Here is a 42,685-nt window from a genome sequence, read left to right on the forward strand (position 1 = left end):
CTTCGCCTGTTTTCCCGAATAAAACGACTCCCATCCCGGGAAACCGCACTTCATACTGGGGCGTGCTCACCCCGGGATAATGGGAGGAAATGCGCTGGCGCGCATCCGGCAACATCGCCCATTTGTCATACAGGCGGCCCCGATCCCGCACTATGGTATGGGAGCCATGCAGCGCATCAACTATATTGGTGGCTTTCCTTATATCTTTGATAACCTCGTGCTGGGTCGGCCCGAATTTGGAAGAAACCGCGCGCAATGCAACCCGCAGCTGGTACGAGCGCAGTTTATAATTATCCGCCGGATAGGCGGTAGTCGGTGTCAGCATAAGTGAAGCGGGAGTGGATAAAAGCTGCTTTAAATGTTTCTGTTCTTTCGGGGTAAGCCAGGCCATTATGTCGCCGGTTTGAATGGCGGGACACGATGCCTCGCCAGCATAAACCATGCCCGATGCTGCCCACAGCAGAATTATTGCCCATATTTTCATCCTGATCATAAATTTCTCCAAGTGTAGTGTAAAGGCTTGCGGAGGTGTTGTCAAGGGCCTTTCGGGTTCAGGGCGGACTCCACGCTGCTCCCGTAAGTCATTCCGCGTACGGGCGCAATATGCCGGGCAGCGGGCTTGTCCGGCACGGCAGATAATGTGAAATGGTTTTGGCTGTGCCATTGGCCTGCCGGTTGTTATTACGCTTTACCGGCAAGCCGGGGGTTTCTTTTGATCCGGACTTCGTTTGCCTGCTTACGCAGGGTTACACACGAATCCCCCTGCCTGAGCTATGCCATATTATGTCGTGCCGGCCAGCGCGGGTTTTTTGAGCGGAATTCATACAAAGAAAAACGCGCCGGACAGCCCGGCGCGTTTTTTTCGTTTAAGCAGAAAGAGTACGGAGATTAAGCTCCGGTCTTGTCGTTTTCCTGAACGAATTTTTTGATGTCTTCAAGGGCTTCAAGAATCATTTTCGCTTTGGTCACGCCGAATGAAAAAGGATATTTGTCTTCTTCCGTGCGTTTGATAACCAGCAAAGGATTGCCCCGGTATTCGCTTTTTTCAATAATCATGTTAATCTCCTTGGAAACGCTCGCCACCTGTCCAGATTATAATAGTTATTTCGTTTTTAGTCCAGATTTTTAAAAAAATCTCCGGCCAGCCCGCAGGCGTCGCGGATCTGCTGCGGCCGCAGACAGCCGAAACTCATCCGCAGATGGTTCTCCCCGCCCTTGCCGAACGCCTCGCAGGGTATGGTGATCACGCCCTTTTCTTTCAGCAGCCGCAGCGCGGTTTCATGGGCGGTGAAAGGCGAATTTATTTTTACCGCGGCGAACATCGCGCCCTGCGGGTCGCGCCAATGCAGCCGGTCAATGCCGGCCAGCCCGGCTCTGAGGATTTCGCGCCGGCTTTTTATTGACTCCAGATATTTCTTCGACGGCCAGGCCTCGTTTTTTATAAGCAGTTCCGCCGCCGCCTGTCCGGCGTTGGGCGCGCAGACTACCGTCGTGTCCTGCGCTTTTATGGCCTGCGCGATCACTGCCCGCGGCGCGGCGATATAGCCGGTGCGCCAGCCCATCAGGCCGAGACTTTTTGAAAAACTGCCCAGCGTGACGGTGTGTTCCCGGCAAACCGAGGCGGGCCGGAAATGCGGAACGTCGTGACAATAGCGGTCATACACTTCATCGCTTATAAGCCAGATTCCCCGGGCGGCGCATTCCCGCGCTATCAGCTCTACCGATTCGCGCGCGAAAACCGAGCCGGTCGGGTTATTGGGGTTTACTAAAGTGACGGCTTTTACGCGCGGAGCAAGTGCGCGCAGAAAGGCGCCGGTGTCGAGCGCCCAGCTGTCGGTTTCCAGCAGCGGGACTTCCACCGCCCTGCGGTTTAGCAGGTCAAGCGTCATCCTGTGGTTGAAATAGCCGGGCGTGAACACTATAACCTCATCACCCGGGTCGGTTAAAGCGCAGACCGCCAGAAAATACGCGTGATTGGCGCCGGCGGTTATTATAATTTCTGTGTCCGGATTATAGCGCGCGCCGTCCGGCCCGAGTATTTTATCGCAAACGGCCTGACGCAGGCCTGAAAAACCTTCATCCGGCGTGTAGGAGTCAAGCCGTCCGGGTTCGGAGAAGACCTGCTTCATGAGCCCGGCGTCAGGCGCGAAGTCAGGCACCGCCTGACCGAGATTGTATACCGGACGGCCCTGCCTTCGCATTTCGGCAGCGACAGAGTTGAACTCGAAAATTACCGGATGGGCGACGGTTTCTATTGTCAGCATAAATCTGCCTATACTCTACAATTTTTTTAAGCCGGCGCGTAGCTCCCGCCGGATGAGTTTGCTATACTTTACGCATGAAGAAGACTGAGCGTTATCCGGCTGGCGCCGTGCGGCTGGAAGGCGAGGCCGACGCGGATGGCGGCTGGGACGGCATTGTCAGCCACTACCTTGAAACCGGCGTTTTGCGCAAACAGACTTGTTACCGCGCGGGCGTGAAGTGCGGTCGGGAACAGGTGTTCCGGGCGGACGGCACTCTGGAGCAGGAAATTTTCTATCGCGACGGGCTGCCCAGCGGAGCGGCGGTCTTTTATTATCCGGACGGAAAAAAACAGCGGGAGATATTTTTTGAGGCGGGCCGCATTCTGTCGTCCGCCGAATATAAGCCGGACGGGCTGCCCGACACTTCCGGCCAGCATTTCAAATCCGCGGACATTTAACCATGATCAATACCAGACATATCAGGAAGAATACCGCCGCACAGGGAAAAAGCGGACGAGAAAAACTGGCCCTTTTATTATTCGCGGTGGTGCCGCTTGCGATACTGGCGGGTTTCATCGCCAGATTCACGTTCAGCACCGCGAGCTATTTAAACCGCGCGCGCGGCGCGATGGAGGCGGGCGATCCTGTAAAAGGGTTCGAATTGTACATGACCGCCGTGAACCGCGGCGATATGTACGCCATTTCACGGGTTATCGCCGCGCGGCGGTTCTGGAGCGTGGAGCAGTACCAGCGGTTTCTGCGGCTTGTCGAGCGGAAAGCCGAGGCGGGCGACGCTGTTTTTCAGAATGTCATGGGCGAGCTCTGCGCAAACGGATACGGCGTGCGCCAGAATTACGGCGCGGCTCTTGAATGGCTGAAGAAATCAGCCGCGCAGGGCAATACCCGCTCGCAGTACAATATCGGAATTTTCTATCTCAACGGCTACGGAGTGTTTGCTGACCAGCGGGAGTCGCTTGTCTGGTTCGGCAAAGCCGCCGCGGGCGGCAGCAGGCAGGCCGCGGAAATGCTTGTTCAGGTGCAGGCGATGCAGGCCAGAGTGACGGCTGCTCAAGCCGGGGCCGCACCAGCTCCGGCAAAAAAACCGGAAGCGGCCGCGCGGAAAACCGTTAAAAACTAATCTTCGCTTTCAGCGCAGTTTACGGGCTGGGATTGCGCATAGCACAGAGTGTCGAGCAGTTTCCCGTTGCCGTTAAGCAGGCGGTACTTTCCATCCGCAACAGCGCAGCGGGGCAGATATCCCTGTTTGGTTTTACTGGCCGCGCACAGGACGGTTTTGCCCGATTTAAACAGGTATGTTTCCGCGCCGGAACCCGGTGCGATAATGCGCTGAATAGTCAGCTCCGGCGCGGGCATTTCAGTCGGGCCCGGCGGCAGAGCGACGCTTTCCGCGTCGAACGCGGCAGTGTCTGCCGTTACAGCCATGTTTTCGGCCCGGGTCGAGATTTCGGACGCCCGCAGAACGGGGCTGTTGCTTTTTTCGTCGTCCGGCGAAACGGCGGAATCTGCCGCGGATGAGCCTGCGGTTTCCGCTTCTTCGCTTAAAATGTCAACAGGCAGGCTTAACTGCCCGGCCTGCGGCGCAATCGTTTCGGCCTGCACGGCTTTTTCTTCGGCCGGCGTGGCGAGTGACTCGGCTTCAGCGGCTATGGCCTCCGCCTCAACGGGTGTCACGGGTTCCGCGAAGGCCGGCAAGCCCAGCAAAACCGACATGGCGCAAATTCCAATAATATTCCGCATGGTATCGCTCCTTTTCTATATGATAACTCGCAAAACGCCGTTGCTGTATAAAGGTACAGCTCCGCGCCTTTTTTCCAGGCGTCCGGCTCCAGGCCGGCTTTTTCGGAGCAAAGCGAGTGCATGAACAATTCCATGTTGTTTGCGAAGTGTTCCCACACCTGAGGCAGATAGGTTCCGCTGCGCCGGCCCCGCCGGACCAGAACGCCGTGTTTGCCGGGCACTATCTCGGCGGGCGACGTTATGCGCCTCAGCGGCGAGAGTATCGAGATTTCAATTTTTATCTCCGCCAGTTCCTCCGCGCCAAGCGGCGGAAAGCGCGGATCCTCAAAAGCGGCTGAACCCGCCAGCCCGCAAACCGCATTCTGCAGCGTGTCCGCCGGTTCGAGCGAGCCCATGCAGCCGCGCAGCTTCCCGTTTTTTGAAAGCGTTACAAACAATGCGGCGGGCATATTGAAAAGCGCGTTGCAGTTCAGTGCCGGGCGCAGCGGCCCGCCTGTTTTTAACCGGGCAAGAATGCTGTTGCGGGCAAGAGCGAGCAGCTCGGTTTTTTCGGTTCCGGTAAACTCGAACGGTTCGGGTTTTTGCGCCCGTTCAACGAAAGCGCCCGCGCCATAGCCGACCACCCGGTTTCTGTCCGCGCCTTCAGCGCGCGAGGAGTTGGCGCGGCTGAGCGTGGCAAAATCGTTTGCGCCCAGCGCGCAGGCCGCCGCCAGCCCCGCCATGACGGCGGCTGCGCCGCAACAGGCGGTGTCGAGCCCGGGCAGGTTTTCGTTTAACAGCAATTCTTCCGCCAGCGCGAAATACGACGGCGCGTTGGCGCGCGTTGCGGTTTCGAGGGTCAGGAGCATCGTCCGGTCGGCTATTTCGGCTGTTTCCGCCGCTGGATAGTGCGCGAAATCCGTTGACACTATTATCAGAACGGCCTTGCCTTCCGCTTCCCGCGCAATGGCGGCGCCTATCCTGGCGGCGGTTTCTGGTTCGGCGTGGTTAAGCGCGACAGGCAGTATTTCAACGCCCGGCAGAACCGTCTGCAAAAACGGCAGCTGCACTTCAATGGAATGTTCTCGCGCGTGAGCGGCGGGGCTGTGCGCAAACAGCGCGGGATGATTGCTTAAAAGCGCGTCGGCGAGCGCGGAATCAATCCCGCACTCTCCCAGCGGGGTTGCAAACGCCCCTTCTTTGACAATTGCGGCGTTTTCAATAGAAACAGTGTGTCCCGCACCTAGAATTACGGCGGTGTCAAACGTCAGTCCTTTCAGGCAGGCATATGCTTCCGCCGCGACCGCGCCGGAATAAATGTATCCGGCGTGCGGAGCAAGGATTCCTCGAATTGCGCCTTCGGGTTTCCGGTCTGAGCGGGCTTGCGCCAGCAATTCGGCGGCAAGGTTTTTAAGCTTGTCGGGTCCGGCAGGATAAAACCCGCCGGCCGCTACAGGTTTTCTGATATTAACCGGCATAGTCCTCCTTCATGCGTACCCGTTGGGTTCATGGCGCACCTTGCTGAAATGATAGCAATAAACTATGCGCCGGATAAAATGGCTTGAAGCGGAACTGCTAAAGAAATATAATATACAGGCAATTGTAGCCGCGATTTATGGTGGCTGTAGCTCAATGGTTAGAGCGCACGGCTGTGGCCCGTGAGGCTGCGGGTTCAATTCCCGTCAGCCACCCCATACTAAACGCCTAGAACTTTCTGTCGAAACTGACATAAGTTCTGGGCGTTTTAGTTTATGTGCAGCCAAGATGTTAAACGGTACTCTGTATTCACAATTGAATAGCAGGCATAAATTCAGAGGAATTTCCCGTTAAATAAGATTGTTGGCCTTTATGCCGTCAGGTCACGCATAAATCGCGAAGCGATTTGGCCTGACCACGGCTCCGCCCGTTTGCTGCGCATAAACGTGCGTCCGCCCTTGCGGGGTGCGTGGGAAGCAGTGCTTCCCTGACTACGCGCACCCCTCACCCGTAAATATGAAACTCCCCCGGCTGTGCCATTGGCCTGCCGGTTTTTATTACGCTTTACCGGCAAGCCGGGGGTTTCTTCTTTCCAAATAGCCAAGCTGTTTGCCCCGCGAGCGGGGTTGCACACTCCATCCCCCTGCCCGAGCTATGCCATGCCGGCAATCATTATGCCGTGCCGGCCAGCACCGGGTTTTGGTGAGCGGAATTTATAAAACCCCCGCCTTTAAAAGCGGGGGTTTGCATTCCGGATCATTTTTTCACTTCGCAGGCACGGAATAATGCGAGTGCATTATAAGCCATCTGCCGTTGCGTTTCTCGAATACAAAGGTGAACAGGCCATCGAGCTTGAATTTCTTTCCGCCGGTTACGCCGTTGTAAATACCGACGCCGCTTGTCCACGCCACGCTGCCGCAGGCGGAAACTTCATACGCCTTTGCTTTGAAAGATAACTTTTCGAATTGCCTGTGGGTAGCGATAAAAGTTTTTTTCAGCCGGGGCAGGCCCATTACAACTTCTCCTTCAGATCCGATGGAAATCACATCCTTGTCTTTTGCGTAAAAGGACAACGCTTTCTCGGTATTGCGCGATACGAACGCGGTCATCGCATCGCTGATTGTTTTGAGTATTTCTTTCTTTACTGTCAGTGTCGCTTTCATTTTATCTCCCTTTTATCTCTTTAAGCAGCAGCGTGTATTCAAGCGCGGCGCGCTTGGCGCGTTCGATATTATTGGCTGACGCACTGTGCCCTCCGTCAATATTCTCATAGTAATACACTTTGTTGCCGAGCGCGATGAGTTTTGCGGCTGATTTTCTGGCATGGCCGGGGTGCACGCGATCGTCTTTTGTCGAGGTAACGAAAAAGATGTCGGGATAAGCAACGCCTTTGCGGATGTTCTGGTACGGCGAATAGCGCGAAATTACGGCGCGCATGGCGGGTTCGTCGGGATCGCCGTATTCGGCTTTCCAGCTGTCGCCCGCAAGGAGCTTGGTGTAGCGCAGCATGTCGAGCAGGGGCACTTCGCAAAGCACCACCTTGAAAAGATCGGGCCGCTGGGTGAACATCGCGCCCATAAGCAGGCCCCCGTTGCTGCCGCCCTGCGCGCCCAGATGTCCGGGCGAGGTAACTTTTGTTTTTACGAGATCTTCGGCGATGGCTATGAAATCGTCAAACGCTTTCTGCCGGTTTTCCAAAAGCGCGGCTTTATGCCATTTCGGCCCGAATTCGCCGCCCCCGCGGATGTTGGCAAGCGCATACACGCCGCCCTGTTCCAGCCACAGGTTCCCCAGCACCGGGCTGTAGTGCGGCTCCATGGAAATTTCGAACCCGCCGTAGCCGTAAAGCAGAGTCGGATTGGCGCCGTCGTATTTCATGTTTTCCGGCCCGACCAGAAAATACGGAATTTTCGTGCCGTCTTTGCTGACCGCCTCTTTTTGCGTTACTTTTAACCCTTTCGCGCTGAATTTGGGCGGCAGCTGCTTGATGAGCTGCGGAGCGTTGGCGCCGTCGGTATAATACAGGCTGGGCGGAGTAAGAAAATTGGCGTAGTCGAACATGAACCCGTTTGCGAAATCGTCGGCTGCCGTGACGCCCGCCGTGCCGTTATCCGCCACCGGGACGGTTTCGCCCGCCCACTGGCCGTTTTCCCGGTGAAATTTCAAAACGCGGCTTTTGACGTTGTCGAGAATAGAAACGAGCACGGTGTCTTTTGTGGTTGTTATTCCCGACAGGGTCATTCGGTCTCCCGGCTCTAAAATTGTCTGAATTTTACCGGCGGGATCGCCGGTGTCAACCGCCTGCCTGTCGAAAGAGACGAGGCTCCCCTGCTTGAATGTTCTGCCGCCGATTAACCAGTCGCTGCGCAGCGACGCCAGTATCAGGTTTTTGAAAACGCCGTAAAATCTGGCGTCTGCTGGCAGCGGGATTTTTTTTAGTTCGCCGCCGGAAAACAGCCAGTTTTCCTCTTCGAAAAAGCTGGGCGCGTTACTGACGCCCGAGTAGGCGCCTTCCGGACGGATGCCGCAGAATCCGCTGACGGCCATCGTGTCCTTGTCCCGCTCGAACAGGACGGGCGCGGCTTTGGGATCCGTGCCGCGCCGCCATTTGCGCACGAGGCGGGCATAGCCTGATTTTGTAACGGAATCGGGCGTGGTCGCGTCGGCAAAAAGCACGGTGTCACGGTCAAGCCAGGAAAGACCGCTTTTGCTTTCTTCCAGCCGGAACCCGTTTTTCACGAACTCCTTTTTTTCCACGTCGAATTCCCGGATCACGCTCGCGTCTTTCCCGCCTCTTGAAAGGGAAAGCAGGCAGAACCGGTTTTCCGGCGGCAGGCAACTGGAACCTTTAAACACCCAGTTTTCCTTTTCTTTTTTTGACAGCTTGTCAAAATCCAGCAGGATTTCCCAGGCGGGTTTGTTTTTTTTATATTCCGGCAGGGTCGCTCTGCGCCATAAACCGCGCACGTTTTTTCCGTCCTGCCAGAAGTTATATACATAGCCGTTGCGCAGGGATCCGTAGGGTATGCGGTTTTTATCGTTGTAAAGCGCTTCCGCTTTTTTTAAAAACGGCGCGTAATGTCTGTCATTCTGGAGTTCGGCGAGGGTTGTTTTATTCTGGGCGCGCACCCAGTCCAGCGATTTTGAGCCTTCAATTTCTTCCAGCCACAGATACTGGTCGGGCGTATCCTCCGCCGACTGGGCAAACGCGCAGGGCGCGCCTATTGCCAGCGCTAACGCAACTGACACTGCTGTTATTGAAATTTGCATTTGCATTCTCCATTAAATCTACTTGGTCAGTTTACTCAAATTTAAGGGATTTGCAAAACGGTTTCCGGCAACAGGTTCCATTTTTCAGCATAAATAGTATAATCAGACTATGAAAAGAATACTCAACATGGCAGTATTATCGGTGTGCGCGGTTTTTTTGTCCGGCTGCACTTCAATAATGGTGTTTCAGGACGCGAAAACCGTGCCGCAGGGCAGTCTTGAAACCGGAGTCGGCATGGCTGCGGGCTCCTACAGTTCGCGCAGGACGCTGGCGAATTTTGATCTGACCGTTCCGTCCGTGGCGGGCAACGCCTGGCTGCGCTACGGTATTATTTCCTCGTGGGACGCGGGCGTCAATCTGGCGATACCCGGCAACTGCACCGTTGACACGAAGGTGATGTTCATGAACGAGGACAACGGCGCGCCGTTCACCATGTCTGGCGGAGCCGGATACGGGTTCAGCATGGGCAACGGCAACACCGAAAACGACAGTCAGGTTCAGAAAGTGACCGACTACATCATCCCGCTTTACTTTTCAAAAAACATGCTCGACTGGCTTACCGCCTATGTGTCGCCGCGGTATTTCTACCGGCGAACCTATAACGAGCAGCGCTACACCAGTCTGCCCGCCACTTCGGAAGTGCTGTTCGACAATATGATGGGTGTTGGCGCCGGTTTTGCGTTTAACTTCAACGAAAAGAGTCGGCTGATGCTTGAGTGGCAGTATACGGCCCCGTTCTCGGACCTGCAGTTAAGTTCCGTCCAGCTCGGCATCGGCCTTGCCACCCGCTGGGGCGGGAATAAGGAAAAGTAATTTCCCCCGATCAAAAAGCCCCGCCGAAATGGCGGGGCTTTTTTTTGGCAACAACCCGCAAAAGTTAGGTACTATATGCTTATACGCGCTGTTACGCATAAGGATTCAAGGGGGACTCATGACGCAGCCAAAAACACACCAGCCACCGCTTTCGCCGCAGGAACTTGAAACGATCAACGCCTACTGGCGGGCGGCCAACTATCTGTCGGTCGGGCAGATCTATCTGCTGGACAATCCGCTTTTAAGCGGACAGCTCAGCGCCGAGGATATCAAACCCCGTCTGCTGGGCCACTGGGGCACCACGCCCGGCCTTAATTTCATTTACGCGCATTTAAACCGCGTCATCAGGCGTGACGATCTTGACATGATCTATATTATCGGGCCTGGACACGGCGGCCCCGGCATTGTCGCCAACTCCTGGCTTGAAGGAACCTACAGCGAAGTTTATCCGGAAATCACGCTCGACAAGAGCGGCATGCAAAAACTGTTCAAACAGTTTTCGTTTCCCGGCGGAATACCCAGCCACGTCGCGCCGGAAACCCCCGGTTCCATCCATGAAGGCGGCGAGCTGGGTTATTCGGTGGCGCACGCCTATGGCGCGGCGTTTGACAACCCGGAGCTGATTGTCGCCTGCGTAGTGGGCGACGGCGAGGCCGAAACCGGCCCGCTTGCCGCCAGCTGGCATTCCAGCAAATTCCTTAACCCGGCAAAAGACGGCGCGGTGCTGCCGATTCTGCATCTTAACGGCTATAAAATCGCCAACCCGACCATACTTTCCCGTATTCCGAACAGGGAACTGGAATCGCTGTTCAAAGGCTACGGCTACCATCCGATCTTCGTGGAAGGCCGCGAGCCCGAAGCCATGCACCAGCTGATGGCGGCGGCGATGGACAAAGCGCTGGCCGAAATTAAAAAAATCCAGCGTGCGGCCCGGCGCAAAGGCGCGCCGGCAAAGAATGTGCCCGCGTGGCCTTTGATTATTCTGCGCAGTCCCAAAGGCTGGACCTGCCCGCCCGAAATAGACGGGCAGAAAACCGAGGATTACTGGCGTTCGCATCAGGTTCCGCTGGCCGAAGTGCGTAACCGGCCCGACCATATACGTATTCTTGAAAACTGGATGCGCAGCTATAAACCGGAAGAACTGTTTGACTCCAACGGCCGTCCCCGGCAGGAACTGCTTGATCTGGCTCCCAAAGGTGCCCGGCGCATGGGCGCCAATCCCCACGCCAACGGCGGGTTGCTGCTTAAGGATCTTGACATGCCGGATTTCCGCGCTTATGCGGTTAAATTTGACCGGCCCGGCACGGTGAGCGGGGAATCCACCCGCGTAATGGGCCAGTTCCTGCGCGATGTGATGAAGCAAAACCTTCAAGCGGCTAATTTCCGCGTTATGGGGCCGGATGAAACCGCCTCCAACCGGCTTGGCTCGCTTTTTGAGGTGACCAAACGCGACTGGCAGGCCGAACTCCGCGGTTACGACGATCATCTCGCCCGCGACGGACGCGTTATGGAAGTGCTCAGCGAACACCTCTGCCAGGGCTGGCTGGAGGGCTATCTGCTGACCGGGCGGCACGGCCTGTTTTCATGCTACGAGGCCTTTATCCACATTATTGACTCGATGTTTAACCAGCACGCCAAATGGCTGAAAACCACGAAGCGCATACCATGGCGCCGGCCGATCGCGTCGCTGAACTATCTGCTTACCTCGCATGTATGGCGGCAGGATCACAACGGGTTTTCGCATCAGGATCCGGGGTTCATTGATCATGTGGTCAATAAAAAATCCGACGTGATCCGCATTTACCTGCCTCCGGACGCCAATACCCTCCTCTCCGTTACCGACCACTGCCTTCGCAGCCGGCATTATGTGAATGTGATCGTGGCCGGAAAGCAGCCCGCGCTTCAATATCTTGACATGGAAGCCGCGGTCAAACACTGCGAACGGGGGTTAAGCGTCTGGGAATGGGCCAGCAACTGCAAAGGCCTCACGCCGGACGTCATACTCGCCTGCGCGGGCGATGTGCCTACGCTTGAAGTGCTTGCGGCGGCGGATATTATCCGCGTGCAGTTTCCCGATCTGCGGGTGCGGGTGGTAAATATCGTTGATCTGATGTCGCTCCAGCCGTTCTCCGAACATCCCCATGGGCTCGCGGATGAGGAATACGATTCGGTATTTTCGCCCGATACGCCCGTTATTTTTTCGTTTCACGGCTACCCGTGGCTGATCCACCGGCTGACTTACCGGCGCAAAAACCACGACCATATCCATGTGCGCGGGTATAAGGAGGAAGGCACCACCACCACGCCCTTTGACATGGCTGTCCTCAACGAGATTGACCGGTTTCACCTTGTGGCGGACGTGATTGCCCGGGTGCCCGGACTCGGCGAGAAAGCCGGCCCCGCGCGCCAGTATATCGCCGGCAAGCTGGCCGAACACGCCGCCTGCATACGCAAGACCGGCGACGACCTGCCGGAAATCAAAAACTGGATATGGCCTTACTGAAACAGGCACGGACGAAAACGGCGGCCCGGAAACATAACGTTTCCGGGCCGCCGGCAGTCAAAACCGTTCAATATTTGAATTTCAGTAGAATCATTACCGCTGTCAGCAGGCCGAACGTTAAAAAGAGCCTGTAGGCTGTCGTGCTGCCGCGCCGCAGGATTTTCAGGGCTGCCGGGTCGGCAAGATAAAGCAGTGAACCGTCAGGCTCGCCTGTCAGTGTAAACTGGGGCTGGCCAGACTGCTCGTCCTTGACAAAAATATCCACTTTCGTAACACACAGGCCCGCCAGGGTAATCTGATCGCCGGGCTTAAGCGAGTTGATTTTCATTTTAGCGTCCTTGTCGGCCGTGACAAGCGTTATCTCCTTAAACTGCGCGGCGTTGAAACCCGGCTGCTGCGGCCAGTTCAGCGAGCCCAGACTGTGTTTTGCCGTTTTGTAAGCTCCCGTGCGCAGATTGTCGGCGAATGCGAGCGAAACCGTCGCCGGCTGCACTGCCCGTATTTTGGACAAGCTGCTGAATGGCGAATTATTCTTCTTTACTTTCATGACCAGCCCGGACACCGTGTACCCGCTCAAAGGAGCGACTGTCATGTTGAATTTGTCGGTTCGCGCCATAAACAGCTGCGCCGCCCCCGCCCCCGCTTCCGACCAGTACGGCTCGAGCAAGGCGGCAGGTTCTATGACTTCGGTGTATTTATAGTTTTCCTCAAACACGAAAAACGCACCTATCGTCAGCACAAGCAGCCCTGTTATATATTTCGTCATTGCATGCCCCTGTTATGCGGGATTGCTGCGGTAAACCATGATTTCCCGGTTAATTCCTTTGAAATTGCGGAAACCTTCCGGCTGAAACAGCGCGGCGTTGACCTGGGCCGCGCGGTAAACGGGATCCGTGATCCAGACTTCGCCCGCCTCCGCCATATCGTCCAGCCGGGCGGTGAGGTTTACGGCCTCGCCGTAAATGTCGCCGTCCGCCGCGACAGAAACTTCTCCGGCATGTATCACCACTCGTATATGGATTGCCTCGCGCGGCGGTTTCTGCGCGTTATGTTTTTTCAGCGCTTTTTGCACTTGCATGCCGCAATTGATGGCGGACCAGCCGCTCTCAAACACCGCCAGAAACGAATCGCCTATGGTTTTGACAATGCGCCCTTTATGCTCGCGGATAAGCGAAGCCACGATATCGTTGTGCTTTTTTAGATAATCCATCATGAATTCCGCCGGTTCCGAGCAGGTTTTTTCGGAGTAGCCTTTCATGTTGGTCATCATGATATGGTAACTGCGGCTGTTAACCGCAAGATTCCCGCGCAGCGCGTTATAGCGTTTTTCGGCGTCGCGGTAGGCGACGCCTTCGGTGATGAACCGGCGGTAGATTTCTATCGCCAGATCGGCGTGCCCGGTTTTTTCGCAGTGCTGGGCCGCTTCGTAATGGATTTGCGGATTGCTTTTCAGATTCACCTTTTCCCTGAAGACCGGATAAAATTCGTGCGCCAGCGCGGGATCGAATTCCGTTTCCAGCATGAAATAAGCCAGGTAATCGGTTTCCTGCCAGCTGGAGCGAGGCAGTTTGTTCATGAGTTTTTTCGCTTCCGCGGTATCGCCCTCCCTTATAAGCCTTATGATCGCCCGCCCCAGCAAAGACTGCGGCAGCGCTTCCAGATATCTGGGCGGCAGTGCGCTGAGGGTATCGCAGACGTCGAGCACCGTTTCCCAGCTGCTCCTGTGCAGCCTGTTGGGCGGCACGCTCAGAATAAGCGCGCCGGCGGATTCTTTCAGCCCGTCTTCCGCAAGTTTGCGGCTGACGGCGTTTATGAACTGGAATTGCGCCGCGGAATCGCAATGTTCTTCCAGCCATCTGGCGATTTTGACGAAAGTCTGGCCCGGCAGCCGTGCAATGCTCGTCCAGCGCGGCGAGCCGTAAGCCATGCCGGGCCGCGCACAGCAGTCAAACACTCCTTTATTCAGAAAAACCGCTTCCGCGTACAGCTTGTAACTGCCGGCAATGTAAAGAAAACCGAGCAGTTCGCTTAATTGCGGCCCGTTCAGTTTGCGCGCCAGCGGCAGATTGAGAAACCCTTTTTTCGCGCAGGCTGACGCCAACGCTTCCAGTTCCGGTTCGCCTATTCTGGACGCAAACATCCGGTTCAGCCGCTTGAAAACCGCGTCAGGCGGCAGGTTGCGCAGCTCCGGGCGTGCCGCTTTGCGCGCAACCAGTATCAGCAGCAGCAGGCCGGCCAGACCGCCCGCCGTATAAAGCCGGTGGTGTTTGAGCCAGTCGAATTTTTCCGTAAGTCGCCAGGTGTCATGGTCAAACAGGGAGAACCCCGTTTTGTCGGGCCCGGCGGGACTGTCCGCGCGGTTGAATCTGCTTGCGTCCAGGCGGATCGGTTCCTCCCGGTCCGGGCCGGAACCCGCGCAGAGCGGCGTGCATAACGGAAATGCTGCAATAAAAAGCAGGCGCAGAATCGCGGGCGCGGACATTAATCTCCCCCATATGTTGACCTGTTTAGATTTTATAGCTTTCGCCGTTTCATCGTCAAGCGCGCCGGGAACTCAGGAAAACAGGCGTCTCCCTTCCTGTCAGAAGGGAGACGCCTGGCTCGGTATGCGGCGGCTAGTAAAACAGTTTTGCAAACACTTCCGGCTGGTTGATGGCAAGGGCGATTTTTTCTGCCGTCACCGGCATTGATTTTATGCGCGCGCCGGTGGCGTTGAACACCGCGTTGGCCACCATGGAAGCGGCGGGGATCATCGTATGTTCCCCCACTCCGCGCGCGCCGTACGGCCCGTCGGGCTGGGCCACTTCCACCAGAATCGGCACCACTTCAGCCGGTTCGTCCAGCGCGGTGGGTATTTTGTAGTCGGAGAAGCTGGGATTGAGCAGTTTGCCCTTGTCGCTAAAGCGCATATCCTCATAAAGAACCGTGGCGAGGCCCTGCAAAAGCCCGCCGGTTATCTGGCCCCTGCAAAGATCCGGGTTGATGGCTTTGCCCGCGTCAACGGCCAGCACCGCCTTGAGAATTTTCACCTTGCCCGTTTCCTTGTCCACCTCCACTATCACGCCGCCGGCGCCGGTTGTGTAATGGACATTGGGTTTGCCGCCCTGCCCGGTTTCCGGGTCGCCTATCGCGGAGGCGAATTCCGGCAGGAACACGCCCCGGCCCATGATCGGGCCGCCTTTGAAGGTGTGGTCCTTGGCCTGCATCCCGTCAATCACGAAGCTGCGCAGCGCAATGGCCATATCCGGCTTGGTATGGCATTTGACGCATTCGTTTTCAAGATACAGTTCGCTTGCGTCAATGCTGTGCACCCGCTGGACCAGTTCGAAAATCTGCCGGCGCGCGTCCAGCGCGGCGCGTTTCACAGCGTTGCCGCAGCTCCAGGTGACGTGGGATCCTACCGTCTGCCATTCGTAGGGATTGCGGTCTGTGTCCGGTGTTTCGACCCGGATTTTCGCAACCGGCACGCTAAGCACTTCGCTCGCGATCTGGGCCATCACGGTAAGCAGGCCCTGCCCTATTTCCATGCCGGAAACGAGCAGGTTAAGGCTGCCGTCCTCGTTGAATTTCAGGAACGCGGAGGACGAGGCGTTCGGCGGCATCGCCGGCGCTTTCCACAGCAGCACAATGCTTTTGCCGATCGCTTTATTGGGCGCGGAAGGTTTTTCCTCATGCCCCCAGCGGATCGCTTTTGCGGCTTTATCCATGCATTCGCGCAGTCCGTTGTCGTTCATTGGCGCGCCGTAAGGCAGAATATCGCCCGCGCTGATGGCGTTTTTGCGCCGGAACTCCAGGGGATCCATTTTCAGTTTCCGGGCCACCCTGTCAATATGGGACTCCAGCCCGAACCCGAATTCCGAATACCCGAATCCGCGGTAAGGCCCGCCCGGAGGCAGGTTTGTGTAGATGCAGTGCGAGTCAATCTTCAGATTGTCAATTTTGTACGGGCCGGAGGCCGACAGGCCCGCCGCATTCACCACGTTCGCGCCGTATTCCACATATGCGCCCGCGTCCCAGAACAGCAGATGCTCAAGGGCGGTAATCGTGCCGTCCTTCCTGACGCCCATTTTGATTTTAGCCACCACGCCCTGCCGCTGGTAGGTATTGTAAAACTCCTGCGCGCGGTTCCACATCAGTTTGACGGGGTGGCCTTTTACCGCCGTCGCCACGGCGGCGCACATTATTTCCATCGAAACGCCCGCCTTCCCGCCGAACCCTCCGCCCACATAGGGCGTGATGACCCGCACGTCCTTATGGGTCAGCCCGAGCGACGACAACGCCTCCGCGAACACGTTGCGCTGGGTAAAAGGCGACTGCGACGCGCTCCACAGCGTCAGCCGGCCGGCATTGTCGTAAAGCCCCGCGATAGCGTGCGGTTCGATCGCGCAGTGCGCGTAGCGCGGCACGCGGTAGGTGTCTTCCAAAATCACGTCCGCTTCGGCAAACCCCTTTTCCAGGTTGCCCTTGCGGGTTTTGCGGCAGTGCGCCACATTCGTTTTTTTCTTCGGAAAGAACCACGGCACGCAGGTGTAGTCGCCCAGCCCGGGGTGCAGCAGGCAGCACTGCTGGTCAATCGCCTTCACGGGATCAAGCACGGCGGGCAGCTCTTTGTACTTCACCTCCACGAGTCTGGCGGCGCGCAGCGCGGTTTTCTGATCCCACGCGATAACCGCGGCCACCTGCTCGCCCACGAATCTCACCCGGTCGGTTGCAAAAACATGCCGGTCTTTCATATACAGGCCGAACTTGTCCGGGAAATCCCTGCCCGTGACCACCTTCACCACGCCTTTTACTTGTGCCGCTTTTGCGGTGTTTACCGACAGGATTTCCGCGTGCGCGAAGGGGCTTTCCACCACGCAGGCGTAAAGCAGGCCCGGCCCGAATTCTATATCGTCCACATACTGGGCGGAACCCATCACTTTTTCCAGCCCGTCAATTCTGGGAACGGATTGACCGACAACTTTCAGATTTTCCATAAAGCCACGCCTCTGTTATCTGGATTTCCGGTTTTTGCCGGCGGTTTTTTTAGCGGCCACTTCGGCTATCACGTCAATAACGGGCGTATAGCCGGTGCACCGGCAGAGATTGCCCGCTATCGCCTCCTGTATTTCGTGGCGGTCGGGTTCGGGGTTCTTTTGCAGCAGTTCCGTGGCCGACAGTATTATGCCGGGCGCGCAGAATCCGCACTGGAACGCGTTGCGATCTGCGAACGCCCGCTGAAGCGGCGTGGGGCCGTTTTCGCTGAGCCCCTCGAGCGTGACTATTTCGCCGCCGTCCGCCTCGATCGCCAGCACAAGGCAGCTGCGCACGGTTTTGCCGTTAAAGAAAACGGTGCAGGTGCCGCAGTCGCCCTGATCGCAGCCGATTTTGGGGCTTTTGATGCCGAGCCTGGTGCGCAGCACGTCAATAAGCACGTCGTTCGGTTCCACAAAAAGCGACCGTTCGATGCCGTTAAGCCTGAAAGTTATCTCTGTTTTCATGGATAATGTCCTATACCAGTTTTTCGCCGTAGCGCGGACCTTTGCCTTCCAGCCGCGCGAACGCCGCGGCGGCGCAGCGTTTGAACATGATTCCGGTCATGTGCGCGCGGTATTCGACCGTGGCGCGGATGTCGGTTATCGCGCAGACTTCAAGCGCGACCAGCTTCACCGCTTCCGACAGGGTTTTATCGGTCGGACGCTTGCCTTTCAAAAAAATTTCCGTTTTGCGCAGCCGTTTGGGCGCCGGGCAGACGGCGCTTAACGCCACGCGGTAATTTTTGGCGGAATCCACCAGAACCGACACGCCCGCCTGCGCCAGATCTTCTCCGTTGTAGCGCGCCAGTTTTACATAACAGCCGCCCGTTTTCTTTTCCGGCAGCGTGATCCGGACGCATTTGACCAGTTCGTCTGGTTGGAGCGCGGTTGAGCGGGGGCCTGAAAACCACTCCGTTATCGGAATGGCCCGTTCGCCCCGGGCTGAAACCGCCATTACCGAGGCGTCGCAAACAAGCAGGCAGGTCGCGCTGTCGCACGACGGCACGGCCGACACGATGTTGCCCGCCAGCGTAGCGCGGTTGCGCACTCCGCCGGAAGCCACGGTCTGCGCGGCTTCGGCGAGCAGCGGGTAGTGTTTTCTGATCAGGGGCGATTCTATCAGTTCGGCAAACGTCACTCCCGCGCCGATTGTCAGCACGCCGTCTTTAACCGCCAGTCCGCCCAGCTCCGGCAGCTGTTTGAGGTCCATCACGGCGGAAGGCGTGTCCTGCCCGTTTTTCAGGCGCACGATCAGATCAGTGCCGCCGGCGAGCGGTTTGATCCCGCTCCGGTCCGCCAGCAGGCTCAGCGCGTCGCCAAGGCTGGAGGGGCGCAGAAATTCGAATTCATGTGTTATCGGCATGGCAGCTCCGTTTATTTCACGTCCGGTTTGATTTTGGGTTTTTTTTCGTCCTGGCAGAAGCCTATTTTCCGCGCGGTTTCATCCTGCTCCAGGAAATGCTGGAGTCCGGCGGTATAACTGTCGCGGATTTCATCGAAAATAGCCTCATAAAGTTTATGCGCGGCGGACATGTCTTCGTTGCCGATATGATATTCGTGCCCGCCAGTGTCCATCTTTACGGTATAGGATTTTTCGTTGCGCTTGATCATGAACTCGAACACCACGGTTTCCTGCGGGGTTTTATCTTTTTTCTCGTAGAGAGTGAGGCCTACGCCGAAATGCCAGTAAGTGTCTTCCTCCAGATCCATGGCGCCCATCAGCGTGTAGGTATGCCCGGGGCGCAGTTCGCCTTTAAGCGGAAAGTAGCGAAGCTGGTCGGCGGGACAGTCAAGATAGGTCAGCAGGCCCGACATCAGCCATGCGGTGAAAGCCGTGCAGTCCTCCCGGTAATCGAAATAGTTTTTGCGGGCTTTCGAGTATGCTTTGCACAGCTGGTCGAATCTGGACATTGAGCCTCCGTTATAATGAGCGGGACAGGAATATTTCCTGCTCCCGTTTGATGATTTCAGGCGCGGGCGGCAGCCACCCGAACCGTTCAAAAAACCACGCGCACGCCTTAAGCGCGTAGTGCGGGCTGTTGGAAATGATGTCGCGGCAGGCTATTTTCCAGTTCTGGCCCAGTTCGTTCTCGGCGGCGGAATAATAACGGTTCCACACGTCGCGGCTGTCGCTGGAAAGCACAAACCCGCCTATGCCTTTAAGCTCCACTTCCACATACAGGCTGCCTTTGTAAATTTCCTGCGTGGCAAGTCGGGCGGCGAACTCGAAAATCTCCGTCATGCGGTAGATGAAATTTTCGATCGAGATAAATCCGCGCGCCGCTTCCAGGTTCCGAAGCTGATCCGGCCCGCAGTTTTTCAGCATGCGCGCCTTGAGCGCGGACTGCCAGCGCTGATCCATGGTTTCCCTGAGCGAAAACAGATGCAGGAACTGGCCGCTCTGGTAAAACCGCCAGTATTCCAGATGCCCGCTGTCGGAGGTCCACGAAGCCACCCAGTCCAGCCCGTGGCCCCGCTCCGGCAGTTTGGAACTGACGTACGGGTAATGCCACCCGCGCAGTTTCACGCTGGTGTTTTCGATGATGTTTTTGCATTCGGCGAGCGTTTTAATCCGTTCCGGACGGTACAGGTCGGGCCGGATAAGCACCCGCCAGTGCGGCACCTCGGTCACGTTTACGGGAAGCTGTCCGGTCATAAACCGCCCAGCTCCTCGTCGAATTTCCGCATTTCCGCGCGCTGGGCGTCGGCTCGGGCGGCGTCGGCAATGCCTATCTGCCGGAACATCTCGATCAGGCGGCGCACCCGTTTTTCAACCGCCAGATCCAGCAGATCGTGCATCTGGTTCGCGTCCATGATCTGGGTGGTCTGCGGTTTGCCGGGCGTGCGGATGTAAATGCTGCCCTTGTGCATTTCTTCATTATCCGGCCCGTTTTTTTTGCAGACAAGCGGAGTTTCCCGGAATTCATGCACATAGATCGCCAGATAGCGCAGCTGCTGGTGTTTTATCAGCACGACATCGAGATCCACATAAGGCGACACATAGGCGTTCACCTGATCCACCACGATATCGCTGTCGTATGTGCTGAGGTGTTCCGAGCGGATGCCGGTGCGTTTCCACACGTTATTGCGTTCCGAAACGCCGATGACGATAATCCCCCCGTCGCGCAGGTTGCCCATGCCCAGCGCGGTGCGGATTATTTTATGTTTCAGCGTGTCCCAGGCCGCGGATTCCTTGAATTCTATATCCTGCGATTCCTGGCACCGGTCAATAGCCGCGCAAACGCGTTCATGCAGCTGTTTGTGGCCCGGCAGTTCGGATGTGGGTATGGCGCCCATGTAACCTCGTCAAAATAAAAACCCGGACTGCCGAAACCGGCAGTCCGGGAAAAGCAGCCAGGCGCTACCCTTGCCAGGCTGTAATTCTGCACATGGAAGATTCCAGCTCGATGCCTCTCAGCGGAAACGCGCCGATCCACGCGCGCTGGTTGCTCAGCTTATTGATGTCGCCTCCGAGATTCTCGGCATGCACAATCCGCGCCGGGAACAGCTTGAGGTGCATTACCTGATAATAGACATCCTGCGGAAACATTTCGTCCCACGCCTTGCCGTATGTTTTCTGCAGCTTCGCTTCCGCTTCGGCGAACAGTTTGGGATGCCAGTTGCGGATGATGGTGTTCATCGGGTGATCCGCGCTGCCGCAGTCCACCCCGATCCATTTGAATTTCATCTTGAGCGCCCACTTGTGGAACTCCGGCCCGGGGCCCGGGTGCTTTGTAAAATAGCGCAGCTCGTCGGCTTTAGGCTGGTCCCACGCGTAGCGGTTATAGCCGGTGTTTATAATAAGGATGTCGCCTTTGCGGATATCGGCCCTGCTCATGAGCAGATCCGGCTCGTAAAGATCGTAATCGCCCACGGAATCGGAAATATCAACCACTACGCCTTCGCCCACCCATTCGTTGAGCGGCACCGCTCCGATCGCGCGGCCGCAGGAGTGAAAGTGTATCTCGCCGTCCATATGGGTGCCGACGTGGTTGCTGGTCTGGATGATCTGCCCGTTAGCGCCCTGGCCCATGTGCGCGCCGGCAATGCGTTTGAAATACTGTATCGAAAGCGGCATATAGCTCGGCCACGGCGGGGTATGCACGCTCAGCGGCTGGGTCAGATCGAACATTTTTGCTTTGCCCATCAGTTTAAGGAAGTCTGCGTTTTTCATGAGTGCTCCTCGACTGTAAACCTGCTGTAAGCCCATCGTATATGTGTATGTTATTATAAAGCGTTTTCCTTTGCAAGCTCTCTGTCTCCGGTTCCGGTTGAAAAAGCCCGCCGGACCGGGCGGGCTTTTCGCTGCGAAAACCGGCGTGTTTCAGATTGCGCCCCACAGAAGGCTTGCCGCTATCCAGCCTTCGGTTCCCTCATCGTCGGACACATGAACCCAGCCTTTCCTTTTGCCCAGCACCTTGAAGGAATATTCCCGGTCCACTTCCCACAAAACCTCGCTGCTGGCTTTTGGCGCGGCGCGCACCCTGGCGGCGGCTGATTTTACTGTTACCGTAGGCGTTTTTACCAGCGTGCCGGCGGAAACCCAGCCGCGCACGTTTTCAAAATCCCGCACATGCACCCATGCGCCTTTGCGCTCCAGCACTAAAAGCGGCGTGAATTTCCACGCTTTCCACTGCGCGGGATAGCGTGTGCCGGGGCCTGAGCGCACGTTTACCGCGCTTGTTCTGACGCTCAATAGTTCCGCGCACAAAACCGGTCCGGAAAAAATTGCGGCACAGGCCAGCGCTATCAGCAATATTTTAATCGGTTTCACTGGTTCACCCCTATAAATGCGGTTTTAATTGCGGTTACTGGAAAGTTTGGCGAGCAGGCGCAGCATTTCCACATACAGCCATATGATCGTAACCAGTGTGGCGAAAGAGGCGTACTATTCCATGAATTTGGGCGCGCCCTGCCGGGTGCCGCGTTCGATCATATCGAAATCCATCATCAGGCTGAACGCCGCCACGCCGCACACCACCACGCTGAAAATGATGCCCGCCGGGCCGGAACCGGTGATGATTGAAAGACTGTGCCCGAAAAATCCCAGCACCATGCTGGCGATGTAGATCAGCATTATTCCGCCCACCGCGCCAGCCATGATTATGCGGAATCTGCTGCCGACTTTTATAAGGCCGCTTTTGTACACGCCCAGCATGCAGGCAAGCGCCCCGAACGTGCCCACCGCCGCTTTGACCGGCAGCCCGGGATACTGAGCGTTGAAAGCCATGGTTATCATGCCCAGAAACAAGCCTTCGCATACCGCATACACCGGCGCCAGGTAACTGGCCGTAACGGGCTTGAACGAGATAATGAGCGCGATTACCAGCCCCGCCACCGCACCGACCATGCCAAGGATGGAAACTGCGGGGTTCATCCACACCAGCGCTGTCGCGGCAATGGTGATCAGGAGCAGGGCGAATATTTTGTTGACCGCGCCGTCAACAGTCATCACTTCCGCCGAGCCCTGCACACTGTATGTGTTGAAAACGTCTTTGCGCCAAACCGGATTTGAAGTCTGCATTATACCCTCGCTTCGCAATGCGTTACGCTATGGAAGTATTATAGCACTTTGACCGTATTTTTCAAAAAAGGATATTCTAATATGGAATACTATGATAAAATATGCGTCTATGAAACGTCTGCAAACCCGCAATTTCCGCAAACTTACGGAACGTCTTAAACAGGCCCGCAAAACGACCGGACTCAGCCAGGCCGACGTGGCCCGGCTCATGGGAGTCACCCAGTCATACATATCAAAAGCCGAAGCCGGGCAGGTGCGCGTTGATATTGTGCAGCTGCGCCGGTTCGCGGGGCTTTATAAACAGGATTTGGGATATTTTGTGGATGGAGCGGAGCCGGTTTCCGGGTGCAAGGCCGTATCCGCCGCCGGTTCCGGTCTGGCGGTATTCGATGAAATTTCGCGCGGCGCACTGGTGTTTGATGAAGACGGACTTGTGATGCAGGCCAACCCCGCGCTGGAAAAAATGCTTGGCTACACCAGCGCGGAACTGGCCGGCAAAATGGCCGGCGAATTAATGGCCGGCGACACCTCCGTAAGGGTGATGAAGCTGTTGCGCGGTTCCGAATCCGCCAACTGTTCCATACCGGACGCTGAACTCCTTCGCAAAGACGACGGCGTATTTCTGGCTGATCTCGACGTCACCTCCACGTTCAACGCCGCCGGGCTCTGCACCGGCGGGGTGCTGTTCGCCGTCATGGCGGGAGTAACGGAACGCGACCGGGAAATACTGCGTGCCTCCTCCCAGCTTATTGACGAAAGTTTTGACGCCATTATCCTGCTGCAGGACGGCATGATAAAATACGCCAACAAAGCCGCTTCCACCATGTCGGGTTATGCGGAAAAGGAACTGCTCGGCATGGATTTTCTTACGCTTGTCATACCCGAGTTGAGACAGGAGCTGGCGCACCGCCACGCACTGCGCATCAAAGGCGCGAAACTGCCAGCCACGCTGGAAACCCGCATCCAGCTGAAAAACGGCAAACATCTGGATGTGGAACTGGTGCTGGGAAACCTGCTCTACAAAGGCCGCCCGGCTTACACTGTCGTGGCGCGTGATATCGCCAGACGCAAGATGAGCGAGGACGAAGCGCGCTACCGCCTGGAAACGGCGACCCGCGAAAATGAGGAAAAAGAGCGGTTTGTGCGGGAACTGGGCAAACGGCTTTCCGATGCGGGCTCCATTCTGTCAGGCGCTCACCTGGCTTCGGAAAGCGTACGCGCGGTATCGGAGCGGCTTAACGGCGCGGTGGCGGAAATAGCGCTGCGTTCGCGCCGGGGCAAGGCGGGCCAGACGGTAGCCGATTTTTCACCGCACGATATTATTGCCTGGGCGGTCAAACGCATAAAGCACACCTCCAGCACGGGCAAGCGGCTTTCAATACGGATAGCCACCGCGCCGGATCTGCCGGTCACGCTGTTCGGGCGGGGCCGGCAGGCGATGGCGGTTACGGCCAATATCGCGCGCAACGCCGCCGCCCGCACGCGCGATTCGGCAATTGAGATCCGGGCCGAATACCTGTCCGGCACCGGAGAGGCCGGGGGCCGGCTGGTTTTCGAAATCACCGCTTTCAACGACACTACGCCCGCTTCCGAAATCAAAGCGACCATAGAAACCGGTCAGCCGCACCGGCATAATCCTTATCTGTCGCTGGCGGTTTTCATGGCTCATTTGCACGGTTTTTCGGTGGAAAGCGAAAAAAACGGGAATGGTGACCGGCTGTACCGTTTGACCGTGCCCGCGGAACCGGGCCGCGCGCCGGCTTTTGTGAGAAAACCACGCCTTCCTGAAGCGAAAAGTTTTGTGACCGGAGAAACGGCCGTGTTTACGCAGGAAGTGCGGATTATCGCGGTGCATCCGGACACGGGATTTATGGAATCGTTCGCGCCAGCGCTGGCGGAATCCGGCGCGCAGGCGGATTTTTTTCAGAACGCATCCGAGGCGATCGCCGAGATACTGCGCGGCGAATTCGATATCGCCGTTTTTAACGAGGATATGCAGGGCCTCACCGCCGCCGAAGCCGCCGGGTTTTTGCGCAAAGCCCTTAAAAACCCGCCGGTAATAATAGTGCTGGATTCCGGCTGCGAAACACCCGTTGATGAAACCGGGCTGTATGATCTGAAGCTGGCAAAACCCGTATCGGCCGGCGAGATTGCGGCGGCCTGCCTGTCCGCGTTCACCAGGCGCCGTTCCGGCACGCCTTGACCGACTCCGGTTTCAAACACATGCGCGGCTCCTGCGAGCCGCGCATGCGGGTGTTGCCGCCTGTCAGGATCTGGCGTTAACCGCGGAGATCAGAAATTGATGTCCACCTGCACCGTGGCGGTATTTTTGCCTGCGGCATCCTTATTGTTGAACACATCGTACCCGAACAGCACGCTGGTATTTTCGCTGAAGGCCCACGAGAATCCGAAGTTGAGCGCGCCTAGCGCGGACTGCCCGCCCTGATAATCCACGCAGAACCACAGCTTGTCGGATATTTCCTTCATGGTGCGGTCCCACGAAAGAAGCAGGCCGTCGCTGGCCTTGTCGCCTTTTTCGTCCAGCAGCACTTTATCGTTGCCGATGTAATAACCGGCCGACAGCCTGCCTGCAACAGGCAGCGTTTTCGCCGCCAGTCCGTAGAACATATTCTGGTTGGTCAGGTCTTTTTTGACGCCGGCGTTGTAGAGTCCGACCGCCACGGCGGGCGAGTGGGTGAACCATGCGTCCTCGGGCGTGCCGACCTTGCCGTGCAGATAAAGCGGATAATTGTCAAGCGCGGCGCTGCCCTGATAGATCAGGTCAACGCCGGCTTCCATCTGGATTTTCTCGAACGGCAGGATGCCCACCGTCGGCCCGATTACGCTCTGCGGCGCCTTGCGGGTGCCGTCGGCGTTGTTTTGCATTACCAGATAGCTGTCGAGGTTTAAATGCACGGTTTTATATTTCTGGATATCGGTTGACGGGATCCAGATCTGGGTGGATGGCGTGGCATACGCCGAAGGCGACAGCAGCGCGGCCGCCGTAAACAGCATTGCGCTTATGGTTTTTTTCATGTTGGCTCCTGAAGTTGCCCGGGTCCGCCGCGTTTCAACGGGGCGGACCCGGAAAATGAGATCCTAGTTATGCAGATAGGCGGTTTCTCCGTGCTGCTCTTCGTCCATGCCCGATTCCTCTTTTTCAGAGGTGCGGACCGGGGTGACTTTGTCAATCGCCCAGAGCATCGCGTAAGTGAACAGGAACGCATAAACCGCGGTGCCGGCTACGGCCGCAAGCTGCTTGAAAAAGAAAGCGCTGTTGCCGGACAGCAGCCCGTCAGCGCCGGCGGAGTTGACCGAAGTGGTCGCGAATAGGCCCAGCGCTATCACGCCTACCACGCCGCCCATGCCGTGCACGCCCCAGACATCAAGCGCGTCGTCCCAGGCCAGCTTGTTCTTGAGATTCACCGCTATGTAGCAGATAGCGCTGGAGGCGATGCCGATAATAACCGCGCTGGTCGTAGTCACATAACCTGCGGCGGGCGTGATGGTGGCCAGCCCCGCTATCGAGCCTGTCAGCAGGCCGACGAGCTTGGGTTTCTTTTCGATATACCACGCGATCGCCAGCCAGGTGATCGCCGCGAACGAAGCGGCAACATCGGTGTTTACGAAAGCCAGCGCGGTCACCGCGTCAACTTTCAGTTCGCTTCCGGCGTTGAACCCGTACCAGCCGAACCACAGAAGCCCCGTGCCCAGCGCGACAAGCGGGATGCTGTGCGCGCCGTTCTCGACCACCCGGCGTTTGCCGACGAAAAACACCGAGGCCAGAGCCGCGAAGCCCGCGCTCGCGTGAACCACGATGCCGCCCGCGAAATCAAGCACGCCCCATTTGGCCAGCAGTCCGCCGCCCCACACCATATGCGCCAGCGGGAAATAAACAAACAGCAGCCAGCCAACGAGGAAGATGAGGTACGCGGGAAAACGCACCCGGTTGGTGAACGCGCCTGTGATAAGCGCGGGGGTGATCTGGGCGAACATCATCTGGTAAGCGAAAAACACCAGCAGCGGGATGCTGCTTGAGCCTGTGAAGGCGTCGGTGGGATTGATGCCCGCCATAAAGGCGTTGTTAAGGTTTCCGATAATTGCGCCTTCTCCGCCGCTGAAGCACAGCGAGTAGCCGCAGATATACCACAACACCGTCGTGACGCCAAGTGAAACGAAGCTCTGTATCATGATCGCCAGTACGTTTTTGCGGCCCACCAGCCCGCCGTAGAAAAACGCGAGGCCCGGAGTCATGAGCATGACCAGACTGGTGGCCACCAGCATGAACCCGGTATTTCCTGTGTCGAACATTGGTATCTCCTTGGTAAAGTTGCCCGCAGCCTGAACAGAGCGCGCCTGAAAGCGCGCCGCAACGCGAAACAGCCGCGCGATCAGTGTCAGAGGGCAGTCAAATCGGGCGCCCGGTCCGGCGGGGCTGCCCGTCAAGTAAGGATAATTTAATGCGGAAGGCTCAACAATCAGGGGTTCCCTGATAACCCTGTTCCAAAAGCCTTATTACAGGGCGGTTATTCCCTCACGTATGGCATACTTGGTGAGTCCTGCGATGCTGTGGATGTCCAGTTTTTCCATTATCTGCTTGCGGTGTGTTTCGATGGTTTTTACGCTCAGTTTGAGCTGGGTGGCTATCTGCTTGGTGGAGCGGCCTTCGGCGAAAAGCTGAAGCACCTCGCGCTCCCGGTCGGTCAGCTGAGAGAAAACGGTTTTGCCCGGCACGGCGGGCTGCACGATATAATCCCGCACTATCACGTCGGCTATTGCGGTGCTCAGATAGGTTTTTCCGTTGCGTACGGCGTTGATCGCGCAGGACAGTTCGCCGAACGCCGCGTCCTTCAGCAGATAGGCGCGCGCGCCGGCGGTGAACAGCTGCTTGACGAACCTGCGGTCGGCATGCATGGAAAGCGCGATTATCTTGACGTGCCTGTTATGCGCGAGGATTTTGCGCGCCGCCTCTATGCCGTTAAGGCGCGGCATGGAGATATCCATAATCACCACGTCGGGCAGAAGTTTCCGGGCCAGTTCGACCGCCTGCACACCGTCGTCCGCTTCGGCGATGACAGAAAACCCGGTCTCTTTTTCGATAAGCGTGCGCAGGCCCTCGCGGAAAATTTTATGGTCGTCGCAGATTATTATCTTCGCGTTCATGTTTTTTTCCTCGCGCGCGCTTTAAGCGGCGCAGACAGCGTTATCAGCGCGCCTTTCGGCAGGTCCGAGTCAATCCGCATTTCGCCACCCACCCGGCCCAGCCGCTCGCGGATGCTGAACAGCCCGAACCCGTCGTAGCGCTTGCCGGGCGCGCGGGGCTTGAAGCCGGAGCCGTCGTCCCGCACCGTTATCTCGATATGGCGGGCGCGGCGGCGCAGTGCTATAGCCACGTTTTTCGCGTCGGCGTGTTTGGCGGAATTTACAAGCAGTTCCCGCACCGCTTTGAAAAGGAACACCGACACTTCTTCCGACAGCGGTTTTCGCTCTCCGTCGTCGGTAACGGCAATTTTAAAACCGTATTTTTCCTGCAGCTGCTCCGCCAGCGACTCCACCGCCGCCTCGAACCCCAGTTCGTACAGGATCGGCGAGCTTAACTCGAACGTAAGCGACCGGGTGTACTGGATGGCTTCTTCGATAAGCGCGTATGCCTGCCTGCATTGCTGGGGGCCGGCGGTGCCGGGCCGCAGCAGCTCCGCGAGCTTGATTTTGGCGGTAGCCAGAGTCTGCCCTATATGGTCATGCAGGTCGGCGGCGATGGCGCGGCGTTCGCGTTCTTCCGTAAGCGACAGTTCCGACGCCAGCGAACTCAGCTGCTCCTGATACAGCCGGTTTTCCTTCTCCGCGCGTTTGCGCACGGCTATTTCGGCTTCCAGCGCTATGTTAAGCCTCTGCAGCGCGGCGGTGCGCTGGCGCACCCGGCGTTCCAGCTGGCGGCTGGCCCGCAAAAGAGCTTGGGCCGCTTCCCTGCGTTCGGCGCACGAGCGCAGGATCTCCGCCAGCGAATTGATGAGATTGCGTTCCTCCGCCAGAAACGGGCCTTCGGTTTCAGCCGGAAACTTTTTGAGGTAATATACCTCGATCAAGCCTTTTTTGCGCTTGGCGGTGACAAACTCCGCCGACTGTTTCCCCCGCGTTACCGCAATCCCGTCGGTACGGAATTCGCGCCCGCCGAAAACGATGCGGGCCGCCGTATGCCGCGGATACTGCCACGCGGGCGGGATGACACGCACCGTTTCCTGAAACACTTCGGCGATGGATTTGCTGTTGTCCTGCTGGATTCTAGCGGTCTGGTGCAAAGCGGTAAGTTCCTTGACCCGCTCGCGCAGGTCATGGAGAATCCGCATGTCGTTTTTTGCGCCGGACCGTTTTTTTTGCATATTACCGGAAAGTTTCGGCCAGCCCCTCAACCGCTTTTTTAAACGGTTCGGCCGGCGCGCTTACAACCCCCGCGCCCACCTGCCCTATTCCGGGATCCTTGTGCGCCACGCCGGTGTCTATAAAGGGGAAAATGCCTTTTTCCACCACTTTTATCGAGTCAATGCCCGTGGGCGTGCCGCGGAAATTGAGGTAGGGAATCTGATAGGCGTTGTTTTCGCCCGCGGTTATTTCATACATCTGCAGGGTGTAGTTAAGCGCGTCGGCGGCGGTGCCGCCCACAAACTGCACGATCGCGGGCGCGGCCGCGATGGCGAACCCTCCGAGCGAGCCGGTTTCGGTAATCGCGCTGTCGCCTATGTCGGGGTTGGCGTCCGCTTTGGAAAAACCGGCAAAATAAAGCGCGTCCGGCACCAGCGCGGGGCCGGTGAACCAGCGGCCGCCCGTGCCCGCCAGCTGGATTCCGAATTCAGTGCCGTTGCGCGCCATTGCCACGGCAAGGCTGCTTTTGGGCACGTTGCGCGCCGCGTCGAGCACCGCTTTGCACGCGGCCATCGAGAGATTCAGAAAGAAATGGTCGTTGCCGTTGATGAAATTCAGGACAGCCGCCGTGGTTTTCGCGCTTCTGCCGGTTTCCACCACCGCCGGCGCGAGCGCGCGGTACAGCAGCGACGTGCCGGCCCGGTTTCGGTTATGCACTTCATCGCCCATGTGCAGCGCCTGCGCGATCAGCGTTTTAAGGTCAATCCCGCCGGTATGCGCGACCGCTTTTTTCAGCGCGGGATAAAGCGTTTTCTCCATCCACCTCAGCCGGGTGATCACTTCCGGGCTGAACGCGCCGTACCGCAGCACCTTGCCCAGCCCCTCGTTCATGGTGCTGTAGGCTTTATTGCCGCCGGTTTCGTTTTTTACAACAAACACCGGCATCGAATACGACACTATGCCCGCCATCGGGCCCACCGCAGCATGTTCATGGCATGGCGAGAAACCGATCTTGCCGGAAGCGGCCAGTTTTTCCGCCGCCTTCGGGGTTTTTGCGAGCCGTTCATAGATAAGCGCGCCGATAACCGCGCCCCGCATGGGCCCGCACATTTTTTCCCACGTTACCGGCGGCCCGGCGTGCAGAAGCAGGTTTTTTTTCATGCCCGGCACCACGTTGCCCGCCACATCCAGCCCCGCAAGCACGGGCTTGCCTTTAAGCATGATTGCAAGCGCATGGGCGTTCGCTTCGGCTATTTCGGCCGCGTGCGCGCGCAGTGTTTCCAGCGTGCCCGCAGCGACCTCGACGGGCGGCTTCCACTCCACCTGAGCGGAGGGGCAGGCCGCAGCGTCCAGCGCGTCGGTAAAAGATTTCAGCCCTATATTGACTACGGCAAGTTCCTTTTTCAAAAGTTTATCAAGCGCCATAAAATTCTCCTTTACTTCGCGATAAACGCGGCCAGCCGGCAGGCCGCCGCGTTCGACGGCATTACCAGCGCGCCGGCGTCTTCAAGCCCGGCCGCCACTTTTTTCCGGCACTGGGGATCTTTATCCGTGCCGGTAACGGAACAGACTATGGAAAGCGAGGCGTCCGCTTTTTTCGCCGCGCGGATAACCGGGCCCAGTTCGTCCAGCGGAGCCATGTTCGAGCCGTAGCCGATAACCACATCCAGCAGGATCACGCTTGTCGTGGGGTCGGCGGCTTCCTGCGCTATGCGCCTGTTGCGAAGCGAGAAATCAATCATCGGGTGCGGACGCCCCACGGTAAATTCATCGTCGCCCATGTCCACCACCGTATGTTCCCGGCTCGTGAGCGCGCTTTCAAGCCGGTTGGTTTTGCTGAGCGGAACGTTGGAATAAACCGTTCCGAGCGCTGGTTCCATAATTACCTGCGCCTCGCTGCAGAAGGTGCCTCCGCTGAACAGGCCGCGCACGTATTTCCGGCCGGGCCGCTTGTTTGCGCGCTCTGCCGCGGCGAGTTTCTGCAAGGATGCGGAATCAGCCGCCGCGGCCGGCTTTTCGCCGCGCGACAGCGCGACTGCCGCATAAGCCGCGTCTTCCAGCGTGCGGCAGACGGTAATGCCGCATTCTTTCAGGCTGTCCGGATTGCCGCCAAGAAATACTCCAACCACCGGTTTTCCCGCGGTTCTGGCGAGCTCGGAAATTTTAGCCATAACTTCGCGGTGCGGCGGTTTGGAAACCAAAAGGATGATTTTTGTGCCGGGATCCTTTATCAAGGCCTCCAGCCCCTGAAGAAACGCTATTCCGCCGACCTCCTGTTTCACGTCGCGCCCGCCGGTCCCGATCGCCTGGCTGATCCCCGCGCCCGCGTTGGAAATAAGGGCGGTGACTTCCTGCAGGCCCGTTCCGGCGGCGGCCACCGCGCCGATATCGCCGCGGTTTACGGCGTTGGCGAACGCCAGCGGCACGCCGTTGATGATGGCGGTTCCGCAATCCGGGCCCATTACGATAAGATCGCGCGCCTGAGCGTATTTCTTCAGCTCGACTTCGCTCGCCACCGGCACGTTGTCCGAAAACAGCATCACGTTAAGTCCGCGTTCCAGCGCGTCCCTTGCCACGGCGGCGGCGTATTTGCCCGCCACTGAAATCAGGCACAGGTTCGCCTGCGGAATGATTTTGAGCGCGCCTTCCGTAGACCGGGGTTTGAATTCCGTGTTCGCAGTTTCGGTTTTGCCCGATTGGGCCATGAATTCCTGAGCCTTTGCGATAGCGTCGTCGGCCTGTTCGCCTGTTCCCGCGCTTACGGCGATCAGCAGGTCGGAGTCGAGCGCGTTTTTAAACAGGTCCAGCAGCATGCCGGAATTAGCCAGAATAGCGCGGTTTTCAGCGGTGCCCATTACTATCGAGCAGTCTTTGATGCCGTCAAGCGCGGTTACCTTCCGGGCCACCAGCATCAGCGAAACGGAGTCGAAATATTCGCCTTTTTTAATCAGTCCTTTGGTTATCATTTAAACCTCCCTTCAAAATAGCAAACCAGCCCCGCCAGAGTGTCCGCGCCGGAAGTATTGCCGAAATTCACGGCGGCTTGAACCAGCGGCGCGAGCGCCGCAGCGTCTTCTTCCGCCGCGGTTTCCAGCATTGTTTTAAAGCGCGCGAAATAACGGCCCTGCGCGGCGCACCGCAAAAACGTGTTGGAAAGCGGGTTGCCGCCCAGCGCGGATTTGAGAATTTCGCTGCGGCGGACCGTGTTTGGCGTGCCGCCGGCCGCCGCCGCGCCCAGCCCGCACAGCACGCCGGTGATAAAATCGTCGCCCGCTGGGGTAAGCCCGGCTCCCAGCCCCTTAAATCCCGCAAGATTGCCCGCCGCCAGGTTTTCCTTTGCGCGGGCCAGAAACGCCGCGTCAAACGCGGCGGTGAAATTGTGTTCCCGCCCGGGGTCCAGCAATACGGCGAGGCTTTTTCCCGGCGCGCATTCCAGCAAGGTTTTTTTGATAAGCGGAAGCGACTGCGTTATGCGCCTGAACCCGCCGCCCGGCAGAATGAGCGCGGAATTATAGCGGGAATCCGCTTCGCGGCGAAAAATGCCGGACGGAAACGCGAAACTGTCCGGTGTTACCGCCAGTCCGGCCGCTGTTTTAAGCGGTTCAATATCGTCAAACACCATATTGACCGGCCCCGCGCCCGCGCCGTCCGGTTCCGGCAAAACGGCGGAAACAATGCTGCCATTCCGCTCAAAATTAACGGCGGTATCGAAAGCGGAATGCAGTTTGTACATGCCGGGTGCGATCGCGTCGCCGTGGCGGAGCAGTTTCATTTCTGTATGGTACAATTTATCGCCGCGGCGATAAAGTCCCCGGGCCGGAGGCCGCGCCACCGGCCCGCAATACAGCAAACCGCCCGGCCTTGCGGGCCGGGCGGTTCGGAACCAATATCTTTTTATTCAGAACGACATGCCTACGCTGAACCGGTTCACACCGCCCAGATCTCCCATCGGCGAATAGGCGTAGTCGAGCGAATAACTGCGATAGTCGAGCCCCAGTCCGAGCGCGAAGCCTTTTGTGCCGTCGAGTTCATGGCTTTCGGTGCTGTAGCCCGCGCGCAGCGCGGCTTTGAGCGCCGCACCGATCTCTCTGGCGCATTCCGCGCCGAACGCGCCGTAAACGCCGCCGTCGCGCGGGGCGACCGCGTCGGCCGACACCAGCACCGTATCGGCTATCATGCAAGCCGCTCCGCCCCGGATAGTGAACGGAAGCGGGTCGCTTTCATTCACATATTTCATGCCGGATCCCATGTTCTGAAGATTCAGGCCAAGCGTAAGGCCGGAAATACTGTAGCGCACTCCCGCGTCCGCCGCGAAAGCCGTAGCCTTGCTGCGGATTTGCGAGGAGATGTATTTCAGGCTTGCGCCCGCGTCCAGCCCCAGCAGTTTATGCCCGAACCCGAGCGAAACCGCCAGATCGCCGGGATGAATGACTCCCTCGGTATTGCCGTTTGCGTCAAACGCGTCCACATCGCCGTATGAAAGATACTGCACGCCAGCCGCCAGTGCGCCGCCCCAGACTGGCAGCGCATAAGAGGCCCATTCGTAGCGGATGTCTTCAAACATCTGCGCGTGGGTGAAAGCGGCGTGCTGGCTGGTCAGGCCCGCCAGGCCCGCGGGGTTCCAGTAGATTGCGCCGGAATCGCCGGCCACGGCGGTAAACGCTCCGCCCATGCCTGCGGCGCGCGCGCCGGGCCCGAGTTTGAGAAACTGCGCGGCGGAAGTGCCCGCGTCGTCGCCCGAAAAAGCCGCTTCGGCCCGCCCCGCGCAGCAGATCAGCAGGACGCCCGCTATAATCAAGGAGAATTGGTTGTTTGTTTTCATGACGCTCTCCTATTTCTCAACGGCTATCTTGAGCCGGCAGGCAGACTGGGCCTGGTTTTTAAGCAGCGCGATGTAGACCCCGCTGGCGACCGTTTTGCCGCCGCTGTTCTTTCCGTCCCAGACAGCGGTGCCGGAAGCCGAAGCTTCGAAACTGCGTATCAGCTGGCCGACGACGTTGAATATCTGCACTCTGCTGTTCGCGCCAAGATTGATGAAATTCATGCCCGCCTGCGTCATCGGATTGAACGGAACGGGATAGGCTTTGGGGTTCGCCGCCGGAGCGGAGCCGGAGCCGGTATATGCCGCGAGCGCAAAGTCCGAGAAATGCGATGTTGTCGCCACCACTTTCTTAAGCAGCGGATAAGCGGTGGAAGCAAGCACCTCATAGCCCGCCGCCACGGAAGTGCTGAGCGTTACGATCACCAGCTGGCCGGTGTCGAGCCCCGACACGTCGCTGTTTTCATAATTGAAAGTCAAAGTGACCGGCACGGCGGGCTGGGTGGAAATGCTGGTCTGCACCGAGATGCCCAGCGCGGTGGGCGTGAGAGCGGCAAACGCGCGGGTGCTGATATCGAGCAGGCTTGTCATTACGCTTACTCCGCTTCCGAACGCCGCGGGCGGAATATTAACCGCAAGCGTGGCGCCCGATGTGCCTGTTGAAACCAGCAGCGTGGCTGTTGTGGTGGAGATGTTGGACGCGTTCACTTCGGATTTGAAAAGCCCCGCGTCCGTGCCCGCGTACAGCGAACCGGACGCCAGTGTCTTCACTCCGTTAAACCCGCTGCCGAACAGCGTCCAGTCGGCGCCTTCGTTAATGCTCGTGTAGATTTTATCGTCCAGGCCGATATGCATGAGCCGCGCGCCGTCGGCGCCGCGCGCCAGCAGGAATTTCTTTATGCCGCCGTTGGCGTCGTAATAAAGCCGCGACCAGCTGGCGCCGGAATCCGTGCTCCGCATTACATTCCACTCGTTGGCGGCATAGAGCGTGCCGTCATAATCCGGGTCGAGCTGGAGTGTGTTTATGGAACCGCCCGGCAGGCCGGTGGTGTCGTCCAGCGGTTGTTCGATGCGGGTCCAGCTGGCGCCGCCGTTGATGGTTTTGTAAAGGTAAGCGGTGTTTTCGTCATGAATGTAATCCGGGTAGCTTGCCGCATACATCAAACCCGGCGTTGTGGTGGACAGTGCGATATGGGTTACGGTGGAAGTCGAGCCGTTTATGTAGATCTGGGCCCAGTCGCCGCCTTTGTCAATGCTTTTGTAAAGCCCGGCGGCGATATTTTCCTGCCCGCCCAGCCCTGTTCCCAGATATAAGGTCTGGCGGGAGAGATCTTTCGGGTCGAAAACCAGCGACATGATATTGCCCACATCCCCGGTATCGAAAGTGTACACGGCGTTCCAGCTCAGGCCGGCGTCGGCGCTTGCGTACACGACGCCATTTATGCCGGCGTAAAGAGTGCCGTCGGTATCTACGGTCATTGCTTCATACCAGTCCGGCGCGCCCGCGCGAAACCCGTCGAAATAACGCTGCGTCCATACAGTGCCGGAATCAGTGCTGGCGTAAAAATCAGCGCCGCTGGTCGCGTAAATTCTGCTGCTGTTGACGGGATCATGGAGCAGGCCGGAGAAACTCACGTTATACAGTCCGCCATTGCTGGTTTCGAAACTGCCGGAGCCGGTTTTTTTGTACAGCGCGGCTCCGCTATAGCCGTCGGCGATATAGAGCGTATTGCCGCCGGCGGAATACAGAAGCGAGCCGTCGCCGTCCGCCGCGAAGCTGTTGTTTGAAAGGGTTGAGTCAATAACGAACCCGGTTCCCCAGTTCAAGCCGCCGTTTACGCTTTCGTAGCAGGTGCCGCCGTTGCAAGCGACAACATCGCCGGTGCTTTTGACCACTATTCTGAAAAGCGATTTGTCATTATCCGAATCGTACAGGCCGGGGCCGAACGTGCCTGACACGTCAATCCCGGCCCAGGTGGCGCCGGAATCTGTGCTTCTGAGCACGGTCTGATATCCTCCCGCGTAGAGATCGGCGGGGTTTCCGGGATTCGCCGCCAGCGAAAACACGGACAGCGTAACCGTGCTGTTCCATGTCGTTCCCGTATCGGTGCTGCAATAAACCGCGCCGCTGTTGCCGTAGCCGGTTTTTGCCACGGTAAAGCAGACGGTGCCCGTTGAGGGCGCGATTAACTGCGTTATGACGCTGCCGTCATCCGCCAGCGAGTGGATGGAAACCCAGTCGCCATTGCCGCCCCCGGCGCTTTTGTAAACAGCGCGGGTTTCATTGTCGGCGCCATATATCAAACGCGCGTCGGCCGGATCTGCCGGCATTCCTATGGCAACTGCGGCATAAGGAATGTTCATGGAGGAAACGAATACCCACGTCGCGCCGGAATCGTCGCTGCGGTAGGTGGCTCCGGCATAGGAACTGTTTGCGTAGGCGCGGCCTGCCTGACCGGGCGCGAACGACACGGCTGCCGGTTTTATCCCGTTAAGCACCGCCGACCAGGTGTTCCCGGCGTCAATGGAGCGATAAACGCTTTGCGCTCCGGCCGCCAGCAGAATGTCATTGTCATTGGGATCCATGGCAAGCATATGGATTTTCCCGCCGGCAAGATTCATCGTTTGCCAGTTGGCTTCAAGGCCGTGTGAAATTCCTCCGGCGGCCAGCAGCCCCAATACCGCAAAAAAATATTTTCGCATGTATTCTCCTTAATTGTTCCCCGCGCGACATGTTATGCAGTGAGCTGTGATGACAGACCGATGATGAAAGATGTTTAAAAGCATCGCGACACCTAATTCTAGCACAAAGCCAGGCCGGAGTTGTCGAACTCCGGCCTGGCTTTGCTGTTCTGGTTTTTGAAATCAGATCCGTCTGTAGTCGGATCGCTTTTCCTTGTAAAAAGGAAACCGCTGCCGTGTAGTGGTCACTTTGTCTTTTTCCACGGGAGTTTCGCAGATGTGGATGCCGTCCTGCGTGCCGCAGTCAAGCAGCACCCGGCCCAGCGGGTCCACAACGCTTGAATTGCCGCTGAACTCAATAGTTTTTTCTCCGAACGGCTCGGTGCCGGTGCGGTCCACCCCGATGCAGTAACACTGGTTTTCAGTGGCGCGGGCACGCACGAGCGTGGTGTAATGGTCGGCGCGGCGCGCGGGCCAGACAGCTATATTCACGAAAATGTCCACTTTTTCAGACACTTCCCAGAACAGATACGGGAACCGCAGGTCGAAACAGATTGTGGGGCATACGGTCATGCCTTCAAGATCAAACGAGGTCATCTCGCTGCCGGGCGTGTAATGCTCGCTTTCGCCGCCGAACGCGTACTGGTGTATCTTGCTGTATTCGTTAATCTTTTCGCCTTTGCGGTTAAAGGTGACAAGGCGGTTGTTGCGGTCAATAACGCCGCCGAATGAAACCCAGGTGTTGTATTTGCGGGCGAAATCGCTGAAAAAAGCGAGGTCGGATTCGTCCAGCTCCGCCGCCGCGGTATTCATTGTGAAGCCGGTAAGCGTCATCTCCGGAAAGATTATCCAGTCTATCTCGGCTGTTCTGCCGCAGTTTTCCATCAATTCGGAAATTCTGGTTTTGTTGGTCCGCTTGTCTTCCCAGGCCATATCGAACTGGCAAAGCGCGATTTTCATGGTGAGCTCCTTGTGCTGTGCCTATATTTAACCAAAATACGCCGCACTTTAACAAACCGGCCTGATTCAAACAGCAAAGGCGGGAGCTCAGGGCTCCCGCCTTTATTCCAAGCGATGAAGTTACCGGTAAAGCTTAAGATATTCCATGAACCGGCCCCAGCTGGAAGCCTGCGCGAAACTGAGCGATTCGTAACGGTTGGACGCGTCCACCAGCGTTCCCGGCATGCCGGGAACAGTGATGGCTATGCCGTGCGTGTTTTTATAGTCCTTGCCGGTCCGGTCTTTGCTTGAATACACATTGTCTATCACAAGCGCGGAGCGTATGTAAGAAAGCAGTTCCGCCGTTTTTGCCCTGACCGGCGCGTACCGTTCGTCCCGCGGCAACGCGTCGGCGAACAGGTCCGCGAAATTATACAGGTCGGCGTAGGGCGAGATGAGTTTTTGGGGATCCGTCGCGTCATCGCCCACCTCAAAGCGCACTACCCCGTTCAGCGCGGCTTTCAGCGCGCCCGCATTGTCCGCCTGACGAACCAGTTCTGTCCACCCGTCCAGCAATTTCGCCAGCCCTTCCAGCCTGGCCGCGCGAATGGCGGACAGCTGCACGCCGTATTTCGTCTGCACCAGCTGGTCGGCAATATCGGGGCGGGTATAAAGGCTGTGGAACGTTTTGGTGAACACTTTGCCAGCCGCTTCGGCGTTCATGCCGGGTTTGGCGCTGAGCGCGGCGATGATCGCTTCAAAATCGAAACTCGCCAGCTGGATCACTTCTTCAGAACCCACTATCACGTCCGGCGAGCTCTTGAATTCATACGCCACTTCCATCATCTGCATGAAGCAGGCCATGCTGGCGTAAACATCAAGATGCCCGATGGTTTCAAAAAGCGGCTTCAGCTCGGTCGTTTTAATATAACTCTGGTTCTCGAAATCATGCGAGATGGAGCGTCCGCCGGACCCGTTTTCCCGCCACGACGCCGGCGGGTCAATCCAGCCCCAGCCGTGATCCCACAAAACCAGAATATATTTTTCGGCGGGATAGTTTGCTTTTGTCCATTTGACAAAAGCCGCCACGTTTTTCCAGTTGCCCATGTCGGACCTGCCCAAATCCATCAGCACGGGCGACGTGATTTTTTCAGGGTCATTGTCACGGGCGACATAGTAACGGCGAACTCCGATCCAGTCGCCGTCGGCATCGGTATCGTTGTCCTGACCGCGCATGCGGCCCATTTCAACCACCACGTTGACGCGGTCGGACGAGCCCGCAGCTTCCAGTTTGTTCATGTCGGCCAGAGCGAACGGTTCGACGTTGCTCTTTCCATTCATATAAACCATCACGGTCCAGTCTTTCGTTTTCCGCGCCGAAACGGCGGCGGACTGTTTTTCCTCTTTCACAACAGGAATGGCGGCCCCGGAATCAGCGAACCGGTCCGCAACCTGTCTGGCGCTTATGTAACCGAAATCTCCCAGCGAAAAACCCGGACTGCAGTATGCCGCAACCAATACAGCCAATGCCGCAATTCTCATCACTCGCTCCTGACATCGAAAGCAGATTATATGTTATATCCGTCACGCACTTTGCGCACATGCGGCAAAAGCCCCAATTTCCCGCGGGACTTAAGACCTATTCTCACGCGGCAATCCGCAACATCCCATATTGCAGCCCGCCGCGGAAAACAGCCGCTTTCCATTCTTGCAAAAAGCGCCCGCCGAACGCAAGTCATTTCCCATGCCTGTGCCGGCTTGCGGTGCAGATGCCGGGAAAAATTGAACCGGTTCCGGCGGCAGGCCAGACGAAGACAGGCAGCGTCCCGCGCTCCGGCAATAAGCACATTGCGCCGGCATTGGCAAAGTTGTAGACTAGCCGTTGCGGATCAGGCGGGGCATTTAAAGCATCGGGACAATAACAGATGGCGCATAAAAAAATTTATGTGGCGGCATGCGGTTTTCTCCGTTCCGAATTGGCGGCGGCGGTGAAAACAGCCGGGCTTGAAGGCGTTATACCGGTCAGCGGCTGCGCGGATTGCCGGGACTGCGGCATGCGGTGGGCGGCTATCGAGAAACAGCTGCCCGCGCGCGGGCCCGCGAAAGTTCATCTGTACGGCTGCAAATGCCTTGACGGCCTGGGCGAACCGCCGCAGCGGCTGGCCAACGCTGTCGTCCGGCGTTTTGAAAACTGCGCCGAACTCGTGGCCGGCAGAGAAATGGTGGCGCATGCGCTGGCCCGGAAGAAATGTCCGCTCACGCCCGGCTGGCTGTCCGCCATGCGGGAAAACGGGCACGATTCCGTTTCCTCCAAAGCATCGTACAGGGAAAAATATTCAGGGCTGGCGCTGTTTGATACCGGCGTGCTGCCGGATGCGGAACGGCTGCTGAAAGAATTTTCGGAATTTACCGGCCTGCCAGCGGAAACGGTGTTTGTCGGCCTGGATGTTTTGCGTCAGACTCTGGTTTCGGCCGTGCGGGAAGACGAACTGCAAACGGATCTGAAGGAAGCGCGCCAGTCACTCGCCGAACGCCGGGTTCTGCTCTCCCATTATAGCGTGACTCTTGAATTCATCGCGGGACTTACGGGCCAGAAGTCCGAACGCGAGATAATCAATCAGCTGTTCATGCTGTTTTCCCGCCTTTTCGAACCGGCGCGCATTTCCTTTATTGATTTGAAAAATCCGGACCAAATCAGACACCTGCCGCAAGCCGCCTGCGATTGCGGCGAAATTGCCGGCAGAATGACCGGCGACGCCGATTTCTATCAGATCGGCGAAACCGGGTTCGGTCTTAAAATTTCCGGCAACAGCGGCCCGCTGGCGGCGGTGGAAGTGGACGGCGTAAAATATCCCGAACGGATCAATTACTATCTGAACATTTCGTTTCTGGTCGCGCAGATCTGCGGGCTGGGGATTGAAAACACCCGCCGCTATGAAGTAATACGGGCCGCGCAGGACCGGCTGGAAATCCAATACCGGCATTTTATTTCATTGCTTAACAATATTGATTCGGCGGTGGTGGTTTTCGATATTGCGACAGGTAAACTGGTGTTCGCCAACCGTTTTGCCGAAGGCGTATTCGGGCCGGCGGGAGACCGCGACTACCGGGCTTTTCTGGGCAGCCATGACATTATTCTGCCGTCTTCTTCAGCGGCGGACGCGCCGTTCAACTTTTTCAGCACGTCCGGCAACCGCTGGCATATTGCGGTAAGCCGCTGGATTTCCTGGTGGGACGGCCGCGATGTGATACTGCTCACCGCAACCGATATTACGGAACTTAAGGAAACCACCGAACGGGCCGACAAGGCCAAGCGGGCGGCCGACGAGGCCAACCGCGCCAAAAGCGATTTCCTTTCGGGCATGAGCCACGAGATCCGCAATCCGCTCAATATAGTCTGCAATATGGCGGTGCTGCTTGGCGAAACGGAGCTGGCGCCCGAACAGAAAACCTTTATCCAGGTGCTGAAAAACGCGAGCGACAATCTGCTGCTGATCGCAAATGACATCCTTGACCTGTCGAAAATCGAAGCGGGCAGAATGACGCTGGACGAAACAGTATTTGACGTGCGCGAACTGGTTGAAAGCGTATGCGGGATGATGAGCGTCAAAGCCGGGCGCAAGCATATCGAACTGCGGCTGACTATCGGGCCCGACGTGCCGGATACGATTGTGGCCGACGCCACGCGCCTGCGCCAGATCCTGTTTAATCTTCTTGATAACGCGATAAAATTTACCGAGCAGGGGCATGTGGCTCTTGCGGTAACCAGAAGCGCGGCGGCGGGCAAGCCGGATCTGCTGAATTTCACCGTTACGGACACAGGCACCGGAATCCCTCTGGAGAAACAGTCGCTGCTGTTCGGCAAGTTTTCCCAGCTGCATGGCAATTGCGGCAAACTGTACGGCGGAACAGGGCTCGGGCTCAATCTTTCACAACAGTTTGCCCGGCTGATGCGCGGCAGCATTTACGCGCATAGCCGTGAAAATGAAGGCAGCCGGTTCTGGCTGGAAATTCCGCTTTTCGCCGCGCCGGCGTCACCTGCCGCAGAAACGCCGGCCCCGGAAAACGAACATTCGGGCAGGAAACTGAAGATTCTTATTGTCGAGGATTCCCGGGATAATATCATGATCATCCGCGCGTTTCTCAAAAAACAGTCTCACACGCTGACGGAATGTTATAACGGCAAAGAGGCGGTGGAGGCGTTCCGGCGGGAACGGTTCGATCTGATCCTGATGGATATCCAGATGCCGGTCATGGACGGTTATACCGCCACCCGGCTGATCCGCGAGCATGAACAGGAAGGAAATCTGCCGCGCACGCCCATCGTGGTTCTGTCGGCCTATTCCACAAGCGAGGAACAGCAGCGCGCGCTGGAACTGGGCTGCGACAGATATCTGACGAAACCGCTCACGCGGACGGGTGTGCTGGAAACAATCGCGCATTACGCAAGGCGCAATTCCGTATGACCGGACAGAAACGGGTACTGATCATTGATGATGAACCGGACATTCTGGTGATCATGGCTTTCCGGCTCAAAAAAGCGGGGTATGACGTGGTATCGGCGCGGAGCGCACGCGACGGCCTGCGCCTGCTCGGGCAGCTTGGCCCGGACCTTATTTTAACCGACATGAATCTGCCGGATATGAGCGTGGAAGGGCTTTGTTCCGCCGTGCGGACGGACGACCGGTTCCGGAATCTGCCGATTATCGTGCTTTCCGCCGGCAGCGAGGAATTCAAGAAACGGGTGCTCGCGGCCGGTGCGCAGGAGTTTTTAACCAAGCCGTGCGAACAGGAACACCTTGTCGCCGTTCTTGATGCCCTGCTCGGAGAGCGGTGAGGCGAACCGGTTTATGAACATTCTGGCCCATCTGACACTGCGCTGCCCCGATTATCTGTGTTTTGTGTCCGGTCTGAGCCTTATAGTGCTTTCAATAACGCTGCTCAGCTTCTCCGGCGCCTGCAAGGACAAGCCGCTGGTCAAATGGACCGCCATGTTTCTTGTCGCCTGCGGAATTTATGAATGGGCTGGCCTGTATGACACGAGTTTTCTTGACGCGCGAAGCAATTTCTACAAAATCGGGTTTCTGAAAAACGGCGATCTGATCATGGCGTCACGCATCCTGACGCTCTGGCTTGCGTTCTGGTTTCTGCTTGAAGGCATCAGGCGGAACCCGCGCGGCAAAACCAGACTGTCCGGCTGGCTTTATCTGCCGCTCGCCGCCGCTGTCGCCGCCGCCGTAAACCGGCTCGGCCTGCCCGCGGCCAACGATATCGTGCTCAGTTTTATCGGGATACCGCTGGCG

At 57.6% G+C, this 42,685-nt stretch carries 36 protein-coding genes, 1 tRNA gene and 1 pseudogene; 9 read left to right on the forward strand and 29 right to left on the reverse strand.

From position 1 onward, the window contains the following. From PHW69_03000 to PHW69_03010, 3 genes are all read right to left on the reverse strand, one after another. Positions 1 to 493, reverse strand: a 493-nt coding sequence (locus tag PHW69_03000; protein ID MDD4004156.1) for a hypothetical protein, incomplete at its 3' end; no start/stop codon positions are given. 395 nt (positions 494 to 888) lie between these two features. Next, positions 889 to 1,056, reverse strand: a complete 168-nt coding sequence (locus tag PHW69_03005) for a hypothetical protein (protein MDD4004157.1) — start codon at positions 1,054 to 1,056, stop codon at positions 889 to 891. A gap of 56 nt (positions 1,057 to 1,112) precedes the next feature. Further along, positions 1,113 to 2,264, reverse strand: a complete 1,152-nt coding sequence (locus PHW69_03010; GenBank protein ID MDD4004158.1) for a pyridoxal phosphate-dependent aminotransferase — start codon at positions 2,262 to 2,264, stop codon at positions 1,113 to 1,115. A 74-nt stretch (positions 2,265 to 2,338) separates the two neighbouring features. On the opposite strand from PHW69_03010, the gene PHW69_03015 reads away from it, so the two are divergent. Both PHW69_03015 and PHW69_03020 read left to right on the forward strand, forming a co-directional pair. Next, positions 2,339 to 2,701 carry a hypothetical protein gene (locus PHW69_03015; GenBank protein MDD4004159.1) on the forward strand — a complete coding sequence of 121 codons (363 nt, stop codon included), beginning with the start codon at positions 2,339 to 2,341 and terminating at the stop codon, positions 2,699 to 2,701. Positions 2,702 to 2,703: 2 nt separating this feature from the next. Beyond that, positions 2,704 to 3,381, forward strand: a complete 678-nt coding sequence (locus PHW69_03020) for a tetratricopeptide repeat protein (protein MDD4004160.1) — start codon at positions 2,704 to 2,706, stop codon at positions 3,379 to 3,381. On the opposite strand, the gene PHW69_03025 is transcribed toward PHW69_03020, so the two are convergent. Together PHW69_03025 and amrB are read right to left on the reverse strand one after the other, a co-directional pair. Next, positions 3,378 to 4,001, reverse strand: a complete 624-nt coding sequence (locus PHW69_03025; GenBank protein MDD4004161.1) for a hypothetical protein — start codon at positions 3,999 to 4,001, stop codon at positions 3,378 to 3,380. The genes PHW69_03020 and PHW69_03025 overlap by 4 nt on opposite strands. After that, entirely contained in the window at positions 3,932 to 5,458 is a 1,527-nt protein-coding gene (gene amrB / locus PHW69_03030; GenBank protein ID MDD4004162.1) for an AmmeMemoRadiSam system protein B, read from the reverse strand. Before amrB ends, PHW69_03025 begins: the two co-directional genes overlap by 70 nt. A gap of 140 nt (positions 5,459 to 5,598) precedes the next feature. On the opposite strand from amrB, the gene PHW69_03035 reads away from it, so the two are divergent. Beyond that, positions 5,599 to 5,674: transfer RNA gene (locus PHW69_03035), tRNA-His, on the forward strand. 546 nt (positions 5,675 to 6,220) lie between these two features. Here PHW69_03035 and PHW69_03040 read toward each other — a convergent pair. Both PHW69_03040 and PHW69_03045 read right to left on the reverse strand, forming a co-directional pair. Then, on the reverse strand, positions 6,221 to 6,619 hold the full coding sequence (locus tag PHW69_03040) for a nuclear transport factor 2 family protein (protein ID MDD4004163.1): 399 nt from the start codon (positions 6,617 to 6,619) through the stop codon (positions 6,221 to 6,223). A 1-nt stretch (position 6,620) separates the two neighbouring features. Next, positions 6,621 to 8,726 (reverse strand): prolyl oligopeptidase family serine peptidase, encoded by a 2,106-nt coding sequence (locus tag PHW69_03045; GenBank protein ID MDD4004164.1) that lies wholly within the window; start codon positions 8,724 to 8,726, stop codon positions 6,621 to 6,623. A 109-nt stretch (positions 8,727 to 8,835) separates the two neighbouring features. Here PHW69_03045 and PHW69_03050 point away from each other — a divergent pair, with 109 nt between their 5' ends. After that, entirely contained in the window at positions 8,836 to 9,540 is a 705-nt protein-coding gene (locus PHW69_03050) for a DUF5777 family beta-barrel protein (GenBank protein ID MDD4004165.1), read from the forward strand. Between the two features lie 118 nt (positions 9,541 to 9,658). After that, the gene (locus tag PHW69_03055) at positions 9,659 to 12,043 is read left to right on the forward strand and encodes a phosphoketolase family protein (GenBank protein MDD4004166.1); all 2,385 of its coding nucleotides are present in this window, start codon (positions 9,659 to 9,661) and stop codon (positions 12,041 to 12,043) included. A 67-nt stretch (positions 12,044 to 12,110) separates the two neighbouring features. Here the strand turns inward: PHW69_03055 and PHW69_03060 are convergent, their stop codons facing one another. The 11 genes and pseudogenes from PHW69_03060 to PHW69_03110 all read right to left on the reverse strand — a co-directional run bounded on the left by PHW69_03060 (position 12,111) and on the right by PHW69_03110 (position 22,582). Then, complete coding sequence (locus PHW69_03060; protein MDD4004167.1) at positions 12,111 to 12,809, reverse strand: hypothetical protein; 699 nt, start codon at positions 12,807 to 12,809, stop codon at positions 12,111 to 12,113. Between the two features lie 12 nt (positions 12,810 to 12,821). Next, a complete protein-coding gene (locus PHW69_03065; protein MDD4004168.1) occupies positions 12,822 to 14,525 on the reverse strand; it encodes an adenylate/guanylate cyclase domain-containing protein in 1,704 nt (567 codons plus the stop codon). A 133-nt stretch (positions 14,526 to 14,658) separates the two neighbouring features. Next, positions 14,659 to 17,019 (reverse strand): xanthine dehydrogenase family protein molybdopterin-binding subunit, encoded by a 2,361-nt coding sequence (locus PHW69_03070; GenBank protein MDD4004169.1) that lies wholly within the window; start codon positions 17,017 to 17,019, stop codon positions 14,659 to 14,661. 15 nt (positions 17,020 to 17,034) lie between these two features. Further along, complete coding sequence (locus PHW69_03075) at positions 17,035 to 17,523, reverse strand: (2Fe-2S)-binding protein (protein ID MDD4004170.1); 489 nt, start codon at positions 17,521 to 17,523, stop codon at positions 17,035 to 17,037. Positions 17,524 to 17,533: 10 nt separating this feature from the next. Continuing rightward, positions 17,534 to 18,421: a xanthine dehydrogenase family protein subunit M gene (locus PHW69_03080; GenBank protein ID MDD4004171.1), complete on the reverse strand. Its 888-nt coding sequence runs from the start codon at positions 18,419 to 18,421 to the stop codon at positions 17,534 to 17,536. Between the two features lie 11 nt (positions 18,422 to 18,432). After that, a complete protein-coding gene (locus PHW69_03085; GenBank protein ID MDD4004172.1) occupies positions 18,433 to 18,969 on the reverse strand; it encodes a hypothetical protein in 537 nt (178 codons plus the stop codon). A gap of 10 nt (positions 18,970 to 18,979) precedes the next feature. Further along, positions 18,980 to 19,714 carry a hypothetical protein gene (locus tag PHW69_03090; protein MDD4004173.1) on the reverse strand — a complete coding sequence of 245 codons (735 nt, stop codon included), beginning with the start codon at positions 19,712 to 19,714 and terminating at the stop codon, positions 18,980 to 18,982. After that, a complete protein-coding gene (locus PHW69_03095) occupies positions 19,711 to 20,355 on the reverse strand; it encodes an ATP-binding protein (protein ID MDD4004174.1) in 645 nt (214 codons plus the stop codon). The genes PHW69_03090 and PHW69_03095 overlap by 4 nt, the downstream gene beginning before the upstream one ends. A 64-nt stretch (positions 20,356 to 20,419) precedes the next feature. After that, a complete protein-coding gene (locus PHW69_03100) occupies positions 20,420 to 21,232 on the reverse strand; it encodes a cyclase family protein (protein MDD4004175.1) in 813 nt (270 codons plus the stop codon). A 150-nt stretch (positions 21,233 to 21,382) separates the two neighbouring features. Further along, complete coding sequence (locus PHW69_03105; protein ID MDD4004176.1) at positions 21,383 to 21,832, reverse strand: SH3 domain-containing protein; 450 nt, start codon at positions 21,830 to 21,832, stop codon at positions 21,383 to 21,385. Between the two features lie 24 nt (positions 21,833 to 21,856). Continuing rightward, a pseudogene (locus PHW69_03110) lies at positions 21,857 to 22,582 on the reverse strand (Bax inhibitor-1/YccA family protein). A gap of 109 nt (positions 22,583 to 22,691) precedes the next feature. Between PHW69_03110 and PHW69_03115 the strand changes: the two are divergent. Beyond that, positions 22,692 to 24,785, forward strand: coding sequence for a PAS domain S-box protein (locus PHW69_03115; GenBank protein ID MDD4004177.1), 2,094 nt, complete (start codon positions 22,692 to 22,694; stop codon positions 24,783 to 24,785). A gap of 89 nt (positions 24,786 to 24,874) precedes the next feature. On the opposite strand, the gene PHW69_03120 is transcribed toward PHW69_03115, so the two are convergent. From PHW69_03120 to PHW69_03170, 11 genes are all read right to left on the reverse strand, one after another. Then, positions 24,875 to 25,618, reverse strand: a complete 744-nt coding sequence (locus PHW69_03120; GenBank protein ID MDD4004178.1) for a hypothetical protein — start codon at positions 25,616 to 25,618, stop codon at positions 24,875 to 24,877. Between the two features lie 63 nt (positions 25,619 to 25,681). After that, positions 25,682 to 26,893 (reverse strand): ammonium transporter, encoded by a 1,212-nt coding sequence (locus PHW69_03125; protein ID MDD4004179.1) that lies wholly within the window; start codon positions 26,891 to 26,893, stop codon positions 25,682 to 25,684. A 204-nt stretch (positions 26,894 to 27,097) separates the two neighbouring features. Continuing rightward, positions 27,098 to 27,745, reverse strand: a complete 648-nt coding sequence (locus PHW69_03130; GenBank protein MDD4004180.1) for a response regulator transcription factor — start codon at positions 27,743 to 27,745, stop codon at positions 27,098 to 27,100. Further along, a complete protein-coding gene (locus tag PHW69_03135; protein MDD4004181.1) occupies positions 27,742 to 28,962 on the reverse strand; it encodes a sensor histidine kinase in 1,221 nt (406 codons plus the stop codon). Before PHW69_03135 ends, PHW69_03130 begins: the two co-directional genes overlap by 4 nt. Before the next feature lies 1 nt (position 28,963). After that, the gene (locus tag PHW69_03140; GenBank protein ID MDD4004182.1) at positions 28,964 to 30,367 is read right to left on the reverse strand and encodes a DUF1116 domain-containing protein; all 1,404 of its coding nucleotides are present in this window, start codon (positions 30,365 to 30,367) and stop codon (positions 28,964 to 28,966) included. Between the two features lie 11 nt (positions 30,368 to 30,378). Next, entirely contained in the window at positions 30,379 to 31,908 is a 1,530-nt protein-coding gene (fdrA, locus tag PHW69_03145) for an acyl-CoA synthetase FdrA (GenBank protein ID MDD4004183.1), read from the reverse strand. Continuing rightward, complete coding sequence (locus PHW69_03150) at positions 31,905 to 32,714, reverse strand: DUF2877 domain-containing protein (GenBank protein ID MDD4004184.1); 810 nt, start codon at positions 32,712 to 32,714, stop codon at positions 31,905 to 31,907. Before PHW69_03150 ends, fdrA begins: the two co-directional genes overlap by 4 nt. Before the next feature lie 126 nt (positions 32,715 to 32,840). Next, complete coding sequence (locus tag PHW69_03155; GenBank protein MDD4004185.1) at positions 32,841 to 33,764, reverse strand: PorV/PorQ family protein; 924 nt, start codon at positions 33,762 to 33,764, stop codon at positions 32,841 to 32,843. A gap of 9 nt (positions 33,765 to 33,773) precedes the next feature. Further along, a complete protein-coding gene (locus tag PHW69_03160; protein ID MDD4004186.1) occupies positions 33,774 to 36,464 on the reverse strand; it encodes a hypothetical protein in 2,691 nt (896 codons plus the stop codon). Between the two features lie 162 nt (positions 36,465 to 36,626). Beyond that, positions 36,627 to 37,403, reverse strand: a complete 777-nt coding sequence (locus tag PHW69_03165; protein ID MDD4004187.1) for a hypothetical protein — start codon at positions 37,401 to 37,403, stop codon at positions 36,627 to 36,629. Between the two features lie 120 nt (positions 37,404 to 37,523). Next, the gene (locus tag PHW69_03170) at positions 37,524 to 38,909 is read right to left on the reverse strand and encodes a clostripain-related cysteine peptidase (GenBank protein ID MDD4004188.1); all 1,386 of its coding nucleotides are present in this window, start codon (positions 38,907 to 38,909) and stop codon (positions 37,524 to 37,526) included. 398 nt (positions 38,910 to 39,307) lie between these two features. Here PHW69_03170 and PHW69_03175 point away from each other — a divergent pair, with 398 nt between their 5' ends. From PHW69_03175 to PHW69_03185, 3 genes are all read left to right on the forward strand, one after another. Beyond that, positions 39,308 to 41,848: an ATP-binding protein gene (locus PHW69_03175; protein ID MDD4004189.1), complete on the forward strand. Its 2,541-nt coding sequence runs from the start codon at positions 39,308 to 39,310 to the stop codon at positions 41,846 to 41,848. Next, positions 41,845 to 42,219, forward strand: a complete 375-nt coding sequence (locus PHW69_03180; GenBank protein MDD4004190.1) for a response regulator — start codon at positions 41,845 to 41,847, stop codon at positions 42,217 to 42,219. The genes PHW69_03175 and PHW69_03180 overlap by 4 nt, the downstream gene beginning before the upstream one ends. A gap of 13 nt (positions 42,220 to 42,232) precedes the next feature. Next, positions 42,233 to 42,685 (forward strand): hypothetical protein (locus PHW69_03185; protein ID MDD4004191.1); only part of this gene is annotated, 453 nt, incomplete at its 3' end.

This window comes from Elusimicrobiaceae bacterium (genome assembly GCA_028700325.1).
Taxonomy (GTDB): Bacteria; Elusimicrobiota; Elusimicrobia; order Elusimicrobiales; family Elusimicrobiaceae; genus JAQVSV01.

What these genes read in the sequence shown, in the direction of transcription:
- PHW69_03005 (MDD4004157.1), bottom strand. Translation starts at nt 1,056, where the DNA reads ATGATTATTGAAAAAAGCGAATACCGGGGCAATCCTTTGCTGGTTATC.
- PHW69_03010 (MDD4004158.1), bottom strand. Translation starts at nt 2,264, where the DNA reads ATGCTGACAATAGAAACCGTCGCCCATCCGGTAATTTTCGAGTTCAAC.
- PHW69_03015 (MDD4004159.1), top strand. Translation starts at nt 2,339, where the DNA reads ATGAAGAAGACTGAGCGTTATCCGGCTGGCGCCGTGCGGCTGGAAGGC.
- PHW69_03020 (MDD4004160.1), top strand. Translation starts at nt 2,704, where the DNA reads ATGATCAATACCAGACATATCAGGAAGAATACCGCCGCACAGGGAAAA.
- PHW69_03025 (MDD4004161.1), bottom strand. Translation starts at nt 4,001, where the DNA reads ATGCGGAATATTATTGGAATTTGCGCCATGTCGGTTTTGCTGGGCTTG.
- amrB (MDD4004162.1), bottom strand. Translation starts at nt 5,458, where the DNA reads ATGCCGGTTAATATCAGAAAACCTGTAGCGGCCGGCGGGTTTTATCCT.
- PHW69_03040 (MDD4004163.1), bottom strand. Translation starts at nt 6,619, where the DNA reads ATGAAAGCGACACTGACAGTAAAGAAAGAAATACTCAAAACAATCAGC.
- PHW69_03045 (MDD4004164.1), bottom strand. Translation starts at nt 8,726, where the DNA reads ATGCAAATTTCAATAACAGCAGTGTCAGTTGCGTTAGCGCTGGCAATA.
- PHW69_03050 (MDD4004165.1), top strand. Translation starts at nt 8,836, where the DNA reads ATGAAAAGAATACTCAACATGGCAGTATTATCGGTGTGCGCGGTTTTT.
- PHW69_03055 (MDD4004166.1), top strand. Translation starts at nt 9,659, where the DNA reads ATGACGCAGCCAAAAACACACCAGCCACCGCTTTCGCCGCAGGAACTT.
- PHW69_03060 (MDD4004167.1), bottom strand. Translation starts at nt 12,809, where the DNA reads ATGACGAAATATATAACAGGGCTGCTTGTGCTGACGATAGGTGCGTTT.
- PHW69_03065 (MDD4004168.1), bottom strand. Translation starts at nt 14,525, where the DNA reads ATGTCCGCGCCCGCGATTCTGCGCCTGCTTTTTATTGCAGCATTTCCG.
- PHW69_03070 (MDD4004169.1), bottom strand. Translation starts at nt 17,019, where the DNA reads ATGGAAAATCTGAAAGTTGTCGGTCAATCCGTTCCCAGAATTGACGGG.
- PHW69_03075 (MDD4004170.1), bottom strand. Translation starts at nt 17,523, where the DNA reads ATGAAAACAGAGATAACTTTCAGGCTTAACGGCATCGAACGGTCGCTT.
- PHW69_03080 (MDD4004171.1), bottom strand. Translation starts at nt 18,421, where the DNA reads ATGCCGATAACACATGAATTCGAATTTCTGCGCCCCTCCAGCCTTGGC.
- PHW69_03085 (MDD4004172.1), bottom strand. Translation starts at nt 18,969, where the DNA reads ATGTCCAGATTCGACCAGCTGTGCAAAGCATACTCGAAAGCCCGCAAA.
- PHW69_03090 (MDD4004173.1), bottom strand. Translation starts at nt 19,714, where the DNA reads ATGACCGGACAGCTTCCCGTAAACGTGACCGAGGTGCCGCACTGGCGG.
- PHW69_03095 (MDD4004174.1), bottom strand. Translation starts at nt 20,355, where the DNA reads ATGGGCGCCATACCCACATCCGAACTGCCGGGCCACAAACAGCTGCAT.
- PHW69_03100 (MDD4004175.1), bottom strand. Translation starts at nt 21,232, where the DNA reads ATGAAAAACGCAGACTTCCTTAAACTGATGGGCAAAGCAAAAATGTTC.
- PHW69_03115 (MDD4004177.1), top strand. Translation starts at nt 22,692, where the DNA reads ATGAAACGTCTGCAAACCCGCAATTTCCGCAAACTTACGGAACGTCTT.
- PHW69_03120 (MDD4004178.1), bottom strand. Translation starts at nt 25,618, where the DNA reads ATGAAAAAAACCATAAGCGCAATGCTGTTTACGGCGGCCGCGCTGCTG.
- PHW69_03125 (MDD4004179.1), bottom strand. Translation starts at nt 26,893, where the DNA reads ATGTTCGACACAGGAAATACCGGGTTCATGCTGGTGGCCACCAGTCTG.
- PHW69_03130 (MDD4004180.1), bottom strand. Translation starts at nt 27,745, where the DNA reads ATGAACGCGAAGATAATAATCTGCGACGACCATAAAATTTTCCGCGAG.
- PHW69_03135 (MDD4004181.1), bottom strand. Translation starts at nt 28,962, where the DNA reads ATGCAAAAAAAACGGTCCGGCGCAAAAAACGACATGCGGATTCTCCAT.
- PHW69_03140 (MDD4004182.1), bottom strand. Translation starts at nt 30,367, where the DNA reads ATGGCGCTTGATAAACTTTTGAAAAAGGAACTTGCCGTAGTCAATATA.
- fdrA (MDD4004183.1), bottom strand. Translation starts at nt 31,908, where the DNA reads ATGATAACCAAAGGACTGATTAAAAAAGGCGAATATTTCGACTCCGTT.
- PHW69_03150 (MDD4004184.1), bottom strand. Translation starts at nt 32,714, where the DNA reads ATGAAACTGCTCCGCCACGGCGACGCGATCGCACCCGGCATGTACAAA.
- PHW69_03155 (MDD4004185.1), bottom strand. Translation starts at nt 33,764, where the DNA reads ATGAAAACAAACAACCAATTCTCCTTGATTATAGCGGGCGTCCTGCTG.
- PHW69_03160 (MDD4004186.1), bottom strand. Translation starts at nt 36,464, where the DNA reads ATGCGAAAATATTTTTTTGCGGTATTGGGGCTGCTGGCCGCCGGAGGA.
- PHW69_03165 (MDD4004187.1), bottom strand. Translation starts at nt 37,403, where the DNA reads ATGAAAATCGCGCTTTGCCAGTTCGATATGGCCTGGGAAGACAAGCGG.
- PHW69_03175 (MDD4004189.1), top strand. Translation starts at nt 39,308, where the DNA reads ATGGCGCATAAAAAAATTTATGTGGCGGCATGCGGTTTTCTCCGTTCC.
- PHW69_03180 (MDD4004190.1), top strand. Translation starts at nt 41,845, where the DNA reads ATGACCGGACAGAAACGGGTACTGATCATTGATGATGAACCGGACATT.